The organism is Nocardiopsis sp. CNS-639 (genome assembly GCF_000381685.1).
Lineage (GTDB): Bacteria > Actinomycetota > Actinomycetes > Streptosporangiales > Streptosporangiaceae > Nocardiopsis > Nocardiopsis dassonvillei.
Window position 1 is genome coordinate 1 of record NZ_KB906884.1, and the last position, 47,583, is coordinate 47,583.

At 67.8% G+C, this 47,583-nt stretch carries 35 protein-coding genes and 2 pseudogenes; 15 read left to right on the top strand and 22 right to left on the bottom strand.

Features of this window, described 5'->3' with window-relative positions; genetic code table 11:
* The first annotated feature begins 400 nt into the window (after window positions 1–400).
* Complete coding sequence (locus G011_RS0127195; RefSeq protein WP_019611153.1) at window positions 401–1,630, top strand: IS110 family transposase; 1,230 nt, start codon at window positions 401–403, stop codon at window positions 1,628–1,630.
* Between the two features lie 52 nt (window positions 1,631–1,682).
* Here the strand turns inward: G011_RS0127195 and G011_RS0127200 are convergent, their stop codons facing one another.
* The 10 genes from G011_RS0127200 to G011_RS0127245 form a co-directional block, all read right to left on the bottom strand.
* A complete protein-coding gene (locus G011_RS0127200) occupies window positions 1,683–3,461 on the bottom strand; it encodes an iron ABC transporter permease (protein ID WP_019611226.1) in 1,779 nt (592 codons plus the stop codon).
* A 38-nt stretch (window positions 3,462–3,499) separates the two neighbouring features.
* Window positions 3,500–4,675: an extracellular solute-binding protein gene (locus G011_RS0127205; protein WP_019611227.1), complete on the bottom strand. Its 1,176-nt coding sequence runs from the start codon at window positions 4,673–4,675 to the stop codon at window positions 3,500–3,502.
* 83 nt (window positions 4,676–4,758) lie between these two features.
* Entirely contained in the window at window positions 4,759–5,592 is an 834-nt protein-coding gene (locus G011_RS0127210; RefSeq protein WP_231391607.1) for a MurR/RpiR family transcriptional regulator, read from the bottom strand.
* A gap of 315 nt (window positions 5,593–5,907) precedes the next feature.
* Window positions 5,908–6,885 (bottom strand): PfkB family carbohydrate kinase, encoded by a 978-nt coding sequence (locus G011_RS0127215; RefSeq protein ID WP_026338709.1) that lies wholly within the window; start codon window positions 6,883–6,885, stop codon window positions 5,908–5,910.
* A gap of 240 nt (window positions 6,886–7,125) precedes the next feature.
* Window positions 7,126–8,289 (bottom strand): oxygenase MpaB family protein, encoded by a 1,164-nt coding sequence (locus tag G011_RS0127220; protein ID WP_019611230.1) that lies wholly within the window; start codon window positions 8,287–8,289, stop codon window positions 7,126–7,128.
* Window positions 8,290–8,306: 17 nt separating this feature from the next.
* Window positions 8,307–9,359 carry a polyprenyl synthetase family protein gene (locus G011_RS0127225; protein ID WP_026338710.1) on the bottom strand — a complete coding sequence of 351 codons (1,053 nt, stop codon included), beginning with the start codon at window positions 9,357–9,359 and terminating at the stop codon, window positions 8,307–8,309.
* The gene (locus G011_RS0127230) at window positions 9,352–9,636 is read right to left on the bottom strand and encodes a hypothetical protein (protein WP_036553201.1); all 285 of its coding nucleotides are present in this window, start codon (window positions 9,634–9,636) and stop codon (window positions 9,352–9,354) included. The genes G011_RS0127225 and G011_RS0127230 overlap by 8 nt, the downstream gene beginning before the upstream one ends.
* Window positions 9,637–10,225: 589 nt before the next feature.
* Window positions 10,226–12,541: an FtsX-like permease family protein gene (locus tag G011_RS0127235; protein ID WP_019611233.1), complete on the bottom strand. Its 2,316-nt coding sequence runs from the start codon at window positions 12,539–12,541 to the stop codon at window positions 10,226–10,228.
* Window positions 12,538–13,254, bottom strand: coding sequence for an ABC transporter ATP-binding protein (locus tag G011_RS0127240; protein ID WP_019611234.1), 717 nt, complete (start codon window positions 13,252–13,254; stop codon window positions 12,538–12,540). Before G011_RS0127240 ends, G011_RS0127235 begins: the two co-directional genes overlap by 4 nt.
* Window positions 13,251–13,775 carry a PadR family transcriptional regulator gene (locus G011_RS0127245; RefSeq protein ID WP_013154480.1) on the bottom strand — a complete coding sequence of 175 codons (525 nt, stop codon included), beginning with the start codon at window positions 13,773–13,775 and terminating at the stop codon, window positions 13,251–13,253. The genes G011_RS0127240 and G011_RS0127245 overlap by 4 nt, the downstream gene beginning before the upstream one ends.
* 1,288 nt (window positions 13,776–15,063) lie before the next feature.
* Here G011_RS0127245 and G011_RS0127250 point away from each other — a divergent pair.
* The gene (locus G011_RS0127250) at window positions 15,064–16,887 is read left to right on the top strand and encodes a calcineurin-like phosphoesterase family protein (RefSeq protein WP_019611235.1); all 1,824 of its coding nucleotides are present in this window, start codon (window positions 15,064–15,066) and stop codon (window positions 16,885–16,887) included.
* 179 nt (window positions 16,888–17,066) lie between these two features.
* Here the strand turns inward: G011_RS0127250 and G011_RS0127255 are convergent, their stop codons facing one another.
* The 4 genes from G011_RS0127255 to G011_RS0127270 are packed head-to-tail and all read right to left on the bottom strand — an operon-like array spanning window position 17,067 to window position 19,915.
* Window positions 17,067–18,068 carry an L-histidine N(alpha)-methyltransferase gene (locus G011_RS0127255; protein ID WP_026338711.1) on the bottom strand — a complete coding sequence of 334 codons (1,002 nt, stop codon included), beginning with the start codon at window positions 18,066–18,068 and terminating at the stop codon, window positions 17,067–17,069.
* Window positions 18,065–19,066, bottom strand: a complete 1,002-nt coding sequence (locus G011_RS0127260; protein WP_019611237.1) for an iron-containing redox enzyme family protein — start codon at window positions 19,064–19,066, stop codon at window positions 18,065–18,067. The genes G011_RS0127255 and G011_RS0127260 overlap by 4 nt, the downstream gene beginning before the upstream one ends.
* A complete protein-coding gene (locus G011_RS0127265; protein WP_013154476.1) occupies window positions 19,063–19,278 on the bottom strand; it encodes a CDGSH iron-sulfur domain-containing protein in 216 nt (71 codons plus the stop codon). Before G011_RS0127265 ends, G011_RS0127260 begins: the two co-directional genes overlap by 4 nt.
* Entirely contained in the window at window positions 19,271–19,915 is a 645-nt protein-coding gene (locus G011_RS0127270; RefSeq protein ID WP_026338712.1) for a HemK2/MTQ2 family protein methyltransferase, read from the bottom strand. The genes G011_RS0127265 and G011_RS0127270 overlap by 8 nt, the downstream gene beginning before the upstream one ends.
* A 311-nt stretch (window positions 19,916–20,226) precedes the next feature.
* On the opposite strand from G011_RS0127270, the gene G011_RS0127275 reads away from it, so the two are divergent.
* The 3 genes and pseudogenes from G011_RS0127275 to G011_RS30355 form a co-directional block, all read left to right on the top strand.
* Window positions 20,227–21,114 carry an aminoglycoside phosphotransferase family protein gene (locus G011_RS0127275; protein ID WP_196808546.1) on the top strand — a complete coding sequence of 296 codons (888 nt, stop codon included), beginning with the start codon at window positions 20,227–20,229 and terminating at the stop codon, window positions 21,112–21,114.
* Between the two features lie 385 nt (window positions 21,115–21,499).
* Window positions 21,500–21,931: a hypothetical protein gene (locus tag G011_RS0127280; protein ID WP_019611240.1), complete on the top strand. Its 432-nt coding sequence runs from the start codon at window positions 21,500–21,502 to the stop codon at window positions 21,929–21,931.
* A gap of 64 nt (window positions 21,932–21,995) precedes the next feature.
* Window positions 21,996–23,072, top strand: a pseudogene (locus tag G011_RS30355) (tyrosine-type recombinase/integrase); the annotation flags it as partial.
* 214 nt (window positions 23,073–23,286) lie between these two features.
* On the opposite strand, the gene G011_RS31470 reads toward G011_RS30355, so the two are convergent.
* Window positions 23,287–25,026: an ATP-dependent endonuclease gene (locus G011_RS31470; RefSeq protein ID WP_155979851.1), complete on the bottom strand. Its 1,740-nt coding sequence runs from the start codon at window positions 25,024–25,026 to the stop codon at window positions 23,287–23,289.
* 28 nt (window positions 25,027–25,054) lie between these two features.
* Here G011_RS31470 and G011_RS32710 point away from each other — a divergent pair, with 28 nt between their 5' ends.
* Window positions 25,055–25,351: a hypothetical protein gene (locus G011_RS32710; RefSeq protein ID WP_155979852.1), complete on the top strand. Its 297-nt coding sequence runs from the start codon at window positions 25,055–25,057 to the stop codon at window positions 25,349–25,351.
* A gap of 1,125 nt (window positions 25,352–26,476) precedes the next feature.
* On the opposite strand, the gene G011_RS0127295 is transcribed toward G011_RS32710, so the two are convergent.
* From G011_RS0127295 to G011_RS0127345, 6 genes are all read right to left on the bottom strand, one after another.
* The gene (locus G011_RS0127295; protein WP_081643047.1) at window positions 26,477–27,625 is read right to left on the bottom strand and encodes a Wadjet anti-phage system protein JetD domain-containing protein; all 1,149 of its coding nucleotides are present in this window, start codon (window positions 27,623–27,625) and stop codon (window positions 26,477–26,479) included.
* Entirely contained in the window at window positions 27,622–32,079 is a 4,458-nt protein-coding gene (locus G011_RS31940) for a hypothetical protein (RefSeq protein ID WP_036553203.1), read from the bottom strand. Before G011_RS31940 ends, G011_RS0127295 begins: the two co-directional genes overlap by 4 nt.
* Window positions 32,080–32,100: 21 nt before the next feature.
* Window positions 32,101–32,919, bottom strand: a complete 819-nt coding sequence (locus G011_RS0127330; RefSeq protein WP_026338716.1) for a hypothetical protein — start codon at window positions 32,917–32,919, stop codon at window positions 32,101–32,103.
* A complete protein-coding gene (locus G011_RS0127335) occupies window positions 32,916–34,421 on the bottom strand; it encodes a hypothetical protein (RefSeq protein ID WP_051104416.1) in 1,506 nt (501 codons plus the stop codon). Before G011_RS0127335 ends, G011_RS0127330 begins: the two co-directional genes overlap by 4 nt.
* Window positions 34,422–34,608: 187 nt before the next feature.
* Window positions 34,609–34,794, bottom strand: a complete 186-nt coding sequence (locus G011_RS0127340; RefSeq protein ID WP_019611252.1) for a DUF397 domain-containing protein — start codon at window positions 34,792–34,794, stop codon at window positions 34,609–34,611.
* Window positions 34,794–35,666, bottom strand: a complete 873-nt coding sequence (locus tag G011_RS0127345) for a helix-turn-helix transcriptional regulator (protein ID WP_051104417.1) — start codon at window positions 35,664–35,666, stop codon at window positions 34,794–34,796. Before G011_RS0127345 ends, G011_RS0127340 begins: the two co-directional genes overlap by 1 nt.
* Before the next feature lie 270 nt (window positions 35,667–35,936).
* Here G011_RS0127345 and G011_RS0127350 point away from each other — a divergent pair, with 270 nt between their 5' ends.
* From G011_RS0127350 to G011_RS0127370, 6 genes are all read left to right on the top strand, one after another.
* Window positions 35,937–36,461 (top strand): ATP-binding protein, encoded by a 525-nt coding sequence (locus G011_RS0127350; protein ID WP_231391608.1) that lies wholly within the window; start codon window positions 35,937–35,939, stop codon window positions 36,459–36,461.
* Between the two features lie 285 nt (window positions 36,462–36,746).
* Complete coding sequence (locus G011_RS31505) at window positions 36,747–36,959, top strand: BldC family transcriptional regulator (protein ID WP_081643050.1); 213 nt, start codon at window positions 36,747–36,749, stop codon at window positions 36,957–36,959.
* A gap of 32 nt (window positions 36,960–36,991) precedes the next feature.
* The gene (locus G011_RS0127355; protein WP_019611255.1) at window positions 36,992–38,149 is read left to right on the top strand and encodes a glycosyltransferase; all 1,158 of its coding nucleotides are present in this window, start codon (window positions 36,992–36,994) and stop codon (window positions 38,147–38,149) included.
* Window positions 38,146–38,844: a hypothetical protein gene (locus G011_RS0127360; protein WP_019611256.1), complete on the top strand. Its 699-nt coding sequence runs from the start codon at window positions 38,146–38,148 to the stop codon at window positions 38,842–38,844. Before G011_RS0127355 ends, G011_RS0127360 begins: the two co-directional genes overlap by 4 nt.
* The gene (locus G011_RS0127365; RefSeq protein WP_019611257.1) at window positions 38,841–40,055 is read left to right on the top strand and encodes a glycosyltransferase; all 1,215 of its coding nucleotides are present in this window, start codon (window positions 38,841–38,843) and stop codon (window positions 40,053–40,055) included. Before G011_RS0127360 ends, G011_RS0127365 begins: the two co-directional genes overlap by 4 nt.
* Window positions 40,040–40,933, top strand: coding sequence for a glycosyltransferase family 2 protein (locus tag G011_RS0127370; protein ID WP_019611258.1), 894 nt, complete (start codon window positions 40,040–40,042; stop codon window positions 40,931–40,933). Before G011_RS0127365 ends, G011_RS0127370 begins: the two co-directional genes overlap by 16 nt.
* On the opposite strand, the gene G011_RS0127375 is transcribed toward G011_RS0127370, so the two are convergent.
* On the bottom strand, window positions 40,887–41,408 hold the full coding sequence (locus tag G011_RS0127375; protein WP_231391609.1) for an ATP-binding protein: 522 nt from the start codon (window positions 41,406–41,408) through the stop codon (window positions 40,887–40,889). The genes G011_RS0127370 and G011_RS0127375 overlap by 47 nt on opposite strands.
* 24 nt (window positions 41,409–41,432) lie before the next feature.
* Between G011_RS0127375 and G011_RS0127380 the strand changes: the two genes are divergently transcribed.
* The 3 genes and pseudogenes from G011_RS0127380 to G011_RS0127395 form a co-directional block, all read left to right on the top strand.
* Complete coding sequence (locus tag G011_RS0127380) at window positions 41,433–42,329, top strand: FkbM family methyltransferase (RefSeq protein WP_019611260.1); 897 nt, start codon at window positions 41,433–41,435, stop codon at window positions 42,327–42,329.
* A 2,651-nt stretch (window positions 42,330–44,980) separates the two neighbouring features.
* Entirely contained in the window at window positions 44,981–46,459 is a 1,479-nt protein-coding gene (locus tag G011_RS0127385) for a site-specific integrase (RefSeq protein WP_036553207.1), read from the top strand.
* A gap of 517 nt (window positions 46,460–46,976) precedes the next feature.
* Window positions 46,977–47,583 (top strand): annotated as a pseudogene (locus G011_RS0127395) (hypothetical protein); the annotation flags it as partial.

The window sequence follows — 47,583 nt, forward strand, 5'->3', positions numbered from 1 at the left end:
GGTCCTAATTCGTGTGTAAGCGGTTCCAACCAGACCCGTTGAAGGGACCGTTGGACTGGTCAAAGACGAACAGGTTTCGCTGCGGCCACGTGGGCACCGGGCAGACCCCCGATGGGTCCCGGCCCGATGAGGCCTCACGAAAGACCGGTGGCGCCCGGTGCCTTCGGGCCGTCGCGAAACCCAACCCCAGGTGTGAACGTTGAGCTTTGTGGTGCGAGCCGACCGCAGGGCGACCCCCACTTCTTGATCCCGAGCCTGAGAGCTCTGAACAAGACCGGGGCCCCTGCGGTGCGCTGGTACCGCGAACGGCTACTGAGATGGCAGGCCCCAGAGCCTTGGAATTAGGGCGCCGCGCGGGCCGCACAGGCCCACCACCAGCACACCAACGAGGGAGAAGTAGATGGCGGTGTTCTGCGGGATTGACTGGGCCGAGGCCCACCACGACGTCGCCCTGGTCGATACCGACGGGACCTTGCTGGCCAAGCGCCGGATCAGCGACGACGCCAACGGCTACCGGCATCTGCTGGAGCTGCTCGCCGAACACGGCGACAGCGCCGCCACCCCGGTCCCGGTCGCGATCGAGACCGGCCGTGGTCTGCTCGTCGCCGCCCTGCGCACCGGCGACAGGAGGGTGTACGCGATCAACCCGCTGGCCGCCGCCCGCTACCGCGACCGGCACAGCGTCTCCCGGGCCAAGTCCGACCCCGGCGACGCCTTGGTACTGGCCAACATCCTGCGCACCGATATGGCGGCGCACCGGCCCCTGCCCGCCGACAGCGAACAGGTGCGCGCCTTGGCGGTGATGGCCCGCGCCCAACAGGACACGGTCTGGGCACGCCAGCAGCTGGTCAACCAGGTCCGCTCGCTGCTGCGCGACTACTACCCGTCCGCTCTGGAGGCCTTCCAGGGACGCCAGCACGGGCTGGCGCGCTCCGAGGCCAGAGCGGTTCTGGCCGCCGCACCCACCCCGGCGCGAGCCGCACGCCTGTCCCTGGCCCAGCTCAGATCGGCGCTCAAACGCGCCGGCCGCCAACGCGGCATCGAGGAAGAAGCCAAGCGGCTGCGGGGCATCTTCCGCGCCACCTGGGCCCACCAGCCCCAGCGGATCGAGGACGCCATGGGCATCCAGCTCTTGGCGCTGATCCGCCAGCTGGACGCCGCCTGTGCGGCGGCCGACGAGCTCGCCCAGGCGGTGGAGGAGTCTTTTCGCGCGCACCCGGACGCTGAGATCCTGCTCAGCTTCCCCGGCATGGGCGTTCAGCTCGGTGCCCGGGTGCTCGCCGAGATCGGAGACGACCGCGCTCGCTTTGCCGACGCACGCAGCCTGAAGGCCTACGCCGGGTCCGCCCCGATCACCCGCGCCTCTGGGCGGAAACGGTTCGTGGGCAGGCGGTTCATCAAGAACGACCGGCTGATCAGCGCTGGCTTCTTGTGGGCGTTCTCCGCGCTGACCAGGTCCTCTGGAGCCTACGCACACTACCGGCGGCGCCGGGACCGAGGCGACTGGCACGCCCAGGCCCAGCGGCACCTGCTCAACCGGATGCTGGGACAGCTGTTCCACTGCCTGCAAACCGGCCAGGCCTTCGACGAGCAACGCGCGTTCACCTCCGATCTAGCGGTCGCGGCTTGACAACTTGGCCACCTGAGATGTCTTTCGGCCTGCCGGGCGCGCGGCTTTGGGGTCATGAGTTGGAGTTCCAGGGCTGGGCGGCGCCCTCGAAGCGCCGCGCGATGACGGTTGCCGCGACCGAGATCACCGCGATGACCACGGTGACCGCGTTGGCCAACTGGGTGAAGTTCTCCGAGGAGTACTGGTAGGTGAGTACGGCCAGCACCGGCATCGCCGGGGTCGCCAGCAGTACGACCAGGGACAGGTCGCGCACCATCTGGACGAACACCAGCACCCCGCCGGTGAACAGGCCGCGGGCCGTCAGCGGCGCGATGACCGCGCCGATCCTGCGCATCAGCCCGGCCCCCGCCATCACCGCGGACTCCTCGACGTCCCTGGACACCTGGCTCAGGGCCGAGGTGCCCGACCGGACGGAGAACGGGATCGTCGCCGCGATCCCCGCCAGCACGAGGATCGCGAACGTCCCGTACAGGCTCGGGAGCGGGCCGATGGGCGCCCCGAACTGCGCGATGAAGGCCGCGCCCAGCGCGATGCCGGGGATGAGGAAGGGCACGAACGAGGTGACGCTCATGGTCCCCACCAGCCACCTCGGGCCGTTGGAGCGGGTGATGACGTAGGAGATGAGCAGCCCGAGCACACCGGCGCCGACCGCCACGCACACCCCGAGCAGGACGGTGTTCCAGGTGGCCTCCAGGATCTGCGGGTTGTTCAGGACGCCCCGCTGCCCCTGGGCGAGCGCCGGGTCCGAGCCGCCGATCCAGTAGTGCAGGGTCAGCCCGGAGGCGAAGTCGTTCGTGCGCACGGTCAGCGAGCTCAGGACGAGCACGAGGCCGGGCACGACCGTGGTGCACGTGACCAGCAGCCAGGCGAGCCCGGCCACCGGCCACCCCCAGGGGCCCAGGTCCGCGCCCCGGCGGCGGCCGCCCTTGCCGGTGATCGTCGCGAAGCTGCGCCTGCCCCCGGTGATGCGCGTCGAGGCGTACATGATCATCGCGGCGACGATGATGAGCACGATCGAGAGCACGTACCCGCGCGCGACGTCACCGGTGGAGATCGCCCCGTACAGCCGGGTGGAGAGCGTGTGGAACCGCACCGGCAGACCGAGCAGGGCCGGCGAGACGAAGTTGGAGACCCCCTCGGCGAAGGCGAGCAGCGCGCCGGAGATCATCGCCGGGGCCACGACCGGCAGGGCGATGTCCCGGGCCACCCGCAGCGTGGAGGCCCCGGTCATCTCGGCGGCCTCCATGAGGTCGCCGTTGACGCTGGCCAGCGCCGCGGCGACCAGCATGAACGACAGCGAGAAGTAGTGGGCCGTCAGGGTCGCGGCGATCGGTACGGGTCCCCAGGCCAGCCAGTCCGGGACGTCCAGGCCCAGGTTCATCAGGATCCCGGTGGACCCGCCGATCAGGTCGTTGCGAAAGACCGACTCCCACGCCAGCGCCAGGGCGAAGCTCGGCAGGGCGAACGGGATCGTCGCCAGCAGCCCCAGGGTCTTGCGCCCCGGGATGCGGGTCATCACGACCACCCAGGCGAGGAACCCGCCCACCACCGTCGAGCAGACGGCGGTGGCGGTCCCCATGAGGATCGAGTTGCCCATCGGCCTCCACAGGAGGTTCTCCGACATCGGGCTGGCGAACACGTCCGCCCACGCCTCGCGGTTGCCGCTCTGGAGGGTCGTGTTGACCAGCCCGCTGAGCGGCGCCACCACGAGGACGAACAGTACGAGCAGGGTGCCGGCTCCCAGCACCACGGCGGGCTGCCTCAGTGCCGTGCGCGCACGGGCCACCGTGGTGCCGACCGCGGTGCGGCGGGGGGCGGGTGCCGTCGTCATGGTGTCCTTTCGCCGGCGTGGGAGTCGGGGGAGGGGTCTTACAGGGTGAGCAGGAAGTCGGCCACGTCGTCGCGGACCTGGGCGGTCTCCTCGGGATCGATGTCCCAGGCGCCCAGTTCGTCCAGGGGCGCGGCGTCCTCGGGCATCTCCATGTCCGTGCGGACCGGGTAGTCGCCGGGGACGTAGAAGGGCTCGTATCCGGGACCGCCGGTCGCGGAGTCGTCGCCCATGAGGAAGTCGGCGACCAGGCGCGCGGCGGCCGGGCTGTCGGAGCCCTGCACCATGCCGATGTAGGCCGGGAAGGTGATGCCCAGCGACGGCGCGGTCCCCAGGGAGGCCTGGAGCGCCCAGCCCTCCTCCTCGTTGTCCCGGCGGTCGGAGTAGGAGGTGATGCCGACCGGCGGGTCCTCCTGCCCGGTCGCGCCCACGGCCGCGTTGACGTTGTCGGTGTCGTCGACCAGGACCAGGCCGTTGGCGTAGAGGTCCTTGATGAACTGCTGCCCGGCGTTCTCCACGCCCTCGTCGAGTTCGACCTCGGACCCGAAGTGCTCCTGGTGGGCCTGCGCCATCTCGTCGGAGCGCTGGACGATCTCCGCCATGAGGTCGAGGTAGTCGCCGCGCACGCTCGGGTCGACCATGACGACCTTGCCGTTCCACTCCTCCTCGGTCAGCTGCCACAGGTTCTGGACCGGGCTGCCGTCGGGGTGGGCCTCCTCGTTGTACATGAGGATCTTGGTCGAGAGCCGGTTGGCCAGCAGGGGCTGCTGGTACTCCTCGGGCACGGTCTCGGCGACGCGCTGGGGGACGTAGTTCTGGAGGATGCCGCCCGAGACGAGTTCGGTGATGACCACCGGGGCGTCGGAGATGTAGGCGACGTCCGCCGACGGGGTTCCGGCCTGGGCCTCGGACTGGAGGCGGGTGATCTGCTCGGAGGAGGCGATGTCGTGGCCGATGAGGTCGACGCCCGGGTACTCCTCCTCGAAGGCCTCCTCGACGGAGGCGATGCGCGAGGTGAAGGAGTAGACGGTGACCTCCCCCTCCTCCCTGGCCAGCTCGACCAGCTCCTCGTGGGTGGCGTCGTCGAGTTCGTGGGGCTGGGCGGCCTCGCCGGCGTCGGCGGTGTCGGCGGCCTCGGGGGTGCCGCCGCCGCAGGCGGCGAGCGTCACGGCGAGCGGGAGGGCGACGGAGGCGGAGAGCAGTCTCGAAGTGCGCATGACAGGTCCTTTGCGTCGGTTTTCGCGCAGGCGGGAGCGGGGCCGGGGTGGTCCGGCCGTCGCGGGGGATGGGGAGACCGGCGTCAGTCGAACGCGTTGAGCAGGTCGTCCAGGCGGTCGAGGGCGGGCAGGATGGTCTCGGGGTGCCGCTGGGCGACGGTGAGCACGATGGCGTTCGCGATCATCATCGGGACGCTCAGGGAGGAGAAGCCCTCCTGGTGTCCGCGCGGGGCCGAGAGCACGGTGGTCGGAGCCGGATCGAGGGTGTGCAGGGTGTCCGTGACCAGCACGGACCGGGCTCCGACCTCGCAGGCGTGTGCGTACAGCTGTGTGAGGCCTCGCGGAGCGCGGCGGAACGCGAACGACACGACGACGTCGGAGTCCGACATCGCCAGGACGCGTTCGGCGACCTCGCGGCCGGGGCCGACGAGGTTGACCGGGCGCATCCCGAACCGGCGCAGTCGGCTGTCGAGGAGTTCGGCCAGGACCCCGGAGTTGCCGCGCGCGAAGAGGTAGACCACCCGCGCGCCGACGAGGAGGTCGGCCACCTCGTCGATCTGGGCCTGGCTCACGTGCTTGCCGACCGCGGCCAGGGAGTCGAGCTCGGTGGTCAGGAGGGTGTCCAGCACGCTGGCCTGCCCCTGGCCCCGGAGTTCGGCCCGGAACCGGTCGCCCGCGCCGTTGAGGCGTGCCTCGTGGGCCTCGCGCAGGTCCTCGCGCAGCTCCAGGTAGCCCTGGTAGCCCAGCCGCTGGGCCAGCCGGGTGGCGGTGGCGGGGTGGACCCCCGCGCGCTGGGCCACCTCCCCGCCCCGCCACAGGGGGGCCTCGGCGGGGTTGGAGAGCAGTTCGTCGAGGAGGACCCGGTCCGACTTCGTCAGCCGGTCGCGGTACTCGCTCATGCGTTCCTGGAGGTTCACAGCGCCCACGATACAAGCAAGTTTTCTTGCACAGGCTGTTTTTCCTGCAACTTTATTTTCGGTTCATGGGGACTTCACCCTCTCCCCGGAAACCGGCCGGGCGTTTACCCGCGGATCGCCCGGCGGCAAGCCGGGGGTCAGGACGCGTCCCGAAAACCGCAGGTGGGTCCGGTGGTTGCTTCCGGCGGGTGAAGGCGGGCGCGGCGCCGCCCGCCCCTCACCGCGGCCCCGTACCTGTGGCGGGTTCGGAGCGCCGACCCCGGGCGGGGCACGGGCCGGGGCCCACGCTTCGGGACGGCGGCGCTGGTGGTCGGCTCACCTGCCCCGGCCGGGGGCCTCGCCGCCCTCGGCCTCCTCCAGGAAGGCGTCCGTCTCCTTGGCGGTGGGGCAAGTGGCCGGGCCGCGGCGGGTGACGGCCAGGGCGGCGGCCGCGTTGGCCCGGCGGGCGGCCGCGAGCGGGTCCATGCCCTCGGCCACGGCGGCGGTGAACACGCCCACGTGCGCGTCGCCCGCTCCGTTGGTGTCCACGGCGCGCACGGCGAAGCCGGGCACCCGCCGGGGAGCGGTGACCCCGGCCCCGGGCCCGTTCCCGCCCCCGGCCACCACGCAGCCCCGCGCGGAGTCGCGCACGACCACCGCGCCGCCGGGCCGGATCCGGGGGAGCAGGAGAGCGGCGGCCTCCTCGGGGACGGCGCGCCCGGTCACGGTCGCGGCCTCGGCTGCGCTGAGGCTGAGCAGGTCCACGCGGGCCAGGACCCGGTCCAGGGTCGGCCCGGGGAGGTCGCCCACGACCGGAGCCGGGTCCAGGACCAGGCGCACCCCCTCCGGGAGCCCGCCGATCCAGGTGAGCAGGTCGTCGGCGCGCGGTCCGGGCAGCAGCGAGTACCCCACGGTGTAGACGAAGTCCCCCGGTGCGGGCCGGAGGGTGCGCAGCCGGTCCAGGGACAGGTCCATCTCGGCGCCCAGCCGGGTGACGAAGGTGCGTTCGGCGTCGCCGTCCACCAGGGCCACGCAGAAGCCGGTGTCCGCGTCGGGGGAGGGCGCGTGCGCCACCGCCACCCCTTCGGAGCGCAGCGCGGCACGGGCCAGGTCCCCGTGGGGCCCGGTTCCGTGCGCCCCCGCGTAGACCACCTCCATGCCCGCGCGCGCCGCGGCGGCGACGACGTTGAAACCGCCTCCGACCAGGGTCCGGGCGGAGGAGGCGAACACGCCCTCACCGGCCCGGGGGAGGGCGTCGACCGCCATCACGACGTCGATGATCACCGGTCCCACGTGCACAAGGCGTCCGGTCACGGCAGGGGCTCCCCTCGACTGCGCCGACCGTGGCGTCGGCCCCGCGATCATCCCAGCGGCGACCGCGTAGGGGTCCCACCGGGTGGGCCGCTGCCGGGGGAGGGCGGTCCCCGGCAGTCCCCGCCATGTTCGGGAACCCCCGTGAAGAACGCCCGGGGCACCGTGAGCACAGGGGTCACAGGGCCCGCCAGGGCCGCCCGGCGGCCCTGGCGGGCGGCGCGCGGGACCGGCCGACCGTACCTAGGGCTGGGGAACCGGGGGCGGCGGGGTCCAGCGCTGGGCGCGGGGCGCGCGGGAGGGGACGCCGTACTCGTCCTTGAGCCGTTCGGGAATGGCGTACTGCATGACCCTGCCGCGGGTGAGGGAGCTCAGCTCCAGGTGGGTGGTGACGTGGCCGAGGCGGTCCAGGGCCCACGCGCCCAGCGGGGAACGGTCCTCGACGCGTTCGAGGATCCCGAGCAGGGCGGGGGAGGCCCTGACGGCCGTGTCCCAGGCGCTGCGCGGAACCTGGAGCCAGTCGGCGCAGGTGTCGCCGATGAGGTAGCGGACGAGGGCGGCGACCACCGGGTCCAGAAGGGTCCCGGGCACGACCTCCTCGTAGAGGTCGATGAGCTGGCGGGTCAGGTGCGCACCCTCCTCGGAGGGACCCATGTACCGGGTCATGTACAGGTCGGAGAACTCGCGGGCACTGGCCACGTCGGGCGGAGCGTGGTCGGTGCTGACGCCGAGCATGGCGCCGACGATGCGCCAGGCGTAGTAGTAGGACTCCGCGCCCTCGACCGACATGTGCACGCCCAGCCGGTGCAGCGCGTCCAGGACCTGGATGGAGAAGATCATCTGGCCGCCGATCATGTCCTCCTGGCAGATCGGCGTGCCGAGCGCGTCCACGTCCCAGCGGCCCTCCCGGCGCATGTGGTAGCGGATGGAGGCGTGCAGCAGGCGCACCTTCTGGGCCGAGGGGACGAACCGGCCCCCCGCCTCGAAGGCGTCGGGCTGCATCAGGTACACGGTGAACTGCCCGGTCTCGGCCATGCGCCGCGAGGGGTACTCCAGGGCGTGGGTGGCGCTGAGCAGTCTGGCCACGTGCGGGATGACGTAACAGGCGGGCATCGCCGAGAAGGCCAGGGCGGTGGAGATGTGCACGTTGTTGTCGATGAAGAACAGGCGGGCCCTCTCCATCTCGTCCCAGTCGACCCAGGAGGGCGGCGCGGCCGTGGCGTGCAGGTACTCGCGGGCGACGTCGGGCAGTCCGTCGGGCAGGTCCTGTCCGGCGGTGGAGAAGTAGCGCATGAGGGTGTTGAACTTGCCGACCTCCCCGCGTTCGAAGAGCGTCTGCACCGTCGCGTCGGCGAGCTCGTCCCCCATGAGCCGCAGCGCGTCCATGGACTCCGGTGTGTAGGACATGGGATCCCTTCCAGGGGTCAGGAGTGTCGGGCCGCGGCCGAGGCCACCATCTGGGACAGGGCGGCGGCGGCTCCGTCCGGCAGGTCGGCGCGGTCGAGGGCGTCGGTGGCGGCCCGGACGCGCTCGTCGATCATCTCCTCGACGCGCTCGGGCGCCCCGGTGCGCCGCATGATCGACCGCACCCTGGACAGGCCCTCGCCGTCCAGGTCGCGGCGGCCGAGCAGACCGCGCAGCTCCCGGCGCTCGGCCGCGGTGGCGGACGCCCAGGTCTCGGCGAGCAGGACGGTGGGCCGGTTGCCCCGGACGTCGTCCAGGTTCGACTTGCCCGTGAGTTCCGGGTCGCCGAACAGCCCCAGCAGGTCGTCCCGCAGCTGGAAGGCCTCGCCCAGGGGAAGCCCGTAGGCGGTGAAGGCCTCCATCACCGCGCCCGGGGCGCCGGCCAGCGCGCCGCCGATGCGCAGGGGGTGTTCGACGGTGTACTTGGCCGTCTTGTACCGGATCACCTGGAGCGAGCGGTCCGTGTCGGGCGGGGAGCCGGTGCGCAGCACCTCCAGGCACTCCCCGGCTATCAGCTCCCGGGCCATGACCAGCCACAGCTCACGGGCACGGGACAGGTAGGCCGAGGGCAGACCGCAGCACAGGAACAGCTCCGCGGCCCACGACATGAGCAGGTCCCCGGTCAGCAGGGCCAGGGCGCGGCTCCCGGCGTGGGGCCTGGGCCTGCCGGTGAACGCCGCGCGCAGGGCGACGTGGGCGCTCGGCACACCGTGCCGTATCGGGCTCTCGTCGATGAGGTCGTCGTGGACGACGGCCGCGGCGTGCACCAGCTCCATCGCGGCGGCGGCCCTGACCAGCGCGTCGCTGTCCGGCTGCCCGGCCGCGCGCCACCCCCAGTAGCAGAACGACGCGCGCAGGCGCTTGCCCCCGGTCACCGCCACGTCCAGCTGCTCGGCCACCGGCAGCAGGTCGGCGTCGATGGCGACGAGCCGGTCCGTCTCCCGGCGCGCGAACTCCCGGAGTTCGGCGTCCACCCGCGTCCGGAGCAGGACCTGCTCCCCGGTCTCAGCCACCGCTGTGGCCGGGGCGGGAGGCGGCGGCCCGCCGGGCGAGCAGTTCCATGTGGGACTCGGTCGTCGGAGCGTACCGTCGCAGCGCCAGTTCGCCGCGCTGGCGCAGGTCCCGCCGACCGTCCCGGGCCAGCTCGGCCAGGTCCGACCGGCCCAGCAGCGACCGCGCTTCCCGCAGGGCCGCGCCGATCCGGCTGCATGCCAGGTCGGCCACCCCGGCCGCGACCAGCAGCGGCTCGCGTGCCCGGTCGGTGCCCGCGTCATCATCGGTGTGCGCCACGGCGTACACCCCCCTGTTCCCGATCGGCACGGAAATGACCGCGGCCGGAAACGGCGCCGATTACGGCGAATACCGTCCGGGCGGCCGGATGTCCGCCGCGGTTCTCGTGGAGTGATCATCTTCGGCCATCGCAGTTTTTGTCAACGCAATGGTGTGATCTGGTTCGGTTTGGCGAGTGTTGGTGGAAAGGAGCAAGAGGAGCAAACGGACAGGAGTGAATAAAAACCGGCGGCGCCGTACGGATTGTCCGTGTTGTCGCAGGTTGCCGTCGCCATCTTCTTCGGGGTTGGGGCTGGGTCGAACTCCGAAGGCTGGCGGTCCGGAACACCGGAATTCGGCTCGCTCCGGGGTTCTCCTCCCCGAATCTCGGGGAAGCTTCCAGGTCCCGGTGAATCCTGAAGGGGGTTCGCGGTCGGGGGTAGGGAAAACGCGTTCGCCTCAATGTCGGACAAAAGGCGATATGGCCGTCCCGGGTCTCCCCCGGTCGCCGCGGTCCTCCCGAGACGGGGACCTCCGACGTGACCGCCTCCCCCGAACGGCCGACGGGGCCGCGGACACCGGATCCACGACCCCGCCGCGCTCCCCGGCCTCACTCGGTGCGCAGTCCCCCGGGGCTCGTCATCCGCCACAGGCAGGGCAGGCTCGCCAGCGTCACCAGCGCGATCACGCCGAATCCGGCGCCCACCAGCGGGAGGAACCCCAACCAGTCGGTGACCGGGAGGTCGGCCAGCCGCAGCAGGAGGAGCCCGAGCCCGGTCCCGCCCCCGACGGCGATCGCCAGGCCCAGCACCACCGGGATCGCGGTCTGCCACAGCACCGACGCGGCGAGCGTGGAACGGCTGGTCCCGAAGGCGATCAGCACCGGGAGCTGCCGCCTGCGCTCCCGCAGCTGCTCGACCGTGGAGACGACCATGCTCGCCCCGATCACCAGCATGGTGAGGACCGCACCGGCCCGGAGCGCGTCGCCGATGGACGTCAACAGGCTGCCGCCGCTCTCCGAGTGGAGGGCGCGCAGAGAGGTCCCGGGGCTGTCGATCCCGATGTGGTTGCGCACGTGCTCGGCGGCCTCCGGGTCGCTCCCGTCCAGGGTGACGAACACCGTGGACTGGAGGTACTCCAGTTCCCCGACCGGAAGGGCCGACGGGGTGACGAACAGGCCCCGGTACTCCTGCCCGACCAGGTCGTCCGCGGCCCGGGCCTCGCGCACCGGCGGGACGGTCCAGGGACGGGACCCGGCGGCGGAGCCGCCCCCGGGGGCGTTGTCGAGGTCCAGCCGGTCCCCCGGACGCACGGCGGACGCCTCCCCGCCCGCGACGAAGGCGTCGCCGTCGGCGCACGAGGAGAACGTGATCAGCCCGCCCAGGGTCGCGCAGTCGGCGACGACCACCGTCCGCGTCCGCGACGGGTCGTCGGCGCCGGGTGGGGCGTCCGCCAGGGGGAGGTGGGCCAGCAGGAAGGGGGAGGAGGACTCCACGCCCCTGGCGCCGTCGAGGTCGCGGGCGAACTCCGCGGCCTCGGCGCGACTCCCCACCGTGGCCGAGGCGATCATCTCCACCCGGCCGGAGCCCCGGCCGCCGTCGGAGGGGGCCTGGGCCTCGATCGCGGAGAACAGCATCTGGAGCGCGATCGCCCCGGCCACGGCGAGCGTGACTCCGCTGACGGTGCGGGCCGCGATCCCGCTGTTCAGCTGGAGGCGCCGCGTGGCCATCTGCCACGACAGCGGACCGCCGCGCAGTCGGCCCACCACGGCCTCGACCACCCACGGCAGCAGCAGGGTGAACCCCGTCAGGGTCACCGCCACACCGGCGGCGACGGCCCACTCCGTGCCCTCGGAGCCTCCTCCGCGCCCGAGCACGGCCAGGACCGCGCAGCCGACGGCCAGGACCGCCGCGCGCCACCACAGCCGCCGCCCCCGGTCGGCGCCCTCCCGGAAGACGCCCAGCGGACCGACCTCGACCCCGCGCAGCCCCAGGAGCGTCACCAGGACGGCGCCGGCCGGGACGAGCACCACCACGAGGGCGGCGAGCAGCGGCACCGGCGTGAGGTCCGCGGGCAGCACGCCCGGACCCGGGAGCCGCACGTCGTCGGCGAAGGCCCGCGCCGCCAGGAAGAACCCGGCGCCCAGGACCAGGCCCAGGAGCGCGCCGACGAGGGACTCGCCCGCGGCGATCCTGCGGGTCGTGGCCCTGTCCGCGCCCACCAGCCGCAGCGCGGCCAGGCGCTGGTCGCGCCGCTCGGCCCCGAACCGCGTCGCGGCGAGGACGAACGCGGCCACCGGCAGCAGCAGCACCGCGATGATGACGACGACGAGAAGGACGAGGACCGCGGGCATGCCGCCGTCCCGCAGATCCGCGCCGAAGCCCGAGGCGGCGTGCGGCACCGGGGACTGCGAGAGGGTGTCCGTGCCCAGGTAGAAGTAGAGCTCGTGCGGCCCCCGCAGCCCCTCGGCGCCGATCAGGCCGGTGACCGGGGCGCCGTCGAACCGCTCGGCGAGCAGGGCGCCCCCGGGGGACTCCAGGAGATCGCGCAGGGCGGGGGAGACGTGGAGCTCGCCCGCCTCCGGCAGCCGGTCGATCCCCGGCGGGCGCACGTCCGCCCCCGGACCCGCGGGCGCTTCGAGCAGCATGCCCGTGAACATCTCGCCCCGGTACTCCACGACCCGCGGGGCCGCGAGGACCGCGGCGTCGCCGGTCGGCGCACCCCACTCCAGGTACACCGGTGTCCGCGCGTCCATCCGCTCCTGGCCCGCCGCACGCACCGAGGGCGCCGAGGCGGCCAGCAGGAGCACCATCACCCCCAGGCCCACGCCCAGCGCGGTGAGCAGCGTCCCCGTCCAGCCGGTCCACCCGCCGTTCAGGGTGAGCCTGGCGCCCATGGCCAGGTCGCGGTACCACCGGCCGGTCACGTCGCCCCCGTGGGCCCGGTGGCGGAGCCGAGGGCCTGGCCGTCGCGGAAGACGACCTCGCGGTCGGAGTAGGCGGCGACCCGGACGTCGTGGGTGACCAGGACGACCGCGGCCCCGGTGTCGCGGGCCGCGCCCGTGAGCAGCTCCATGGCGCGCTCCCCGTCGAGCGAGTCCAGCGCGGCGGTGGGCTCGTCGGCGAAGAGCAGCCGGGGCTCGGCCACCAGCGCCCGCGCGATGGCCACCCGCTGCCTCTGCCCGCCGGACACCTGGCCGGGGCGCTTGTCGCGGACGTCGTCCACCTCCAGGCGGGCCATCCACTCCCTCGCGCAGGCCTCCGCCCGCCTGCGGGCGACGCCGGTCAGGCGCAGGGCCAGCGCGACGTTCTCCACGCAGGTGAGCTCGGGGACGAGCTGGCCGAACTGGAAGACGAAGCCGAAGTCGCTGCGTCTGAGCCTGCTGCGCTCGGCGTCGGACAGGGCCGTCAGCTCGTGCCCCCCGTAGTGCACGGTGCCGCCGTCGAGGTCGAGGATGCCCGCCAGGCAGTGCAGCAGCGTGGACTTGCCGGATCCGGACGGTCCCATGACGGCGACGACCTCGCCGGAGTCGATGCTGAAGTCCGTCCCGTTCAGCGCGGCGGTCGAACCGAAGTACTTGCGGAGCCTGGTGGCGGTGAGCAGGGTGCCCGTGACCTCCGCGGCGGCGGTGCCGCTCATGCGCGGACCTGCCCGGCGAGCCGGTCCAGGCGGCCGGCGGTCAGCTCCAGCCACCGGATGTCGGCCTCCAGGTGGAACAGGGCGTGGTCGCAGACGAGCTGGTCCGCGAGGTCGCCGCCCCTCTTGCGGCGGGTGAGCTCACGCATCAGGCGCAGGTGCTCGGTCCGCTGGACGTCCAGCAGCCCGGCGGCGTCACGGCCGGTCAGCAGAGCCAGCACGACCTTGGCGTACAGGGTGCTCTGGAGGTAGGGCTCGGGGCTCTCCGGCGTGGAGAGCCAGCGGCCGACGTCGGTGACACCGGCGTCGGTGATGGCGTAGCGCTTGCGCTCGGGGCCGCTGCCCGTCTCCACCCCGTCCACCTCGACCAGGCCGTCCCTGAGCAGGCGCGACATCGTCGAGTAGACCTGTCCGTAGTGCAGCGGCCGGTCGTGTCCGAACCGTTCGTCGAAGAGGCGTTTGAGGTCGTACCCGTGGCGGGGGCCCGATTCGAGCAGACCGAGCAGCGTGTTGCCGATGGACATGGCGGCGACTATACACAATGTGTATAGATGGGTGGAGGATGGTGATGTGTCCCGATCCCGGGCACGGTTCGCCTCTCAGGGGGTCTACTCGGGTGCGGCCGTTCCCGGTGGCCCGGCGGCCGCCGTCCCCGGGCCGTCCTTCGGGGGAGCACAGCCGTGGGGGTGGATGTGGAGCCGGTCTACGCGCCCGGCCTGGATCACGACGCCCCCGACGTCGCCGTGGACCTCGTTGCGGGTTCCCGCCGGCCCCGGAACGGGCTCCCCTGTTTCGGCCGAACAGTGGCGCGGCTTTTCCGGCACCAGGCCCGGCCACCGTTGTGCGGCCTTGTGCCTGAGGATTCTCACGAGCAGATCAGCGGTACCCGTGGCGACTTTGCAGGTGAACAGGCCGGCGGCGATGGTGAGAAGGAACTGTAGGAGTGTCGCGGGGCCGAGTGGGAGTGCGAGTTCGCGGGCATGCTCCGCCAGTTGTAATGGCCCCGGAAAGACGAAGCCAGACTGAGGGGAGCCAGTGTCCTGATCTTCGCTCGCACCTTCCCGCTTATCCGAAAAGCGACCACGACGAGGGTACAGGAAAGGGTCGCGGCGCGCGAGGGTGGCACCGGTCGTGGTGTCGTCGCGGAGGACGGGGCCGCCCGGGGGGCGCGGGGGAGGGGCTGGGGACCGGGCGACGGGGCCGGTCCTCGGGCCCGAACACCCGCCGTTCACCTGGATGTACGTCGCACGGTGCCGGTGGCGTCTCCGAACGTGGCGTGCCGTCCGGGGCGGTCGCGGGGCGCTGCCCGACGCCGCTCCGCGAGGATTTTCGGCGTGGACGGAGTTGCGCCTTGCTTCCCGGGCCGGCGTGCGTAGACATTAGCTGACGTGCGCGGACATTTGTCAGCCACGCCTGGGTCCCGGCTTCGGAACTTTCTCGGGGACAAGTGTGCCGTGAGGCCGGATGAGCCTCGTGGCCGTCCCGAAATCAGGGCCCGAACCAGTCCGGGAGGGATCGCAGGGAAAGCCCGGACGGCCCTAGCCATTCACAACGTATGGGGATAGAACTGGCTGAGAATAATCAGTGTGCCGCGCCAGTGGTCACCGCCTGGTGGCCGACTGTTGGCCGACAACTGGTCCTTTGTTCAGCGATATCTAGAAAGGTTGCTTCCCGCCGGTCCCCCTGGCCGGTTTTGCTCCCCCTCCCCCGCATACCGGAGGCAACTGCATGCCAACGACACATTCACGACGTGCGCGAACGCCGAGTGCTCCGCGGGCACGCCGTTACCCTCGCGCGGCGCTGGCGGCCTCGATGGCCGCGGTCATCGCCGGTTCCCTGACCGCGGTGTCCGCACCGGCCGCGGCGGCGCCCTCGGAGGACTTCGAGGACACCGCCTACCGCGGCGAGGTCGAGGTGGTCCGCACCCCGACCGGAGCCGCCGGCGACGCGGTGCTGACCGGCCAGGTGTTCGTCGACGCCGACCGGGACAGCGCCAGTGACGGCGAGGAGGCCGGCCTGTCCGGCGTCATGGTCACCAACGGCCGCGACGTGGTGCTGAACGACGGCGAGGGCCGTTACGAACTGCCCGCGTTCGACAACATGACGGTGTCCATCACGCAGCCGTCGGGCTACCAGGTGCCGATGGACGAGCACAACATCCCGCAGTTCCACTACAACCACCTGCCCGAGGGGTCGCCGGAACTGCGCTACGGCGGGATCGAGCCGACCGGACCCCTGCCGTCCGCGGTCAACTTCCCGCTGGTGGAGAGCGAGCTGACCGCCACCGACGCGCAGAGCTGCATCATGGCCGGAGACCTGCAGACCTACGACCGGCAGGAGATCGAGTACGCGCGCGACGGCGCCATCGCGGACCTGGCCGCGCGCCACGACTACGCCGGCTGCGGCACGCTGTTCGTCGGCGACGTCGTCGGCGACGACCTGTCGCTCTACCCCGAGATCAAGGACCTGGTCGCCGAGACCAACGGTCCGGCCCGCTTCCTTCCGGGCAACCACGACCTCGACTTCGACGCGCCGAACTCCGAGCACTCCTTCGACACCTACCGCGCGCAGCTGGCTCCGGAGTACTACTCCTACGACGTCGGCAACACGCACGTCATCGCGCTCAACACCGTCGAGTACCCGTGCGTCGCGGCCGAGGACAGCCCCGCGGGCATCGAGGCGCACTGCGCCGACCCGGAGGGCGACCCCTCCTACAACGGCCGCCTCGACGAGGACCAGCTCGCCTGGCTCGAACGCGACCTGGCCAACGTCGACCCCGACAAGCTCGTCGTCGTCGCCAGCCACATCGGCCTGCTCAACTACGCCGACTCCACCTCCCCGGTGCACCAGACCGACCAGGTCCGGCGCGTGCACGAGCTGCTGGAGGGCCGCAACGCCGTGGCGGTGTCCGGCCACAGCCACAGCATCGAGAACCTCAAGACCGGTGACGGCGCCAAGGGCTGGAACGACCTGTTCGGTGTCGAGGGCCTGCCGTTCCCGCACATCACCGCGGGCGCGATCTCGGGTGACTGGTACTCCGGCGCGATCGGCGAGGAGGGCTACCCGACCGCGATCGGCCGCGACGGCGGACGCCCCGGCGTGGTGACGCTGGACGTCCAGGGCAACGAGTTCCAGGAGCGCTACACCGTCACCGGCGAGTCCGACGACGTGCAGACGCAGCTGGGCATCAACAGCCCGACCTACCGCGAGTGGGTCGAGGCGCGCCAGGAGTGGAACGCCGACCCGGTGGGCGAGGCCCCCGAGCTGGAGGAGCCCCTGGTGGTCGACCGCAGGGACCTGGCCCACGGCAGCTGGCTGACGACCAACTTCTTCTTCGGCTCCACCGGCTCGACGGTCGAGGTCAGCATCGACGGCCGACCGGACCAGGAGGCCACCCGCACCCAGCAGATGCGGGGCGAGGCCGTCAACGTCGGCGTCGAGTACTCCGACCCGTACGCGGTCGCGCAGCAGCTCGTCCACGGCGGCAGCCTCGCCGACCGGACGATGCACCTGTGGCGGTTCGACCTGCCCAGGAACCTGCGCACCGGTGAGCACACCGCCGAGGTGACCGCGACCGACGCCTACGGCCGCGAGTTCACCGACGTCCTCGAGTTCGAGGTCGTCGGCCGGAGGTAGCCGCACCTCTCCGCCAGGAGGGCCGCCACCCGCACGGGTGGCGGCCCTCCGCCTTGGCCGCTGCCCCGGCCGGTGACCTTCGGACGGGGCCGGAGCGGCGGACGGGGCGAGCGCGTGCGGACCGCCTGCGGGGAGCGGCCCGATGCGCCGGCAGCCGGGCGCCCGTTCACGCCGGTTGTTCAGCCCCCGTCACGGCGGAAGAGGAAGAGTCCGTATTGTGCTTCGGGGTCCAGCCACCGGGCTCCCAGGCTGAAACCGTGCGCTCCCACCTCGTCGGCCAGCCCCTGCCCGTCGAACTTCACCGAGTAGCCGACGTTGAGGAACCGCCCGCGCGGTACGCGCACGGTCAGTCCCAGACCCGGTACGGGCACCGCCTGGTCGGCCCGGGCGCGAAGGCGTCCCTCCACGGTGGTGGTGTCCGCGTCGTAACACGCCTCCGGGACGAAGTCGTCGAGCACGAACCCGGCGCCGTAGAGGTCGTTCAACCGGGTGAGGTAGTTGAGCCGGAAGTCGGCGAAGGCCGAGTACCCGGCGGGATCGTTGTAGCAGGTCTCCAGGGCCTCGCGGCCCTTGTCCAGGTCGGCGGAGACCAGGAAGGCCTCGCCCGGGCGCAGGGTCCGGGCGATCCCGCCCAGCAGCGCGTCGCGTTCCCCGCGGGTGGCGTTGCCGAAGCTGCTGCCGAGGAAGGCGATCGCGAGCGGCTCACCGGGATGGGTGCGCAGCCAGTCCAGACCTGCTTCGTAGCGTCCCCACAGGCCCGTGACCTCCAGGCGGTCCAGCTCCGCGCACAACGCTGCGCCGCTGGACTCCAGCATGCCCCGGTCGACGTCGATCGGCAGGTAAGTGGTCCCGCGCAGGCGCAGACAGCTCTCCAGCAGCAGCCGTGTCTTCTTCGCGCTTCCGCTGCCCAGCTCCGCGATCCGCCCGCAGGCGAGCAGTCCGGCGATCTCCGCGGAGTGGCGCTCCAACAGGTCGCGTTCCACACGGGTCAGGTAGTACGTGGGCAGCTCGGTGATCCGCTCGAACAGTGCGGAGCCGACCGCGTCGTAGCCGAGCCAGGGCGGCAGCCGGGGCGGCGACTGCTGGAGGCAGTCGCGCACCACGGTGTCGTCCGGCACCGCGTCGCCCCTGTCGGCGAGCGGAAGCACACGGGCCCGCACCGCTGGTCCAGGTGTTCTCATGGTTCCCTCACGTCCGTCCCGTCGCGGAAGCTCGACTCGCCGCGACCCCACCGCCGCAGGAGGTACTCCTCCAGCCGGGTGGCCAGGAGAGTGCTGGCGCGGATGCCGAACACGATGTCGGGGGCCAGCTCGGGTTCGGTGTCCAGCAGCGGCGCGATCACCTCGCGCCGCAGGAGCTGCTCGTGCACCGCGTCGGCCTCGACGTGCTCGGCGTAGAACCGGATGGCGGCCGGGCCGCAGCCCAGCCTCCGCATGGCCTTGACCAGCCGGTCCGAGCCGGGGGAGGAGGTGAGCTCGACGGTGGCGAACTGTCCGATCAGCGCTCCGCGCAACCCGCGGTGCAGACCGCACAGCGACATGAAGTTGACCTCGGCGAGCATCTCGGCGGGGGCGGAGTCGAGGTAGGCGCCGTAGTCCGTGCACAGACCCAGCTCGGCCATCATGTCGGCGAAGAGCGTGGAGTGCGTCCGCTCGGGGTCTCCCGCGCCGTACTCGTCGTGCTGCACGGTCACCAGGGCGGCCTTGGCGGGGCCGTGCAGGCGAGGGATGACGAAGCTCTGCGGGTCGGCCTCCTTCAGGTGGTAGAGCGAGCGGTGGGCGACGTACTCGCGCAGCTGCCACAGCTGCCCGTGGCGGCGCAGGTGGTGGGAGGCGCCGAACGCGTCGACGTGCTCGACCAGGAACGCGCCGATCTCGCTCCCGACGTCCGCGCCGGGGGCCACCTCGCCCCTGAGCGCGCCGAGGAAGGCCCCCTCCAGTTCGGCGCGCAACGTCAGCAGCGCCGGGTCCCACTCGCGGTCGGCGTCGACTCCCCCGAACCCGCGGTAGTGGAGTTCGTAGCAGCAGTAGAGGGCGAGCTGGAGGTCCTCACCGTAGGGCGGGGACCCGTCCACCGCGGGGAACCCGGTCCGGCCCCCGCGCAGCGCGTCCAGAACCGCCTCGGAGAGCGGACCCCGGGGGGCGGGCAGCGTCGGCGCCTCCGGCGTCGTCATGGTCATGGGCCGTACTCCTTCCCCTCGTCACCGCGTACGCGCCGACGGTGGCTGGTGTCGCAGAACGGGCGGCGCCTGCTGCGGCCGCACACGCACAGCGCGGTGACCGCCCGGTCGCTGCGCACGCGCGTTCCGTCGGGCGTCTCCACGTCGACCGGGCCGTAGACGAGGACCGGACCGTCGTCGGTGACGACGACCCGGCGACGGTCCTCAGCCACGGCACGCCTCGATGACCACGAGTTCCTCCTCCATCTGGTCGGGGCCGAGCAGTCCGCGGGCGCGCAGCGCCGCGGCACGCGCGCGCAGCACCGGACCGAACGGGATGCGGGCCCTGGCGAGGACCTCGGGCACCAGCCCGGCCTTCTCGAGCCGGTCCAACGTGGCCTGCTCGTCGGCGAGCTCGGACTGCACGAGCAGGAGCGCGCCGTCCTCGCTGAGCACCGAGGGCGCCCCCGCGCAGATGCGGTCCAGCAGGATCCGCCCGTCCGGCCCCGCGTCCCAGCACCTGGCCATCCGGTGGCGGGGCGGCCGCCGACCGGGAGCGGGCATGTAGGGCGGGTTGGCGAGCACGAGGTCGAAGCGGTGCGGGGCCACGGGAGCGAACAGGTCGCCGCGCCGCACCGTCGCCGGGACCCCGTGCAGTCGGCTGTTGAGCCAGCTCGCCAGTACCGAGCGTCGCGACAGGTCGATCGAGGTGAGGCTGGCCGCACCGGCGCGGAAGGCCTCGATGCCCAGCGCCCCGGTGCCCGAACCGACGTCGAGGACTGAGCGCCCGGCGACCCGGCCGCGCTGGCGCAGCACGGTACGGAGCAGGGAGGTGTCCTCCTGAGCTGGGTAAACACCCGGTGGCCTCATCAGCAGCATGGGGCAACCACTACCCGGTCCCGAACCCTCCAACCGCCGCGCGGGTCCTGCGCGTGATGGCCGGTGACCGTGGGTGACGGATTGCCGGGCGGGGCGTTCGCCGGGTGAGCCCGGGCCGGGGAGGAGCTTTGCGGACTTCGAGCGGTACGTCGACGCGTGGGGCGACCGAACCGGTGCGGTGCGGCCTGGGGGCGCGCGTCGGGGCGGCGGTGGACGCGTCGGGCCGCGGAGGGTACGAGCCGCCCCGTGCCCGACACGGAAAACGGGGAGACTACCGGCTGCCGGTGCGCCAGGATCTGAGCATGGAGATGTCCGACGTCACTCGTGCGATGGCGGCCGCGACCTCGGTCGCCGCGTCGCTCGGCCTGCCGGTCAGCGGCGCGACCGTGCTCCACAACTCGAACAAGCTGGCGCTGCGGCTGACACCGTGCGACGTCTTCGCCCGGGTCGCCCCCGTGGGGCAGGAGGTCGCGGCGTTCGAGGTGGAACTGGCTCAGCGCCTCGTCGCGGTGGGGGCCCCGGTGTGTCCCCTGGAGCCCCGGGCGGACCCGCGCGTGTACACGCGCGACGGCTTCACGGTGACGCTGTGGACCTACCATGAGCCCGTGGCACCCCGCGTCCCACCGGACGACTGCGCCAAGGCGCTGGAACTGCTGCACGCCGGCATGCGCCGGGTCGACGTGCCGAGCCCGCGGTTCACGGACCGGATCGCCCAGGCGCAGGACATCGTCGCCGACCCGGACCGCTCGCCGGAGCTGGCCGACGCCGACCGCGCCTTCCTCAGCGGCAGGCTGGCGGACCTGCGACGGACGATCGGGGAGCGCGGCGCCGTGGAGCAGCTGCTCCACGGCGAGCCGCATCCGGGCAACGTGCTCAGCACGCGGAACGGCCCGTTGTTCATCGACCTGGAGACGTGCTGCCGCGGTCCCGTCGAGTTCGACCTCGCCCATGTGCCCGAGGAGGTCTGCGAGCACTACCCGAACATCGACCAGGAGTTGCTGGACGAGTGCCGACAGCTCGTCCTCGCGATGGTCGCGGCGTGGCGCTGGGACCGCGGCGACGAGTTCCCGAACGGGAGGCGATTCGGAGAGGAACTCCTGCGCGCGCTGCGCGACGGCCCTCCCTGGCCGACACTGGACACGATGAACAGGCGGCTGGGCGGCCTGGAGAAGCCGCCGAAGTCCACGTGAGAACGGCGTGGCTCGGAGGTCCTTCAACCAGGGGCAGGGATCCCGGTCGACTCCGTCCTGAGCGGTGGGTTCGTCATCTGTTCCGTCAGATCACGGGCGACGGGCGTGCCCACCAGGGCCTCCTGGTTCGAGGTCCTCGCGCACCCCGTCTGGACCGGGGCTGTGTGGCGCACCCGGCAGGATTCGAACCCGCGACCATCGGAGGGGAAGTACGGCGCTTTCATGCCTCTACGCGCAACACGGTGGAGGGCTGCCACCAACACCCCGAGGAGGTTGTCGTACCTGTGTCGTGTACACCGTTGCTCTCCGCCTACCGCCAGGGCGAGGTAGAACGTGGCGTCCTGCTCGAGAGAACCAAGGCGGGCACCGTGTGAAGGACGTTCTGATGGCACTCGAAGCACTGACCGGCTGCGATCCGGACCGGCGAGACCTCGCCGCCGAGGTGCTCGGAGATTTCCTGCGCGGCGCCATGCTCGACACGGCCGCCGCCTGCCTGGTCGTTGGCCGGCTGATCAACCTGGCCGTTGTCGAATCCGTGGTCAAAGTCCGTGAGTCCGCCCTGAACGCGGTCAGCGAAGCCTTCGACCACTACAGCCTGCCTCTGGGCCTTGTCGAACCGCTGGCCTCAGTCGCGAGGACGCTGGAACCCGGACTCCTCGAATACGTCCTGCACATCCTCGGCGCCACACAGGACCCGCGAGCACGGTCGCTGATCGAGCCCTTCCTTCACCACCCCGCCCCGAACGTGCGCGAGGAAGCCCGCCTCGCATATGCGGAGGTCGCCATGTCCACAGCCCTTGGCCACGACTCTCCGTAGAGCGGACACCCCATATCCGCTTGAGCCCCAGTTCGTCGAAGCCGCGCCGGAGTAGGAGTTCGACCTCGCTGACCTGGAGGAGGTGCGTAGGCGGGTGGCGATGGCGGTGGACGTGCGCACCGAACCCCCCACCGTTGAGGCGTGGTTGGAGGGCAAGCCCGATCTGGCCGCGGGAACCCGGGCCTCCTACGCCGGGCACATCCGCACCTATCTCGTCCCGTACCTGGGCCGGCTCCGGGTGGACAAGCTCCAGGCCCGCCACGTCGAGACCATGTTCAACCTCATTGAGGAGACCAACGCCCGCATCCTGGAGTGCCGCGAGTCCGACGACCTCCAGGTGCGGGCCTCGGTCAGGGGGAGAAGGGTGATCTCCCTGTCCACCAAGCACCGGATCCGCGCCACCTTGCGCAGCGCGTTGTCCGAAGCGGTCAGGCGTCCGGATCTGCCGGTGTCGGTGAACATCGCCTTGCACGTACGCCTGCCCTCGTGTCCGAGGAAACGCCCGTTGGTGTGGACACCAGAGCAGACCCGCGCTTTCCTGGTGCACGCGAGGAAGTGCCCGTGGCTGTATCCGATGTTCCACCTGATCGCGGTCAAGGGCCTGCGGCGAGGAGAAGCGGTCGGCTTGCCCTGGTCCAACACGAGGTTGACGGACGGGCAGATCGACATCCGCGTCCAGGTCGTGCAACTCGCGTGGGAGACGATCACCTCCACCCCCAAGAGCGCGGCCGGGCAGCGCACCATCACCCTGGACGCCGACACCATCAAGGTGTTGCGGGCCTGGAGGAGCTTCCAGAACGAGGCCCGTCTCAAGGCCGGAGCGGCATGGACGGACAGCGGTCTGGCCTTCACCAAGGAGAACGGTTCGGGGTGGCATCCGAGGCAGGTCAGTGATTGGTTCCTGCGCATCGCCAGGGCTGCCGGGTTGCCACCGATCACGTTGCATGGACTCCGCCACGGGGCCGCCTCGTTGGCGTTGGCGGCAGGGACGGACGTGAAGATCGTGTCCAGCGAGTTGGGGCACGCGACCACCCACTTCACCCAGGACACCTACCAGTCGGTGTTCCCGGACGTGGCCAAAGCGGCGGCCGAAGCCACCGCAGCGCTGCTACGCGGCCCGGCTCCGGTGAGGGCCGGGTAGCCGAACTGGCGAGCACACCCCGAGCCACACGGCGTCACCAACCCCAGGCCAGTGCACGGGTTCACCCTAACTGGCCTGGGGTTTCCTCGCGCTCAGGGCCGATAGTCGATCGGATCAAAGGTCCCCTGGTCGAGATGATTCTCAGTTTCCTAGGTTAATTTAATGATGAAATATTTTCCATTCTTCAATTGGCTATGGATTCTAATATTGGGGCTTACTTGGGCCACACTAGCCTTGCGAAAGACGAAATTGTATCCGCACAAGAGGCCTTTATTGAATTATCTGGGTTATCTTTTACTGCCTCGGAAACTATCTTCTTTGCAAGATCGATCAGGTCGTTTCCGTGGAGGGCTATTCCGAGCGACTGGGCCGCGCTCTCCAAATTTTCTGACCATTTTTTTGATCGGTTTTTGAAGTGCGATTCTAGAAAGCTCCTTTGGAACTCTTGGGAGAGCTTTTCAAGGTACACGGAGGGTTCGATGAGATCCTCAAGCTCGGAGTTCCTCTTTTCTGGGTCGCCGATCATAAATATACTATTCGGGTTCAGTAGGGAATCTTTCCTGATAAGGTCGGTTTCTTGGCGGCCTGCCTGATCATTGTCGAGGGCTACGATTATCCGACAGATTGTTGATTTTTCTCGCGCGATCAGGCTTCTTAGCTTTCCTGTTCCCTTTGTTGCCTTGAATGCTACCCTTCCTGATTGGATTTCTGTTTTGCTCTTGGGGTTCACGGATTGCATCAGAATCGGCAAGACGGATGCGTCGGTTATCCCCTCTACGAGTACGACAGTTTCTGCTGACTCCAGATTATCGTGGAGTTGCACGCCAATAGCGCTCCGGATGTTCCCTACGGAGCGTGCTGGACTGGCAGTGTTTTCGATCACAAGGATATTTGACTCTATCCTGTCCCTGTTTACAAAGATCGGGTTATGTGTAGCAAGGATCACCTGCTGTGATTGTGAGAGGTCTTGGAACAGGGCTTGTAGCTCATGTACGGCAGATGAGTGCAGGTGAGCTTCTGGTTCGTCTACTGCAAGAATAAAACTGTGGCTTTTGGAACGCTCACGAGCCAGCTCTTGGATCAGAGCTAGAGTTATAAGGCTCTTCACGCCGTCTCCTTTGTTGGAAATCGACGTGCTGGATCCATCATTAATAAGCAAGTCCTCAACGGAGTTGCTTCGTTCGAAATCGGTGGTGGTTATTTTGATGTCTTTGACTGACGGCAAGTATCGCTTTACGGACTTTACTAGGCTATCTCCGACTTTGTCTACGGCGCTTTGTCGAAGTTCATTGAGCTTGCGTGTCAGCTCCTGATACTCTTCTGAGTTTGCCAGCTCGCGTATCCTCAGGCGTGCAAGATCGCCAACAAGATCACGCGCTTGGTTTACTGTCCGAACTGCAGGAATGTAGACAAAGCTGAGGCGTTCGGAGATGAAGTTTGCGATCTCGGTTGCTTTGGCGCGGTGCTTTACAGATCCAGGCCCCTGTTTGACAACGCCAAAAGAAGCAGAGTCGCGGCCAAGAGTTATCTCAATGGGAAGCTCCCCATTGTTGGAGATTCCTGTGGCGGAGTTAAAATCTCTTACCTCGTTTTCGTCAAGCTCAAATTTTAGGCGAATTACCGTCGGGTGCGTACCTCGTCTCTCTTGTTTTGCTAGCGGGTAGTCGTCTGCCCAGATGTATCCGTGTGTTATTTCGCTCTTTCTTGATATGGGCGCCCTGCTTCCTCGCAGGAGGGCAACTGCGTCTCTGCCTGTTAATTCGGTTTGGTTTGACAGTCGGTCGGGAAGATTACTCCATCGTCCAATCAAATTCATTCCAAGGCCGAGGGCTCTTAGGAGATTTGATTTTCCTTCGTTGTTGGGTCCAACTAGAGTTGTCAGATCTTCGACGGAAAACCTTGTTTGAGTCCCAATTGATCGGTAGTTTTTAACTGTTACTTCTGCGAGCTTCATTTTTTCCTCTCTTGGTTCGATATATTGGTTGATTGGGTTGTATATTCTAGGAGCTCTGGTTGCTTTTGAGGCTCCTGGTCGTCATTACTTTACTGTTGCCTTGAAAGTTTTCTTATGCTTGGCAGTGAAGAATACTGGTGTTCAATGTGGATTTATGCTGTTCCTTGCTTTTGTATCGAAAATTCCTTCACCTTTCGTGTTTGCAGGAGGTTTGGGGGAGATCGAGGGTACCCTGGAACAGTTCCACCCTGGTGCGGTCGGTGGCCATGCTAGGCCGAGCTATGCCGCTGCGCTGGTAGTGGACGGGCAACACACCAACCCTTGAAACACAGTGGCCTCTTGAGGCGGGGTGCATGTCGTGTAGCCCGAACTATATCGGCGTCGAAAGACTAGCGCAGGCAGTCCTCTGGGGTACCAGCACAGGTCTTCTAAAGCGGGGGCGCCCACGGGCCACTTCGCGCGGGTGGGCTCGCCGATGCGGGCTGTTTCGGTTGAGTGAGTCCATCTTACGGAGATGGCCACAGAGCCATCGGGCGCCATATCCACGATTAGCCGGTCATTCACATGGATCTCACTTCTGCGCAGCAGGCCTTGTTCGTAGTGTGCAGAACGCGTGCAGAACAGAGGAAGGGATCGCACGGTTGGTATACGTCCTCTTCAGAGCCTGGCGGCCGTCCGGGTGCGCTATCGGAACGGGAACAGGACTCTACGTAGGGGAGCGAGCACGGTGGTGTGGAGTCGGCGCATCAAGGGCTCCCTCACTGTCGGTCGGCGTGTGGCCAGGGTGATAACGGGTGTGAGCGGTGCTTCCATGGAATCACAGGAAAGCCGTATGCGGCAGGGTTTCTGGCGAAACCGTCTTGGGCGTCCGATGGGGCGATGGCAGGCCCCACAGTTCGGGATCGCTCGCCCTGGAGCGGCTGCGGGGCGCTGGCGGGCGGACGCAGGACGTTCCCGGCCCGGGGCCCACAGGGTCACAGAACGGCAAAGTGCTCCGCGAGGTGGCCCTCCACCTGTACTGGACCCTGCACTGCGGAGCACACGGGGAGCATGTCAGGCCCCGATCCGGGCCCGGCGCCTCGTCTGTTCGACTCGCGCACCCCGTCTGAACTGGGGTTTTGTGGCGCACCCGGCAGGATTCGAACCTGCGACCATCGGATTAGAAGTTCGCTGGTTTCGTGTCATCACGTGTCACTACGTACCGTTCCATCCCCCACCATCCGACCTGCTGTGCCATCGGGTGCCTGTGGTGACGCCCAGTGTCGTCCCGGTCCGGAACCGCGGAGCACAAACGGAGCACACACCGGCCCCTAGCAGCGTCCGATGGTACCTCGCGAGAACCTCGACCGTTTTTCGTTTTTCTCGGGTCATCCAATCCGAACTGGATTGATGTCCTCTACCGGCCATCGCGTTCACGGTGCCGACAGGTGCGCGATGATGGCCGTGCTGGTCAGCGAATATCTGAGTACCAGTCCATGTTCCGTTTCAAGTAGCGGTATCCGACCCATTCCTGAGCGATTCGTTTGCCCTCCATAAGAAGGTCCACGGTGTCCGCCCGGTGTTGAGTAGGAAGCCAGTTCGCTAGGCGCACAGCCTCCGCCGCATCGGCCGGAGCCTCCTTTGCGTTGCGCGGCCGCCCCAGGTCGAGTAGTGCTTTGTACAGCATTGCGGTGGGCTGTACGGAGGGCAGACCAAGTTGAGATGCCGTGAGGGAAGCCTTCAATGGAATGCGTACGCCGCTGAGATCCAAGTCGCCGAAATAGCGGATCTCCGAGATGCGGTGTTCTACGGTGATGGCCCGGACTGAGGCCCGGAAAGTGCCGCCCAGGCCCCATGCGACGTATCCAAGGCGGTGCTGTTCGGGAAGGCACTCGACTAGGGACCACCAGGTGGTCGAGTTCTCGACGACGAGCAGGACGTCACCGGTTCCGACCCGGCGGTATCGGTCATCCGCTTCCTCCAAGGGGAAGGTCTCCGTGAGCAGCGGTGGCGGTGGACGAAGGGTTCGGAGGATCTCGTCGAGCCGCTCCGGATCGGAGAAAAGGGGCCCGGACTTCAGCTCGTCGAAGGTCTTCTCGGGCATCGGGAAGTCGGTCTCAGAGCCGAAAGTTCCGAATATCTCCAGGGCACGCTCACGGATTGGCACAGCGAATAGGTCCGGGTCGCTCTTGCGCCAAAGGTTGATGGCGGTGTATGCGGCCCGCTGCTTGGGGGTGGACCGCTGCCATTCTTGAGCGAGCCAGCTCAGTTCGTGATGCCAACGTGGCATCGGTCCCTTGGCACGGACAGGCCGGTCCTCGGGCAGGAGCCAGATCTTGACTGGCAGAGACACTGTCTCGGGCGTCCTCTTTGCGAATGCCTTGATCAGACCACGCCGTTCGAGGACTTTCAGACAGCCGTCGAGTACGGCAGGCTCGAACTCTCCTTCAGGGTTGCGGTTGCGGACATTCCGGAAAGCCTTCAGTATGGCCTCCAGTGGGATCTGCGTCTTGCTGTCGGCTTTGCGCTTGTTCTCCTTGGCCCACTGGCGCAGGAGTGCGAGGAATTCACGTTCCCGTCGGGGCAGCGCTGTCGTGGTCGTTGGTGTCTCCTGGGTCACTCTTCACCCGCTTCCGTGTCGCGGGTAAAGACCCTAGCTGCGGACAGACGTCCAGTGCCGTCCGGGGTGGGGAGGCTGTCTAGGCGGTTGCGGATCAGTTCGTCCACGACCAGGTACTTGCGCGCGGCCCTCAGGTCAGCGTCGTTGCGTAGTCGAATGATCAAGGGAAACTGTCCGAGTGCGTTCTCGTCGAAGAGCCCCGTGGTGTAGACGAGTTGAACGCCGAGTGCCTCCGCTACCGATCGTTGCAGGTCGAGCAGATAGTCGGCGTTGGCTCGTCCGATGGGGTTGTCGAGGAAAAGGACGCCTGCGTGGCGGTCACGTTTGCGGCCCTTGGTGTTGGCTCTCAAGGCCGCCATGGCGCAGTAGAGGAGGATAGCGGCGGTGAGCTCCTGACCGCCGGAGAAGATCTCCTTCACTTTGGACACCCGTACGCGCTCTGTTCGCAGGACCTTGTCAGGCTTGAGTATGTACACCCGAAATCCTTTGGGGACAGCTGTGTGCACCCCACGCAGCAGCAGGGATAGACCGTCCCGCCGGGTCTTGCGCCCGTCGCTGGTGATGCCGGTGGCGGCCTCTTCGATGACCTGTCCTAGGTGGTCTGCGAGCAATTCGTCGCTGAGCCTGTCGAAACTGAACTGGATGAACTCCTGTCCAGCCCATTCGGTGAGAGAGCGTGGTAGCGCAGACAGTCGCTGCGCCGAGCGCAGCATGGCCAGAGCCTTATCGACCTCGCCTTTGAGATGGCTGATGATCACTTGCCGGTGTCGACTGATTTGGTCCAGATCGTCTGTGAGGCTCCGCAGCCGCGAAGCGAGAGGGATATCCCAGTTGGGTGCCTGAGCGGTCAGCTCTTCGGGTGGGAGGGTGAGGATCTGGCGACGGACAGGGATATTCAAGGAGTCGTATTTATCGGCGCCCGCGTACTTCTTCAAGCTGTCGATTGCCTTGCGCAAGTTCCGCTCGTGCCTGGCCAGATCGTCTCGGGCTGTGTTCTTGGCATGGTCAAGTCGGAGGTACTCGCGGCGTGCCGCAGCGGCGTCATCCGTAAACGGTCCGTCGGTGACTATCTTGGAAGTGAAAGCCCCGAGGGTTTCCGCTAGGATGGTGAACTCCTTGGCAGTGTCCTTCGCCCTCTCCCATTCCAGGGCGGCTGCTGTGTGCAGGGTAGCCACCGAAACTTCTGCATCTGCGGCGGCCGACTGTTTCAACCGGGCTTCCTCGACTATTTCCTGACATGCGGTTATGCCAGAGGGTTGCTGTTCCAGAGGCATAGGTTTCATGTTCTCCGAGATGAACTCCTGGAATTCGCTCGCGCGTTCCTCCAGAGCGTTCTCACGCTGTCCTTGCGCGAATTGGGCCTTCCCAACTGCCTCTTCAGCCGCCTTCTGCGTACGGATTGCACGCCGTAGTGCTTGCGCGCGAGTGGACGGATCGGAGGCCTCGGGGGTCAGCAAGAGCCGGTGGGCAAGGTCACGAGGAGCGTCGTCCAACTCAGAGTACTCAGCGCTGGCCGCTGTTTCCTCTACCTCTGCCTGGGTGAGGCGTCGGCGCAATTCATCTGGAACATCAGCCTTCTCGTAGTTTTCGGAGGCGGTCTTGTAGGTGTTGCGCAGAACAGCGATGGGCTCGCACGGAGCATCCGCATTATTAGGGATATTCTGCGCGCCGGGCAGCGATGCCCGTTCCTTGAGCGCGCCTTCCTTGATCCTGATCTGCTCACCGGCTGTGTTTCTGTGTTCTTTTGCCAGGAGTCGGTGCTCGTCCGCTGCGACTGAGGCCTGAGCGGCCTCTTCGTTCTGCTGGTTTTGTCTCACCTCGGCAGCACGGGCCAGGCCCGACCATGCCAGAATCTGGGCCAGTTGTTGAACGATGTTGTTGAGTCTGCCACTCAGTGTGACCAAGCAATCTCGCTCGTTCGCAGTCGTGCGTTGTGCTGTTCGGTTCTGCGTCTGCCGTTTGCCTAGTTCTGTGACACCGCGCTGTAGTTCAACTGTGTTCTTCTCTGCAGCGACGAGATCCTCGGCGGCCACGGCGGCTGTTTCCTGCAGGGCAGCTAGGGCACCGGGCAGGTAGCTCTTCCGCCATGTGGCGATTCGGTGCTTGAGTTCCTCATCTCTGCGTTTGGAGGCCGAGACATCAGCGAGGAGTTGCATGCGTTGGGAGCACCTCTCCTCGATGGCTCTGTGTTCTGCGTTGGCTGCCTCGGGGTCGTACAGTGCGGGGTGGAAGGGAAGAGTAAACGCGACACCGTCCGGCTGCCCCGTCCGTGCCGATTCGAGAGCCTCACTGGTGCCCACAGCCACATAAGCGGTGGGATGAGGTGCCAGCGCGGTGAGAATCTCACAGGCCTTGCTCACATCATCGCCGGAGTTCAGCAGAACGCCGCTAACGAGATGGGGCGTTTTGGCCAGGAACTCTTCGCGCTTTCGCTGTGGGTAGTCCGCAAGGTGATCCCAGCCTGGCCAGGCGTTGATTCCTTGGTCTTGCAAAACTTGGCACGCTTCGGTCACGACGACCGGCGGCGGCAGCAGCCGCCCGTCGTCCAGAGCCAGCTGGGCCTGTTCGTCGCGGGCTTCTTCAATTCGCAACGTGACATGTTCCCGTTCAGCCTCAAAGATCGCACCGGTGAGACGCTCGATCAAGAGGTGTGCCTCCCTTTCGAGGTCGACTCGTTCGCCGTCGAGAAGCGAGATTAGTCGTGGTTCGGATTCCAGTGCAGCCTTGGCAGCCATGGCTTGTTCCAGCTGGTCCTGAAGGCGTTCACTATAACGATGTGCCTTCCCCTCCTTCTCTTTCGCCTCGTCCAGGAGTCCCCGGGCCTTAGCGTGTTCCTCGTCGAGCGTGTACTCTTCTTCTGTCAACGCGTCGATTCTTTTCCGCACGGCTTCTAGGGTGTGTTGTGCCTTCTGAGCAGCCTGAGGTAGCGCTTCCGTATCGGCTGCCAACCCGTCGTCCACAGCTTGCTGGGCATCGGACTGGGCCGCCTCTATACGCTGCATGAGGATTTGCCACTCGCCCTGTGCCTCAGTTGCAGCCTTGAGTGCTCTCTCTCGACCGCCGCGTACCTTCACCTCGGCCTCGTCATGTTGTCGAGCCGTCTTCTCCTCAATGCGCGCTCGGGTGTCAGCTTTGCGTGCGAGGGCCGAAAGTCCGGTCGCGAATGCTCTAGCAGCCTTATCCCGTGCTTCAAGGGCGGGGCGCGCACGTTCTTCGCTGACATTGACCAGTTCACGTAGCCGTGTGGCCTCGTCCGTCTTCTCCTGCTGCCGCAGAACGGTGGCAGTCGCATGCCACCCTGTTGCCAGGGCGTTGGCATCGTCCCGCTCGGCGGACGCACGCGTGACGCGAGCTCTGGCCTCATCCAGATGCATCGCGGCAAGTCTGCGTCTCTGTTCGGCTACGGTCGCGCCCCATCGCTTGGCCAGGTTTGCAGCACCGTCCCGCTGCTGCGCGAGACGGGTGGTCTTCTGCTTCAGCTGCTCCAGATCAATGTTGTCGTTGTGGACCCGAAGTTTGATCTGCCCAGCGAATTTCACCAGACTTTCCTCGATCTGCTGAGCTTGCTTTCGAGCATCGATTTCCGCGCGTGACATTTCGATCAATGGTCCGTGAAGTTTAACTGCGTGTTCCACGAATTCCTGCTCCAGCAAAAGCCCCTGCCTCCGGGCGAGCTTGTCTAGGTGCTGGGAGACTAGATCCGCTAACTCTGTCAGGCTGTCCTGTTGGATCACGGCTTTGAGTAGAAAATCGACAAAGCCCGAGTCCGAGTCGAGATCAAAAGCTCGTACCGCCTCACCTTCTCCCTTGTTCATCACCCGTTGGTATCGGAAGAGCTCAGGGTCAATGCCGATCTTTGCTAGACGCTCTGTCCAGCCGCTCTGGGACTTCGGCCAGTCGAGCTCTAGACGAGGGTCTTCGTCCTTGAGCTCGAGCAGTTCTTTGCGGTAAGCGTCGAAGGACAGATAACGGCCGCTATCAATGATAGGGAGGGTGTCTAGAGTTAGCGTATCGGTGGGATGGAAATGGTACCATCCCTCTTGGAGGTTATCGGCAACCTTGGAGACCGTCTGGTTTTTCCAGGACATCGATTTGCCGGTGACAAGTGTCCGGCCGTTCGCTGCGTGCATCCATTCGAGGACAACATGCGAGACGTCCTTGGCCAACACATAGTTGTCGAGAAGGCGGGGATCATCAGCCCCCTTCACCAGGTTTCGACCCGGGAGTAGCACCGAGAAAATCAGCTTGAGGAGTACGGACTTGCCGCCGCCGTTCTCCAGGAAAAGCACGCTGGCTGGTGACGGGCGTAGTGTCTGTGTCACGGAATCGAATAGTTCCGTTTGCTCTCGAACGACTGGAAGGCCGACACCGCTGAGGTCCAGGGTCACATCTTGGAATCGTGCGCCTGCCGGGCCAACGGAGCACAGGCGGACCCGGGACAACTCGTAATTCATCATGTCTTCCACCCAAGCCCGTCAGTACAGCATGTCGGAATCAGAAAACCGGATGACACCGGTGGCAGCTGGTCCTGTAGAGGCACCGAGCCGTAGCAACTCGTCGTACGCCTCAACGGCTGCCAGTTCACGGACCTGCAGTTGGTAGCGGCCGGTTGTGCGGTAAACCTTCACCGAGAGTTCCTCGTCCTCAGCCTCGGTCAGCATGCCCTGGTCGGTCAGGTAGCGGAGGGCCTTGCCCACGATGGCTTCGGTGGATGGCGGAGCGGCACGGCCATCGCTGGTCGAGTTGGCCTCGGGCCTGCGTAGGTACACGCGCCAAGCACGTTCCAGTTCGGGGGCGTCAGCCATGGGGTCGCTGTTCTCCTCCGATTCGTCCACACGTGCGGACAGTTCCCTGCAAGCGTGACGTACCAGGTTGTCCACCGTTGAAACCGTGGCTTGGCCGACATAACCGTCGTCTGCGAGGTCCTCAGGTCGTGGGAAACAGTAAGCAGCGATGGCCAGGTGGGCGATACCGTGCAGCACCCGCTCTGCCTCTCGCTGATGGATCTGGCGTGCCTGTTTCGCGTAGTGATCGAGTTTGGTTTCGAACACTGAGCCTGGCAGAGTCCCGAAGACAGCACCGGCTCGCTGAGTGATTCCGATTACCCGCAGCCCGAGGCCTGCCGCACTTTTTCTCACCAGTTGCTCGAACGCCGGTTCTTCGTTGTACCTGCGGATGAGGACCGCGTAGACGGTGTCCCGGTGCGGACGCAACCTGGGCCGAAGGCCGTATCCGACAAGCTGTGCAGCTTCCTCTGCGTCGTGCTCGCTGTAGGTGCCGAGTTCCCTGCTCATCGGTCGTCTCCGGTGTGCTTCGTGGACTGTGCTTGGTGTTCATCTGTGGACAGATTCAAGAGCCGTGCCGTGGTGAGGAGCAAGTCATCTCCCTTGAATCCCTGGCTGTCCAGGCTGGTGTTGGCGTGCACGGCCAACAGGACCTGATGGTCGCTCCGGCGCAGAGCTGTTCCGGTTTGCGGACTGTACGCTTGCAATGCCAGGAGTGCTACAAGTTCAGGAAGCTCGGGGTCTAGAGTTGCTGCCTCGGCAAGGAGGCCAGAGAGTGTGCGCACTTCGTCAGGTAGGTCGAGGATCGCGTTGGCTTGCTCCCACTGACGGTCAGTGAAGCGCTTCTGCTCTTCCGTTGTCTCCAGGTTGGGATCAAGGACTTCCTCCGCGAACCGTGTGCGCTCTGGAGCCGGGCGCAGTAGCAAAGGGACCAGGGCGGCTAGGTCCGGAACATCCTGGGCAACCGGGCCGCAGGACTCTGTGAAGTAGCGGTTGGTCAGTCTGGACACGTCAGCGACCGGTAGATCGAGAGTGGGTATAAGGAGGTGACCGTACGGGTCGAGGGTCTGACGCTGGAGAGTGCTGGAGAACTGCTGGCGATCTTGCTGCTCTCGGAAGAGGTCCCGGGCCCCGATGAGGCGGGTGTGGAGCTTGATGTGGCGTCGTACGCAGTCCTCGACGATGTCGACGAGTTCTGCCGCGTGGCTCTTACGTACGGGATCTTCCGCCTCGTCGCGTGCCTCAGCTATGTACTTCGAGATCGCCCGTTCGGCCTTTACCCGTTCTTCGACGTGGGTGAGCGCGTTGTCGAGTAGTTCCGGTACCTTCTCTCGCCAGTCCACCGCCTGCACGTTGCGCTTGGTGGCGTCCAATTGAACGCGGATCATGTCCCCATACTGGATCGTAAGGAGCTGTGCTTGCTCGGCGACCCGCTTGGCGTCTGTCAGCCGACCTCGCCTAATCAGGTTGTCGAGTTTCACTTCCGCAGCGATCTGGGCGGACTCTACGTCGGTGTCTAAGGCACCGACCAGGACGTTCAGCGCCTCGTGTGAGGCACGCAGGTATAACTTGCCTGTGGAGTCCCTGCGCTCTTCGATGAGCTTGAAGTCGAAGGTGCGCACGCGGTAGATACCGTCGGGGTCCACTGCTCCGTACGGGCGGCGAAACGCGCGATCTACGTCCCCGAGGTTGATCAGGCTCTCCAACACCCAGGCTGTGACCCGAGCATGTTCCTTGGAGGCGCGATGCGGTGCCTGTCGTGCGACGAACTGCTGGACCCGGTCCATGATCTGCTGGTGGCCAGCGCCCGTGTCAAAGTCCATAGTGATCGCGACCTGGTCGATGGTATATAGAGCGATCTCCGCCATCAGATAGGTCTTGGCTTCGGCCCACTCGATCAGGCCCTTGCGGGCGTCGAGATCGTGCAATGGGGCGGTGCATGCCAATGCCTTTGCCCTGCGGCTGAGGCCTTCGTCAACCGTGACAGCAGGAGCCCAGATTTCATCTCGCACAGTTGACACACTAACCCTTTAATCCTGTTCCGGACTTGGGTTTTCTCAGTTTTTCGCCCGAGTGTGATGGAGGCTCTGGTATGCACGGGGACCGCTCCCCACCACCAGGCGTAAAATTTTTGTGCAACGAGCTGGACACACATCGACCCCCGGTGGGTGTTCCGGGGGTCGATGCGGTGCAGGAGGATCAGCGGCCTTGAGACTTCACTTGGCGGAGGAAGGTGCTCCACTCGGGAGAGGGGAAGGCCAACTGAGCGTCGTCGGGGTGCTGGGAGTCGCGGACGGCGGAACCGGTCGGCAGCTCCGCCACCTCGACGCAGTTCTGGCCTCCACCTCCGCTGTAGGAGGACTTGCGCCATGACAGGTTCTGCATCAGTGTTCGCTCTCTAACGCCGCCAGGACACCCTGGAGGAACTCACGTGACTGAGCTGGAGTGGACGCCGCGTTGTGTACCGCGTGCCATGTCGCGTTATACCGTGCCAGCTCAGGATCGGTCTCTACGAACAGACTATCCGTGGGAGTCTCGGCGAACCCGATCGAAGGGTCCAGGGGTTCGGGGAAGTCCATGATGACGAAGCTTCCCAGCGTCGCGGCGTGCAGCCCCGCGCTGAACGGCAGGACGTGGATGTGGATGTTCGGCCGGGTCGACACCTCCACCAGGTGCTCGAGCTGCTCCCGCATGATGTCGAGGTCCTGGGGTTGGCGGCGTAGGGCGGCCTCGTCGACGACCGCGTAGTACTCCGGTGGATAGAACCGGGTCAGGATCTGTTGCCGTTCCATCCGAGCGTCCACGTGCCGCTTGATCTCGGCGTCGTCCAAGGCCGCGGTGCCCCGGGCGAGCGCGTCCGCGTAGCGCGGAGTCTGCAGCAGCCCGGGCACGACCTGGCATTCATAGGTGCGGATCACCGAGGCTTCCGTCTCGAAGTCCGGAAGCGCGTGCGTGCCGAACACGTCGCGGTACCGCGACCACCATCCCCGTTCTCCCGCCTCACGCGCCAAGGAGTGCATGGCCTCACGGGTTCCCGCGTCGGTGATCTCGTACAGGTCCAACAAGGCGTCCAGGTCGGTGGCCTTGACGGTCTTCAGATCGCTGGTCTCGATCCGGCCCAGGCGGCTCTTCGGGATGCGGGTGCTCTGCGCGGCCTGCTCCAACGTCAGCTTGTGCTGGGAGCGTAGGCGGCGCAGCTCGGCGGACAACCGCCGTCGACGCACGCTCGGACTGTGGGTGCGCGGTATCCGTCTCATGACACTGATCCTAACCTTCCCAGTGGGATCATGGATTCCCCTTGACATTTGGGAATCCCTAGTCATGCTTGAAGAGTCAAGGTGGACCGAGCCTCCCAGCTCGTACCCGATACCGCTGCGCCCGCGTGCCATACATGCGGCCAGAGGGCCGTGGCGCATCGAGAGAAGGCGAGGCTCGCAGGCCACCTCAGACGAGAAAGTCCCGGCGACTGTTACAGCAGCCCCGGGACACGGCCTCACCCACGCGTTCTCGACACTCCAGGTGACAACATGCAGGAGAGTACCCAGCTCGGGACAAGCCGGGGTAACGCCCCCAGCCCTTCCGACGCCTTGCCGCGGCTGCCTCGCCGCATTCGCTGCGCCGACCCCAACACGTGGATCGCCGAGTTCGGACACGAACCGCGCCACATCCGCACGGCCGCCCGCTGGCTGTTCCCGCGCTGCGGCTCGCCCGAGAACCAGCGCAAACGGCTGCTCGAGGCTGTGACGATCCTCCACCGCAACGCCTTGGCGCACACCGCCTCCGGCCTGCCGGGCGGGACCGTGCGGATCAGGCTGGAGAAACAGCCCTTCTCCTTCAAGCTGGCGGTGACCGACGACGGACCCCGTCCGGGAACACCGTTGACCTTCCCCGTTCCCACCGAGGCCCCTTCCGCCGAAGGGCGCCCCGAACGGCAGGGGAGCGGGCTACGACGCCTGGCCGAGCTCGCCCTGTACTGGGAGTGGGACGGCTGCGTCGGAGGCCCCGTCACCGTGTGGGGGATCTTCGACCGCCACCTCCCGCCCACGCGATAGCAGCCGCGCCGTTGCCTGGGACGTCCGCCACGGCCCCGAGCACGACGAAACCGCCCGCGCCCTTCAGCGCGGGCGGACCACCGCCCGGCCACCGTGCCGACGAGCCCTCAGCGCCCGCTTCCACGGCCCCGAGCACGCGTGCCCGCTGATCGCACTCACCCCCGGCGGTAACACCACACACCCTGTCCGGCGCCTTAAGGCTTTCCGCCGAGGAACACGAGGTCCAGCCGCACAGGCCGTACCCCCGTGCGCCTCACGACCTTCAGAGAGGAACCCCTGTTGCCTCTGCCCCCTGGCCCGACGACACCCGCTCTCCGAACCCTCCGCGTACTCACGCCAGGAGAGGTCGCCCAGACCTTCCGCGTGGACGCCAGAACCGTCTCCCGGTGGGCCAAGGAAGGCCGGATCACCAGCTTCCGAACCCCCGGTGGCCATCGCCGCTTCCTCAAGCACGAAGTGGACGCACTACTGGTCGCGAGCACCTCCCTCACCCGCTGACCCTCACCCCCGACGACGAAGAAAGCACCCTCATGTCCAGGTCCATGCTCTACCTGCTCAACGTCTCCAACGCCTCCCGGCTCAGCGCCGACTCCGGGTGGATCTACGCCGACATCCTCACCCCGGCACTCACCGACGCCGGATACGACGTCACGCTGGTGTGCCCCATCCCGGTCACCGACACCCGCGTCCGCCACATGGTGCCCCCACCCGCCGCCACCAGCAAGTACCGCGTGCGCCTCACCCACGACATCGGCTACCTCGCCCAGCTCCTGCGCGCCACCCGCCCGGACACCGTCGTGGCCAACCAGATCGAGGCCGCCCCCGCCGTCCGCACCGCGATGCTCGACGCGGGCATCGACGCCCAGGTCGTCGGCTACTGCCACTACCTGCCCTTCTCCGTCGACGAATACGGCCACTTGGTCAAGGACGCCTCCCTCAGCGACGGCGGCCTCGAAGTCCCCCTCCGCCTGGCCTTCGCCAGCGGCCTGGCCGCCTGCGACCGCCTCCTCGTCCACTCCCGCACCGCCCGGGACTGGGTCCTCCAGGCCTCGGCCACCTACCGGGCCGACGTCGACGACCGGATCCACATCGTGCCGCCTCCCCGCGATCCCCGCCTGGTCCGCTTCGACGCCACCGCTCCCGAGCACCCGACAGGTCTGTACAACCACCGGCTCTACCGCCACTACGGCACCGGCCACTTCGTCGACATCGCCCAGCGGGTCACCGCCAACGGCCTCGCCCTCCGCGTCATGGACCTCTTCGGACGCCGCGACCCCAGCCGCATCGCCCTGGACCCCAGTCCCGAACACGCCCTCGCCCGACTCTCCGCGACCCCCGGAGTCACCGTCTGCACCGATGGCGGCGACCGCGAACGCTACCGCTCCTTCCTCGCCGAGAGCACCCTCGGGTTCGCACCCCTGCGCCCCGGCTGCACCTGGTCCATGTCGATCATCGACCTGCACGCCATGGGCGTCCCCGTCATCGCGCCCCGGATGGCGTGGATGGCCGAGGCCGTCCACCAGGACCTGCTCTTCGACCCCCACGACCTCGACGGAGCCGTCAAGCTCGCCGACCGCCTGGTCCAGGACCCCGCTTTCTGGTCCGCCCACAGCCGCCACGCCCACGACTCCACCCGCCACCTCGCCCCCGAACGCGTGGCCACCCGCTACCTGGAGGCGATCGCGTGAACCCCCGCCCCGACGCGGTGATGCTCTCCTTCGACGAACCCCTCGCCAACGACCTGCACACCCGCCTGGAACGTGTCCTGGAGCGCCCGGTCAAACGCCTGCACGGCGTGGTCGGCATGCGCCGCGCCTACCGGCTCGCCGCCGAACTGGTCGACACCGACGCCTTCCTCCTCGCTGACGGAGACTTCCACATCCACACCACCTTCACCCTCGAACCCGATGCCCTGGGCGAGGACGTGGCCATGCGGGTGTGGAAGGCCGCCAACCCCGTCACCGGCCGCGCCTACGGCTACGGCGGGATGAAGCTCATCAGCCGCGACGCCCTCCGCCACCTGGGCGAGGCCGTCGACGTCCTCGCCGCCCTCCCCGGGCGGGTGGAGTTCCTCGAGCAGGTGGCGGGCACCACCCGTTTCGACCAGAGCCCCTACCACGCCTGGAAGGCCGCCTTCCGGGAGGTCGCGATGCTCACCCGCGGCTGCGAGTACGGGGCCGACACCGACACCACGCGCGAGCAACTCCGCGCCTGGTCCGCCCCGGCCGGAGGCCGCTTCACCCGTTGGGTCCAACGCGGTGCGCGCGACGGCACCGCCTTCGCCCGCAGCACACCCGACGACGCCCCCGCCTGGCAGCGTCTGAACGATCCCGTATGGCTGCGCGCCCGATTCGACGCGGCCTGTGCCCAGGAGCGATCGTGAGGCGGGCCGTGGCGCTGGTCGAACCGGCCACCGAACACGCGGGGCACTGGCAGCACGACCTCACCCACCTCGCCCGTGCCGCCGCCACCGCAGGCCACCAGGTCGCGGTGATCACTCTCAACGGAATGCCAGCCCACGTACACACCCTGCTCCAAGAGCACGGCGTCCGAGTGGCCACACGACCGGAGGGCGTCAAAGCCCGCCTTCTCCTCGCCCTGGGGAAGGGCGCGCAGCGCTCCGCCGCGAGGGCACGGCACCTGCCACACCGGCGACTCCCGCACCAGGTCACCCTGGTCGCCCGATGCCTGACCGAAGCCGCCTCCCTGCACACCGCACGTCACCTGCTGGGCCGCACCCCCGAGACCGCCGTCATCCTTACCGCCAGCGAGGCCCTCCACGACCTGGCCCGCGCGTTGTCCCGGACACCGCACCTGCGCGTGGTCCACGAGGTCAACACCACCGAGGACCGCATCGTGCGGGCACTCGGACGCCTCGTCCCGCCCAGGCGGGTCCTCGCCCTGTGCCCGACGCGGTCCGTGGAGGACGAGGTACGCGAACGCTTCCCCGCGCTCAGGACCGCGGTCCACCCCTTCGCCCTCGCCAACCCCGACGAGCGCATCAGCCCGAGCGAACGCACCCGCGCACGACAGGCCCTCGATCTGCCGGAGAGGGAAGCCGTCCTGTGCCTGGTGGGCGGATGGTGGCCGCACAAGGACATGGCGACCGTGACCACCGCTCTGGAACACCTCACCCAGCCCCTTCACGTCCTCGTCGCGGGCAGCCCCACCGATCCGGACCTGCTCGACCGTATGGCCAGAGCACCCGGCGTCGACCTCCGCGCGCTACACGGCCCACTGAACCCCGCGGACATCCGGCAGGTCTACGCCGCCAGCAGCTTCACCGCCGTCATCCGGTGCCCAGGAGTGGGCAAGGAGTCCGGGCTGGTTGCGGACTGCGCCCGCTTCGGCGTCCCGCTCCTGCTCTCCGACCACGACCCCGACCTGACCGGGCGCGTCCGGACCTGGGCCACCGTCGTCCCGCCCCAAGACCCCGTCGCGCTCGCCCACGCCATCGATGAGGCCGCGACGCACCCGCCGTTGACACCTCCGCCGACAGCGGCTGAGGACCTCGGGCTGCGCACACCGGCCCGGATGCTCGCGCTTCTCCAGAGCCTGGCCACCGAGGAGGAACAGTCATGCCCCCATCGCTGATCGCCGTCATCGGACCCGTCGAGACAACCCTGCTCCACGCCTGGGTCGACCACTACCGGGCGCTCGGAGTCCGCGACTTCCACCTCGCACTCCACCTGCCCGAGCACGCACCGCAGGGAAGCGAACAGCGCCTGCGGGAGACGCTCGACCGCCTGGGCGTCACCCCGGTACTGGTCGAGCACGGCCCCTGGCACGAGACCACCAACGCCAGCCTGCGCGACCGCCTTCGGGCCCACGCCGACGCCGAGTGGCACCTGATCGCCGACAGCGACGAGTTCCACACCTTCGCCACCAGCCTCGACGGCACCGTGACAGCAGCGAAAACCGCAGGACACACGGTGGTGCGCGGTCTGATGCTCGACCGGGTCACCCGCACCGGACACCTGAACGGATGGCACCCGCCCGAAGCGGAGACCACGGGGGAGGACCCGCGAGCACGGTTGGATGCCGCCTACCCCCTGGGCGGCTGGCTCACCCACCGCCTACTGCTGGCGGACCCCCGCAAGATCGTCCTGGCCCGCTCCGGCGTCACCGTCTCCTCGGGCAACCACCGCGCTCCTGGCCACCACCCCGCCCACGGACCGGTCGCGGTGGTCCACCACTTCAAATGGCGGCACGGAATCGACGCCGACCTTCGGCGCCGGATCGACCGCTTCGCCTCCGGCGCCTGGACCGAGACCAGCCCGGCCGTCCGCCATGAGGCCGCCCGACTCCTGGAACACCTGCGTCAGAACGGCGGGCGGATCGATACCGCCGACCCCGTGCTCCGATTCCGTCCCGTCACCCTCGACCGCACCCCGCCCGGCTGGCAGGGCGAAGCCCACCGGATCCTCACCCGGTGGCGGCCGGCCCACGCGGAAACGAACCCGGAGCGATGACCTCCTCGCCCTCACCCTCCGGCGGGTCGAACCTGGCCACGAAGTCCGCCAGCGCCTCCGGCGTGACCGTCAACGCGTTGGCGTCCTGGCGGCGGTTGCGCTCCGACAACCGCCGCAGCAACTCCTCCTGTTCCACGGGGAAGTACAGCAACCTCCACCGCGCCCCCGCCGACTCCACCAGCTTCTTCCACTCGGCCCGCTCAGCACACCGCCACAGACCGTGGTCCACCACCACGTCACGTCCCTCGGCCACCAGCGAGACCAGACGCTCGCGCACCCACTCCACGACCGGGGCCTGGCGCTCGAAGTACTCCCACTCCGGATAGTCCACCCCGTACCGGCCGTGCCGCCGGTGGACCTCCTCGTCCACCGACAACCGCACCACACCGCGCGGCTCCAGCACGGTCCGCGCGTAGGTGGTCTTTCCCGATCCGGTCAAGCCGACCAGCAGGAACACCACAGGGACCCGTCCCACACGTCCTCCCTCCCGGAGCAGCCGATGCACCGCTTCACCCGAGCAACCCTACGAACAACGATCCGACACACGCCCGAAGTCGTTTCCCCGCGAGCTATCCGGTGGCTGGACCACGAACTCACGCACAGGCCCGTCACCGCCCTCGCCCAGGCACGCTTCGGAGGCCGGTTCCCCGTCACCACCAGCGACATCATCCAGCGCTACCTCTACACCTTCGGCACCTGGGAACCCCACCTGACCGCGTGGATCACCCGCCGCCTCAAACCCGGTCACACCTTCGTGGACGCGGGCGCGAACATCGGCTACTACACGATGCTCGCCTCCCACCTCGTCGGTCCCACCGGGCACGTCGTCGCGATCGAACCCGTTCCGCGCTTTCACCAGCACCTGCGGGCGACCATCCTGCTCAACGGTGCGCGCAACATCCGAACCGTCGCCCAGGCCGTCGCGGCGGAACCCGGATGTGTAGAGATGTTCCTGGCCGACCCAGGCAACCCCGGCGGCACTTCCACGGTCCGGCCGCGTGTCGTGCACGAATCCTTCCACACCAGTGCCGCGCCGCTCACGGGAATCCTCGACTCTGCCGAGGTCCGGAACGCACGGCTGATCAAGATCGACGTCGAGGGGGCCGAAGTCGCAGCGGTGCGGAGCCTCCTGCCCGCGCTCGGAACGCTGCGGTCCGACGCCGAACTGATCATCGAGATCACTCCGCGAGCTCTGGCGAAGCAGGGACTCGACCCGTGCGCCGTGATTGGACCGCTGAGGGAAGCAGGCTTTCACACCTACCGCATCGCCAACGAGTACGACGCGACCACCTATCCCACCGCGATCAGGAGGCCTATCCCGCCGCAGAGGTGGGAGCGACCGGTCGCAGAGATGAGCGACCTGGTGTTCTCCCGGTTCGACGCAGACCACCTCTGAACAGGAACGTAGCTGCCCAGTAGAACACGGTGACTATTTCGACTGGTGGGGTTGAAGGTTCTCGCCCACCCAAGGGAACATCGACCACCCTCAGCGAAAAGGGCACCTATTCGCTGGGCTTTGGGGCGCTTTGTGACTAATTTTGCAGAGTGAGTGAGAAGCGCAGTTTTGGGGCGTATGGCCTCGGGGCCATTGACACTCACCCGCGGCCGCACAGGAAGAAACGGCCTCGTTTGCGGGGTCGCTGACAAAACAAAAGGGTGCCCCGAGCCAGTGCTGAGAACACCGGCCCGGGGCGTGATTCCCACCTGAGTACACCAGGAGGAAACCGTGGAGAAGCATAGCGGGCGGCACCGCAGGCGCCGCCAGGGTTGGGGCGAACAGGTGCGCTGGATCCTCGGAGCGGTGCTTGCCGCACTGTTCTGCGGCCCCACCGGACCGAGTGCACGACCGGTCGTCGAGGTTCGCTCACCGCTGCCTTCGAGGCGGGCGCGGGGAGCGCGGGGAGACCGCGAACCGGTTGCGGTGCGTGCTGCGGTCGAGGTGCATGTGGATGTTCCTCGGCCTCGGCATGGAGAGGAGCAGCCGAGGGAGGCTCCGGTGCGGGTGCTGCCACAGCAGACCCCGTACACGGGACCACGTGGGTGGTGCGAGGACGATGACGGAGTGTGCGGGGTGCGCCCCTATCTCGCGCGGCACGAGGACCGCGTCGTCCGTGCCCACAGCAGGGGAGGCGTGCAGGTGAACCGAGGCAGGGAAACGGCGGATGGCCGAGGCCCGGAGACATCACCGCTTTCTGCTCCTGGGGGCAGTGGCAAGGGTGAGTTCGCTGAGCTGGCTCACCTGGTGCGGCGCTGGCAGGCGATCGCGACCTGAGGGGTAAGAACCCACGCCGGGGCGGTGCTGACTCTGATCACAGTCAGCACCGCCCCGGCCTCACGTGGCGAGGGGCAGAAGAATCTTGTGTCAGGGTGTGGGCCGTTGGAGGGCCTGTGACTCCGCCTGTGACTCCGCCTTTCCGGGGGCCTGTGACTCCGCCTGTGCCTCCGCCCATGGGTGGGCCGCTTTGATCGGCCCACCTCGCGGGCGTTATCAGTGCAGGTGGGAGCCGCTGCGGGTGGGCCGTTGGGAAGCCAGACTTATACCCAGTGGGCAGTCCCCTTCACGTAGGCGGGCGGGCCCGCCCCGACAAGCGGGGGCGGAACCGCCCGCCTACGTCTACCGTGGCCTCAGCCCACTCGTGGCTGCCTTCCCCCTCCCGCTGCGCCTCCTCCCTGGCGGTCTCGTCTACCCTCTCTTCCTCTCACCAGACCAGGGGCGTGCAAGTCCGATCACCTGCCACGCGCAGGCTTCCCCTGGCCAAGACGCCATGGAAGAAGGGATCTTCTCCTTCCGGATCGCAATCGCGATCCCTTCCCGCGAAGAGTCGCTCTAGTGCGATCGAGGTAGCCGGAGTGCTCTCGCTTATCGAGTGGCAAAGCGCGATTTCCTGTGCCTGTGAGAAGCGCATGCGCGCTTTCTCTCTGACTTCCTTGGAAGCAGGAAGGTGGGGTGTGAACCTCCACTGAACCCAAAGTGAACCCCTGGCCAGCGCATGGGCCACCGACTGGGCCAGCGGGTGGGCCACTCTTAGCTGGCCCACCCCGGCTCGTGCTTTTGTGCAGTTCAGAGGGCATCTGGGTGGGCCAATGGGTGTCCAGACTTATACCCCAGTAGGTAGTTCTCGTCACGTAGGCGGGCGGGGCGCCCTCGCTCACGGGCGAGCGCGCCCGCCCCGCCCGCCTCCACGGGCGCTCTGCTCGCGCGGTGTTCCTTCTTCCTTCGCCTCTTTCTCAGCGAAAGTCTTTCGGCTTCATCATGAGAGACAAAGCTGATCCCTTGCTCCTGTGCAGATCCCAAGATCGCCCAGCTCCAGGCGCTGCATCACAGCGTTTCCTGTTGATTCCTGCCGCGCTTTTTTTGCTGTCCCGAGCAGCGCTTCACGCAACCTGGTCTGTTAGCGGTGAGAGGTGGCGGAGGCCGAGCCGTGTGAGGCCCTGAGGTCGGGTGTCGCATCTGCATCGGGTGCGTCTTCATAGGGGTTCATCAGGGCGAAGAGGCCCAAGACGACGTCGGGGGAGGGCCGTGGCGTGGTGGCGAGGAGAAGCACTGCTCTAGGACGGGGCGGTTCGCGGCGGGTTTCAGGCTCATGGTGCGGCCCCGGGACGCGGGCGGGTGGCGTGGGGCTGTCAGCGCCCCGACGTCGGCCCGACCGCGCGGCGGTGCCCCAGGCGTCCTGGGGCGGGCTGGTCGGCGCGGACGGGCCGTGTGGCGGGCGCGGTAGGGCCCGCGTCGTTGACCCCTGCCACGGCCCTGGCCAGGGCCGTGGCAGGAACGGGGCGATGCCGGGCGTATCGGATGGGCGGGCGGGGGTGTGTGCCCATCGGACGACGGTTGTGTCGAATCCGCTTGACCACCTCTACGAGGTCGAGCGTGGATGCGTGGTACCCCGCGACATGCGGGGCCGTACGCCGTATCCGTGCAGCTCAGAGGTGGTGAGCAGGTGTTCCGGGTGGGTGTGAGCACTTCGGTCATCGTGGCCGAAGTCGGCTCACTGCCGAGGGCTGACGGATGTGGTGTGCGTGGTGATCAAGATGAAGGTGAGGCCGTGCATGGCCGCGCGTGAGGGGTCCACGTTCAAACGGTGCGGATGCCGCGACGAGAACACCGGCAGGGCGTTGGGGGCCAGGTGTCCACAGCTCAAACGCCGGACCGGAGGCTGGAACCCGGCCCACGGAGCGTGGGCGTTCCAGTACGAGCTTCCCCCGACCAGTGAGGGCGGGCGCCGCCAAGCCCGACGGGTCGGCCTGCCCTCCCAGGAACAAGCCCGAAAAGGCCTGGAGCACGTCAAAGCGCTCATCGGCCTGGCGGAGAAGGACCCCACGGTCGAAGCGCAGATCGCTGACCTGGTCCAGGCGGCGTTGAAGCAACGCCGCCCACTCCCAGACCTTCAGGAGGTACGCAAACGGGTCGCGATGGCGGTGGACGTACGCACCGAACCACCCACCCTCGCCGCCTGGCTGGGGGAGTGGTTGAAGAGCAAACCCGACCTGGCCGCGGGAACCCGGGCCTCCTACGCCGGGCACATCCGCACCTATCTCGTCCCGTACCTGGGCCGGCTCCGGGTGGACAAGCTCCAGGCCCGCCACGTCGAGACCATGTTCAACCTCATTGAGGAGACCAACGCCCGCATCCTGGAGTGCCGCGAGTCCGACGACCTCCAGGTGCGGGCCTCGGTCAGGGGGCGAAGGGTGATCTCCCTGTCCACCAAGCACCGCATCCGCGCGACTCTCCGGAGTGCGTTGTCCGAAGCGGTCAGGCGTCCGGACTTGCCGGTGTCGGTGAACATCGCCTCACACGTACGCCTGCCTTCCTGTCCGAGGAAACGCCCGCTGGTGTGGACACCGGATCGGGTGCGCCAATGGGCCAAGGACGGGACCGTGCCGGGAGAGGTGATGGTGTGGACCCCGGAGCAGACCCGCGCCTTTCTCATCCATGCGAGGAAGTATCCGTGGCTGTACCCGATGTTCCACCTGATCGCGGTCAAAGGCCTACGGCGAGGAGAAGCGGTCGGCTTGCCTTGGTCCAACACCCGGCTGACGGACGGGCAGATCGACGTCCGCGTCCAGGTCGTCCAGTTGGCCTGGGAGACGATCACCTCCACCCCGAAGAGCGCAGCGGGACAGCGCACCATCACATTGGACACCGACACCATCAAAGTGCTGCGGGCCTGGAAGCGGTTCCAGAACGAAGCCCGCCTCAAAGTCGGAACAGCGTGGACGGACACCGGTTTGGCCTTCACCAAGCAGAACGGCGCAGGATGGCACCCAGGTCAGGTCAGTGACTGGTTCCTGCGCATCGCCAGGGCCGCCGGGCTGCCGCCGATCACGTTGCACGGGCTCCGCCACGGAGCCGCCTCGCTTGCGTTGGCCGCGGGAACGGACGTGAAGATCGTCTCGGCCGAACTCGGGCACGCGACCACGCACTTCACCCAGGACACCTACCAGTCGGTGTTCCCGGACGTGGCCAAAGCGGCGGCCGAAGCCACCGCCGCGCTGCTGCGCGGCCCGGTTCCGGTGAGGGTCGGGTAGCCGAACCGGCGAGCACACTAGGAGCCACACTGCGTCACCGACCCCAGGTCAGTCCACGGGCTCACCCCCACTGGCCTGGGGTTTCCTCGCGCTCGAGGCCGGTAACCGATCGGATCAAAGGTCCCCTGGAGGTGGCCTCAGGGAAGTGCCCGCAGTGGTGAGCAACGCGCCTCTAGCGCCATGTTGTCATGCAGCAACAGTTGTCGTCGGGGCCGGTTCCGGCCACCGAGCCCAGCGGGTCGCGGGGACACTATCCGGTGCACGCGACACCGTGTTTCCCTGGGCGTTCTCACCCACCTGCACAAATTCGGCCTGTCTCCGTTGCGCCCGTGGTCAAACTTCCCGAAGGTCCCTCTCACCCAGGGTCACGCTCTTCACCCTGGGCTCATGGTGCCGGTGGGGTGGCGTTCCGTAACGTACCGGGTGCCTGAGCCACCCGGAGACGGACCCTCAGACCAGGGTCGTCATGCCCGGGTGTTCCCCGTGCACATCCCCACCCCTGGGAGCGATCCCCCTCGTGAGAAAACACATCCCCTGGTCCCTGACGGCCGCGACGGCCGCCTCCACCCTCCTTTTGGGGCTGCTGTCCGCGCCCCCGGCCCTGGCCGACACCGGCCCCCACTCACCCGCCGACCGCACCGTCCCGGTCCCCGACACCTGGGAGCCGGGCGAGGCCAACACCGAACCCGTGGGCGGAGAACCCCCCGACGAACCCTGGGCTCCGCCCGGGGCCGAGAGCGCACCCGAGGCCCAGAACCGTTCGGAAGAACCCGAAACCCGGGTCGGCACCTGCGCGGACGGCGTCAACCGCGGTATCCAGTCCTGGTACCCGCTGGAACGCCACCAGATCAGCGACCGCATGGAACTGGCGGTCAACACCCAGGACGGCAACCTCGTCGTGCGCCACCGGGACCTGACCGTGGCCGGAACGGGGCTGGACCTGTCGGTGTCCAGCTTCTACAACTCCGCGCCCTCCTACGACGGCTGGACCCTCTCCCACGGCCAGGACGTGGGACTGAGCATCTTCAGCAACAGCATCATCTTCCAGGGCCCCTCCGGCTACTGCGAACGCTTCGACATCGCCGAGGACGGCTCCTTCACCCCGCCTGCGGGGCTCAACGCCG

What these genes read in the sequence shown, in the direction of transcription:
- G011_RS0127195 (WP_019611153.1), top strand. Translation starts at nt 401, where the DNA reads ATGGCGGTGTTCTGCGGGATTGACTGGGCCGAGGCCCACCACGACGTC.
- G011_RS0127200 (WP_019611226.1), bottom strand. Translation starts at nt 3,461, where the DNA reads ATGACGACGGCACCCGCCCCCCGCCGCACCGCGGTCGGCACCACGGTG.
- G011_RS0127205 (WP_019611227.1), bottom strand. Translation starts at nt 4,675, where the DNA reads ATGCGCACTTCGAGACTGCTCTCCGCCTCCGTCGCCCTCCCGCTCGCC.
- G011_RS0127220 (WP_019611230.1), bottom strand. Translation starts at nt 8,289, where the DNA reads ATGTCCTACACACCGGAGTCCATGGACGCGCTGCGGCTCATGGGGGAC.
- G011_RS0127240 (WP_019611234.1), bottom strand. Translation starts at nt 13,254, where the DNA reads ATGAGCGGCACCGCCGCCGCGGAGGTCACGGGCACCCTGCTCACCGCC.
- G011_RS0127245 (WP_013154480.1), bottom strand. Translation starts at nt 13,775, where the DNA reads ATGTCCATCGGCAACACGCTGCTCGGTCTGCTCGAATCGGGCCCCCGC.
- G011_RS0127250 (WP_019611235.1), top strand. Translation starts at nt 15,064, where the DNA reads ATGGCCGCGGTCATCGCCGGTTCCCTGACCGCGGTGTCCGCACCGGCC.
- G011_RS0127255 (WP_026338711.1), bottom strand. Translation starts at nt 18,068, where the DNA reads ATGAGAACACCTGGACCAGCGGTGCGGGCCCGTGTGCTTCCGCTCGCC.
- G011_RS0127260 (WP_019611237.1), bottom strand. Translation starts at nt 19,066, where the DNA reads ATGACCATGACGACGCCGGAGGCGCCGACGCTGCCCGCCCCCCGGGGT.
- G011_RS0127270 (WP_026338712.1), bottom strand. Translation starts at nt 19,915, where the DNA reads ATGAGGCCACCGGGTGTTTACCCAGCTCAGGAGGACACCTCCCTGCTC.
- G011_RS0127275 (WP_196808546.1), top strand. Translation starts at nt 20,227, where the DNA reads ATGGAGATGTCCGACGTCACTCGTGCGATGGCGGCCGCGACCTCGGTC.
- G011_RS0127280 (WP_019611240.1), top strand. Translation starts at nt 21,500, where the DNA reads ATGGCACTCGAAGCACTGACCGGCTGCGATCCGGACCGGCGAGACCTC.
- G011_RS31470 (WP_155979851.1), bottom strand. Translation starts at nt 25,026, where the DNA reads ATGAAGCTCGCAGAAGTAACAGTTAAAAACTACCGATCAATTGGGACT.
- G011_RS31940 (WP_036553203.1), bottom strand. Translation starts at nt 32,079, where the DNA reads ATGAATTACGAGTTGTCCCGGGTCCGCCTGTGCTCCGTTGGCCCGGCA.
- G011_RS0127330 (WP_026338716.1), bottom strand. Translation starts at nt 32,919, where the DNA reads ATGAGCAGGGAACTCGGCACCTACAGCGAGCACGACGCAGAGGAAGCT.
- G011_RS0127340 (WP_019611252.1), bottom strand. Translation starts at nt 34,794, where the DNA reads ATGCAGAACCTGTCATGGCGCAAGTCCTCCTACAGCGGAGGTGGAGGC.
- G011_RS0127345 (WP_051104417.1), bottom strand. Translation starts at nt 35,666, where the DNA reads ATGAGACGGATACCGCGCACCCACAGTCCGAGCGTGCGTCGACGGCGG.
- G011_RS0127350 (WP_231391608.1), top strand. Translation starts at nt 35,937, where the DNA reads ATGCAGGAGAGTACCCAGCTCGGGACAAGCCGGGGTAACGCCCCCAGC.
- G011_RS0127355 (WP_019611255.1), top strand. Translation starts at nt 36,992, where the DNA reads ATGTCCAGGTCCATGCTCTACCTGCTCAACGTCTCCAACGCCTCCCGG.
- G011_RS0127370 (WP_019611258.1), top strand. Translation starts at nt 40,040, where the DNA reads ATGCCCCCATCGCTGATCGCCGTCATCGGACCCGTCGAGACAACCCTG.
- G011_RS0127380 (WP_019611260.1), top strand. Translation starts at nt 41,433, where the DNA reads ATGCACCGCTTCACCCGAGCAACCCTACGAACAACGATCCGACACACG.
- G011_RS0127385 (WP_036553207.1), top strand. Translation starts at nt 44,981, where the DNA reads ATGGCCGCGCGTGAGGGGTCCACGTTCAAACGGTGCGGATGCCGCGAC.